The sequence below is a fragment of the uncultured Albimonas sp. genome (assembly GCF_963977235.1).
Taxonomy (GTDB): domain Bacteria; phylum Pseudomonadota; class Alphaproteobacteria; order Rhodobacterales; family Rhodobacteraceae; genus Albimonas.
In genome coordinates this window covers 1-42,366 of the sequence record NZ_CAXBOD010000043.1, presented here as the reverse complement: position 1 = coordinate 42,366, position 42,366 = coordinate 1, and the positions used below count along the sequence as shown (strand labels likewise).

Genomic DNA, 42,366 nt, shown 5'->3' with positions numbered 1-42,366 from the left:
GACCCCCGAAGGGGGCTTGTCCTTGACCCCTGCGGGCGAGTCGCTCAGGCATCAAGCAGCGACGGACGGCTTCGGAGAACAGGCGCGGCCTCTGTTCTTGGGTGAGTCAGGAGCTCCGCCGGAGGCTCCCGCCCCCTGACCTCAGGCGCCCCCTCCCCCCAGGCGCGACGCAGCCAAGCCCGCCCGCAGGGCGCCTGCTTTCCGGCGTCGGTCGCCCTTGACCCAGCCTGTCGCTGCGTTTCTGTGGGCTCCCCGCCCCCAAACCCGGAGCTCTTCCATGTCCCAGACCCCTTCCTTCCGCCTCGACGGCCGCCGCGCCGCCGTGACCGGCGCTGGCCGCGGCCTGGGCCTCGCCATGGCCCGCGCGTTGGCCGAGGCGGGGGCGGAGGTCACGCTCCTCGCGCGCTCGGCCGGGGAGATCGAGACGGCCGCCGAGGCGATCCGCGCCGCCGGCGGCCAGGCGCAGGCCGTGGCGCTCGACGTCACCGACCTTGCCGCGGTTCGGGGTTTCTTCGACGCCCGCCCGGCGTTTCATGCGCTGGTCAACAACGCCGGCTCCGCCCGCCACGGATCGTTCCTCGAGGTGGACGAGGCCGATTTCGACGCCGTCTTCGCGCTCAACGTCCGCGCCGCCTTCTTCACCGCCCAGGCTGCGGCCCGGCGGATGGCGGCCGAAGGGGTGGCCGGCTCGATCGTCAACGTCTCCAGCCAGATGGGTCATGTCGGCGGGCCCGAGCGTTCGGTCTACTGCGCCTCCAAGCACGCGATGGAGGGGTTCACCAAGGCGATGGCGGTGGATTTCGCCGGCAGCGGCCTGCGCGCCAACACGCTGTGCCCGACTTTCGTGGTCACCCCGCTGACCGCGCCCTTCTTCGAGAGCCCGGAGTTCGTCGAGTTCGTCGGCCGTCGCATGCCCATGGGCAAGCCCGCGACGCCGCAGGACGTGGCCGCCGCGGCCGTGTTCCTGTGCTCGGACGGCTCGCGGATGATGACGGGATCCGCGCTGAAGGTGGACGGGGGCTGGACGGCGGGCTGAGCCGCCGCGGCCGCTCGCTCCCCTTGGTCCCGCCCGCCCGCGCGTTCCCGCCGCAGGCGGCGGCGCTTGCCGCACGTGGCGGGGGGACGCAGGGTCGGCGGGGAAACATCGTTCACGCGGGCGAAACGTTCCTGGTCCAGGATCGTCCTCGCCCGCCCCGTCTGACGGAGAGCCCATGCCCGCCGAGGATCCCGCCTTCAGCGCCGCCGAATACGCCCGCCGCATCGCGCTGACCCGGGCGGAGATGCGCCGGCGCGGGCTCGACGCGCTCTATGTCCAGGACCCGTCCAACATGGCCTGGCTGACCGGCTACGACGGCTGGTCCTTCTATGTGCACCAGGGCGTGCTGGTGCAGCACGATTCCGACCCGATCTGGTGGGGCCGGCGCATGGACGCCGAGGGGGCCAAGCGCACCTGCTGGATCGGCGACGACCGGCTCCGCTCCTACAACGACGACTTCGTGCAGGCCATCGACCGCCACCCGATGCAGGACCTCGCGGCGCTGCTGCGCGAGCTGGGGCTGGCGCGCTCCTCTATCGGGGTCGAGCTCGACAACTACTACTACTCTGCCCGCGCCCACCTGACCCTGCTGCACGAACTGCCCGAGGCCGACCTTCACGACGCCACCGCCCTGGTGAACTGGCTGCGCGCGGTGAAGTCGGACGAGGAGCTGATCTTCATGCGCCGCGCCGCCCGCATCTCGGAGGCGATGCAGGACGTGGCGCTCGAGATGATCGAGCCGGGCCTGCCCAAGAACAAGCTCTCGGCCGAGCTCTTCTCGACCGCGATCCGCGGTCTGAAGGACGAGAGCGGCGAGGAGATCTGGGGCGACTACGCGGCCATCGTGCCGATGCTGCCCTCCGGGCCCGACAGCGCAGCCCCGCACCTGACCTGGGACGGGCGGCCGTTCAAGAAGGACGAGCCGACCTTCTTCGAGCTGTCGGGCTGCTACCGCCGCTATCACGCGCCGTTCTGCCGAACGGTCTACCTCGGCACCCCGCCCCAGGAGATGGTCGACGCGGCGAGCGCGGTGGCCGAGGGGATCGAGGCGGGGCTGGACGCGGGGCGCGCCGGCGCGCGGGCCTCGGACCTCGCGCGCGGGCTGTTCTCGGCGCTGCACCGGGCGGGGCTGCACAAGGACGGGCGCTGCGGCTACGCGGTGGGGCTGAGCTATCCGCCCGACTGGGGCGAGCGGACCATCTCCCTGCGCCTGAACGACGACACGCCGCTGGCCCCGGGGATGACCTTCCATTTCATGCCCGCGATCTGGACCGAAAACTGGGGGCTGGAGATCACCGAGACCATCGTGATCACCGACGACGGCCCGGCCGAATGCCTCTGCAATCGGCCCCGGGAGCTGTTCGTAAAGACCTGAGCGCGCCCCCTGCGGGGGCGCGGGGCGGAGAGGAGGCGCCCTGCGGGCGGGCCTGGCCCGGTGCCGGCGGGGGCGCCTGGAGACGCGGAGGCCGCTTCTGAACTCACCAGAGAACAGAGGCCGCGCCTGTTCTCCGGACCCGCCCGTCGCTGAAAGATGCCTGAGCCCCGCCGGGGGCCGGGTCAAGGACAAGCCGCCTGCGGCGGTCGCTGCGCGATCCCTGACCCGGCCCCCGGCGGGGCTCTGATCGGCATCAGCGACGGACGGCTCCGGAGAACAGGCGCTCGGCGCCAGGCTCGGGGCTGGGCGCCGGGGCGCGTGTGGCGGGTGGGGCGCGACGTTCGCGGCAGGGGCGCGCGGGGGGCCTTCCCTTCCCCTCGCGCGAATGCGACGATAATATTGCTGCAAAGCACAAAAGGGGAAGGACGCGCCGTGCGCGCCGAAACCGAGTTCTCGCGCGATCTCTACGCGCCGATCGGCCCCGGAGGGGCCGAGGACGCCGCGCGCTTCGGGCGCAAGGCGGCGACCCTGTCGCGCCTGGCGGGGCTGGGGATGCCGGTCAAGCCCGGCTTCGCCGTGGCCGCGGAGGCGGTCTCGGACCTCGCCGACCGGGGCGCGGCCGCGCTGGGGCCGGGGTTCGAGGCGGCGCTGGCCGATCTCGCGCCGGGCGCGCTGCTGGCGCTGCGCGCCTCGCCCGGCCGCAAGGAGTGGGGCGGGCCCGCGACGCTGCTCAATCTCGGCGCTTCGGTCGAGGGGCTGGAGCCGCGCATCGGCGCCCGCGCCGCCCGCGACGCCACCCGCCGCCTGATCCACGCCTTCGCCGTCCATGTCGGCCATGCCGACCCGGAGGCCTTCGAATACGCCCTCCACGACCTGCTCAAGGCCCATGGCGCGGACAGCGAGCATGACCTCGACGCCGACCAGCTCGACGAATTGATCGAGACCTTCCTCGACCTGCACGAGGAGGAGACCGGCGACCCGTTCCCCGCCTCGCCCGCCGCCCAGCTCGCGGCCGCCATGGGCGCCATGGCGCGGGCCTGGAGCTCGACCTCCGCCCGCCTGCTGCGGGTTTCCCGCGGGGGCCCGGAGCAGGGGGGCCTGGCGCTGATCGTGCAGGAGATGGCGCTGGGCCTGGGCGCGGGGCTGTCGGGCGCCGGGCGGGCCGCCTTCCGCTCCGAGCGATCCGGCGCGCCGGGGCTGGAGGGGCGGATGCTGTTCCAGGCGCAGGGCAACGACGCGCTCGCGGGGCTGCGCACGCCGCGGCTGGTGGGGGCCGCCGAACGCTCGGCCGCCGGCGTCCGCGATCCCGCGCTCGAAGAGGCCGCGCCCGAGATCGCCGACCGTCTCCGCGCGCTGGGCGCCAAGGCCGAGCGCGCCTTCCAGGATGCCATGACGCTGGAGTTCACGCTCGAGGACGGCGCGCTGCACGTGCTGGGCGCAGAGCCCACGCGCCGCACCGCCCGCGCCTCGGTGCGGATCGCGGTCGACCTCGCCAAGACCGGCGCGATCAGCGAGGAGGACGCGGTGCTGCGGGTGGAGCCGCGAACCCTCTCGGAGCTGCTGCACCCGACCATCGACCCGCTGGCCCCGCGGGACCTGCTGGCCCGCGGCCTGCCCGCGAGCCCCGGCGCCGCCTCGGGCCCCATCGTGTTCTCGGCAGAGGCCGCAGACGCCGCCGCGGCGCGGGGCGTTCCCGCGGTGCTGGTGCGGGTCGAGACCTCGCCCGAGGACATCCGCGGCATGCATTCGGCCGCCGCGGTGCTGACCGTGCGCGGGGGCATGACCTCCCACGCCGCGGTGGTGGCCCGCGGCCTGGGGACGCCCTGCGTGGTCGGCGCCTCGGGCCTGCATCTCGACCTCGAGGCGCGGGAGCTGACGGCGCCCGACGGGCGGGTGTTCCGCGAGGGCGACTCGATCACCGTCGACGGCGCCTCGGGCGAGGCGCTGGCCGGCGCCGCGCGCACCGTGCAGCCGGAGTTCTCGGGCGCGCTGGCCGAGCTGATGGGCTGGGCCGACCGCCTGCGCCGGATGCGGGTGCGCGCCAACGCCGACACCGCCCAGGACGCCCGCGTGGCGCTGGGTTTCGCCGCCGACGGCATCGGCCTGTGCCGCACCGAGCACATGTTCTTCGAGAAGGGCCGCATCACCCCGATGCGCCGGATGATCCTCGCCGACCGCGAGGCCGACCGGCGCGACGCGCTCGACGTGCTGCTGCCGATGCAGCGGGCGGACTTCATCGGCCTCTACCGGGTCATGCAGGGGATGCCGGTCACCATCCGCCTGCTCGACCCGCCGCTGCATGAGTTCCTGCCCCATGTCGATGAGGAGATCGACGATCTGGCCGAGCTGACCGGCCTGAGCCTGCGCCAGCTCCGCCGCCGCATCGCCGACATGCAGGAGTTCAACCCGATGCTCGGCAAGCGCGGCTGCCGGCTGGGCATCACCATGCCCGAGATCTACCAGATGCAGGCCCGGGCCATCTTCGAGGCGCTGGCGCAAAGCTGGACCGACGGCCCGCTGGTGCGCCCCGAGATCATGATCCCGCTGGTCTCGGCCCGGCGCGAGGCCAGCCTGATCCGGCGCGACATCGACCAGATCGCGGCCTCGGTGTCCGAGGAGACGGGCAAGGCCTTCTCCTACAAGGTCGGCGTGATGGTCGAGACGCCGCGCGCCGCGCTGCGCGCAGGCGATCTCGCGGGGGACATGGATTTCCTGTCCTTCGGCACCAACGACCTGACCCAGATGACCTACGGGCTCAGCCGCGACGACGCCGGGCGGTTCATGCGCGACTACGTGAACTCGGGCGTGTTCGAGGAGGATCCGTTCCATTCGCTGGACGTCGAGGGGGTGGGCGAGCTGATGATGATCGCCCGCGACCGCGCCCGCCAGACCCGGATCGACATTCCGCTGGGCCTGTGCGGCGAGCACGGCGGCGACCCCGCCTCGATCCGCTTCTGCGAGGCGGCGGGGTTCGACTATGTCTCCTGCTCGCCGTTCCGGGTGCCCATCGCGCGGCTGGCCTGCGCCCAGGCCACCGTGCTGCAACGCCGCCTCCAGGAGGAAGCCGAGGCTTGATTGACGCGTCCCTGACCGACCCCGATGCCGAGGCGCCCGACGGCGCCGACCTGCTGCGCGCGATCCGCGAAGGCGGCAAGCCCGCGCTCGCCCGGGCGCTCGCCCGCATCGAGGCCCGCCCCGAGGCGGTGCAGACGCTGGCCCTGCTCGACGCCGCTCACCAGGATCCGCAGGGCCATGTCGTCGGCCTGACCGGGCCGCCGGGGGTGGGCAAGAGCTCGCTCGCCAACCGGCTGGTCGCGTCGTGGCGGGGCAGGGGGATGACGGTGGGGGTGATTGCGGTCGACCCGTCCTCGCGACGGTCCCGCGGGGCGCTGCTGGGCGACCGCACCCGGATCGCGACCGACCCCGAGGATCGCGGGGTGTTCGTGCGCTCGATGGCCGCGCGCGACCGGCTGGGGGGGCTGGCCGAGCTGACCTATCCCGCGATGACCCTGATGCGCGCCCTCTACGACCGGGTGCTGGTCGAGACGGTGGGCGTGGGCCAGTCCGAGACCGAGATCGCCGACATGGCCGACACGGTCGCGCTGTGCGTGCAGCCGGCCTCGGGCGACAGCCTGCAGTTCATGAAATCGGGCGTGATGGAGGTGCCCCACCTGCTGATCGTCACCAAGGCTGACCTCGGGCTGCCGGCGCGCCGGGCGCTGGCCGACCTGAAAGGCGCGCTCTCGCTCGCGCCCCCGCGGCCCGACGGCTCCGAGCCGCGGGCCATCGCCTGCTCGGCCACCGAGCTCGACGGGGCCGAGGCTGCGGTCGAGGCGCTGGAAACCCGCATCGCCGAGGTGCCCGGAACGGCGCTGAAAGCCCAGCGCGAGCGCAACGCGCGCGCCTGGGCCGAACATGCGCTGCGCGCCCAATGGGGGCGGCGGGGACTGGAGACGGCGGCCCCCGATCTCGAATCAGTCCGATTCGCGAACTTCCCCTTTCAGACGGCGGGCCTGGCGATGGCAAGGCTGGAAAACAGCGTAAATGGGGTCTTGCGTCATTAACTCTTTTATCGCGCGATTTCAGACAATTAGATGATAAGCCCCTGCGGCGCCTGCCTGCGGCGCGGGCATTCCTGCTGGATTCAGGGGCCTCGAACGTGATTACAGGCCTCTCGAGACGAGATCACCACAACGACCGGAGAGGCCCGATGGCGCGCAAGCTTCATCGCTGGACCGCCGGCCGCACGGCGGCCGCGATCCTTCGTCCGCGAGCCCTCCTGGGGCTTGCGATGATAACAGGCGTCGCCCTCACGGGCGCGATCCTGACGACCCAGCAGGCCCGCGCGGATGCGCCCAGCTTCGTCACCGCCGCCCTCGGGGCCGAGCGGGCGGCGCTGGTTGGCGTCATGCAGCGCCGCGGCGCCGTCGACCTCGACGCGGTCGAGGGCCGTGTCATGCCGCGCTCCTCGGGAGCGGGGAGCCTCGCGAATCTGGACCTCGCGGACCGCAACACCATGGCCTCGCTGCAGCGGGGCGAGGACCGCACGACGCTGGGGCTCGCGGGCGTCGCCGCCGGGCAGCAGTCCTGGGAGGCCTTCGACGAGGCCAAGGCCGAGGGCGGGCCCGAGTGGCGCTGCCTGACCGAGGCGCTCTACTTCGAAGCGCGCGGCGAGACGCTCGCCGGGCAGGTGGCCGTGGCGGAGGTGATCCTGAACCGCGTCGACGCGGCGGTGTTCCCCGACACGGTCTGCGGCGTGGTCCGCCAGGGCGCGGCGTCGGGCAAGCTGCACGCCTGCCAGTTCTCCTACAACTGCGACGGCAAGCCCGAGCAGATCAACGAGAAGGCGGCCTTCGCCCAGGTCGGCCGGGTGGCCCGCGTGATGCTCGACGGCTGGGCGCGCACCCTGACCGACGGCGCCACCTACTACCACACCACTGCCGTGCGGCCCCGCTGGGCCCGCAAGTTCCACGAGACGGCCGAGATCGGTCCGCACCTGTTCTATCGGCGCCCCGACACCATCGCCAGCAACTGACCGGCGCCAGAAACCGACCGGCCGGGCGCGCCGCGCCCCATCGCCCGAGGCGCCACGGCGCCCATTTTCTGAACGTTCGATCCTGCGCGCGGCCTGCCATCGGGCCGCGCGTTGTCATTTCGGAACGGTTGCAGGGCGCGATCAACCTTAGGTTGACACCGGGTCACAAAAAAATCATGAACGGATTTGCAGCCCGTTCATGCCTGATCAGGAAGACTCATCGATGGCGCATCTGTTGATCTTCCACGGACGCCTTCACGGATTTGTCGGCCGAATGCTGGACGATCACTTCTTCGCCCCCCGCGTGGCCGAGACGCGCCGGCTGCGGCTCGACGACCCGATGCACGGCGCCCGCTCGCGTTATCCCGACGACATGGAGCCGCTGCCCCCCTCGACCCGTCTGGTCTCGGGGCTGCTGCCCTTCGGCTACCTCGACGGGCTGCATGAGCAGATCATGCATGTGTGCGTGATGACCGACCCCGAAGTCGCCTTCCTGCGGTTTGCGGCCGACCTGCGCGAGATGCCCCCGGCCGCCGTGCTGCGTCTTGCCGGCGCCTCGCGCCAGGCGCTGCCGTTCGAGGATCCCGAAGCGCTGGTGCTTCGATTGCTGGCCGCGCCGGCGATCCGGCGCTCGCGGCTGGGGGGGATGACCCGGCTGTGCGCCGGACTGCCCGCGATCGACGACGGTCGCCAGGACGAGACCCAGCTGCGCGCGGCCGAGGCGAACCTCGGGCGGGTGAACTTCCTGTGCGGGGTCGAGCCGCGGCTGCACAGTTTTCTCGCCTACCTCAGCGAAATCTTCGGCTGGGCGCCCCCGCGCGGCGACCTGCTGGATCTGGTGCCGCGCCCGCTGGTCGCGCCCGAGGCGCTGGGCGCGAGGGCCCGCGCGGCGCTGCGCGAGGCCACCGACGTCGACCGCCGCCTCTATGACCGGCGCATGGACCGCGGCGTCGCCAAGGTCGCCTGATCCCGCGCGCCAGCCGGCGCGAGGCCCGGCTGCGGGCCCGAGCGGCTGTCGCGAGGAACCGGACGGGTCGACCGTTCCCGCCCCCTGGCGCCGCTCGAGCCGGTCCCCTCGGATCCGGCCGCCCCGAGCCAGCCGCCCCGAGCCAGTAGCCGCGAGCCAGTCGCTCAGCGCCAGATTCTCAGAGCCAGTCGCGCAGGATCGGGATCAGGGGGATGTCGGCGGGGGGCATGGGGTAGTCGCGCAGGGTCTCGGGGCGCGCCCAGGTCAGGCGCTGTCCCTCGCGCGATTGCGGCGTTCCCTCCCACTTGCGGCAGATCCACAGCGGCATCAGCAGGTGGAAATCCTCATAGGCGTGCGAGGCGAAGGTCAGCGGCGCGAGGCAGCTTGTCCAGGTGCCGATGCCCAGCTCCTCGTGCAGCTCGCGCACCAGGCAGGCCTCGGGGGTCTCGCCGGGCTCGACCTTGCCGCCGGGGAACTCCCAGAGGCCCGCCATCGACTTGCCCTCGGGCCGCTGGGCCAGCAGCACGCGGCCGTCCCGGTCGACCAGCGCGCAGGCGGCGACCAAGACGATCATCTTCGGCGCGGGGGAGGCGCCCCCGGGCGTGGCCTCGCTCACCCGCTCAGCTCCGGTAGTCGGCGTTGATCGTGATGTAGCCGTGGGTCAGGTCGCAGGTCCAGACGGTGGCCTTGCCCTCGCCGATGCCCAGCTCGCAGGTCAGCGACAGCTCGGCGTTCTTCATGTAGGCGGCGCCGTCGGCCTCGCGGTAGGTGGGCGAGACCCAGCCCCCTTCGGCCACCACGATGTCGCCGAAGCGGATGCCGATGCGGTCGCGGTCGGCGGGCTCGCCCGACTTGCCCACGGCCATCACCACGCGGCCCCAGTTGGGATCCTCGCCGGCGATGGCGGTCTTGACGAGCGGCGAGTTTGCGATCGCCAGCGCCACTTTCTTGGCCGAGCGGTCGGACTTCGCGCCGGTGACGGTGACCGAGACGAACTTGGTCGCCCCCTCCCCGTCGCGCACGATCTGCTGGGCGAGGTCGCGCAGCACCCGCTCGAGCGCCGCGGCGAACTCCGCGGCCCGGGGATCGCGGCGCGAGGCGATGGGCTCCATCGGCGCGCGGCCGGTGGCCGCCACCAGCACCGTGTCGGAGGTCGAGGTGTCGCTGTCCACGGTGACCGCGTTGAAGGTCCGCTCGGTCGCCTCGGAGAGCATCTTCTGGAGCACGTCGCGCTCGATGGCGGCATCGGTGAACACGAAGCCCAGCATGGTCGCCATGTCCGGCGCGATCATCCCCGAGCCCTTGGCGAAGCCCGCGATGGTCACCCGCTGGCCGCCCAGCGGCAGCACCTCGGCCGCGCCCTTGGGGAAGGTGTCGGTGGTCATGATCGCGCGGGCCGCGTCCTCGCCCGCATCCTCGTGGAGGGCGGCGTTCAGCTCCTCGAGCTTGGCGGCGATCTTCTCGTGGGGCAGCGGCTCGCCGATCACGCCGGTCGAGGCCATCCACACGCCCGACTTCGGCGCGCCGGTGGCCTTGGCGACGGCGGCGGCCAGGGCCTCGACGGCCTCGACCCCGTTGCGGCCGGTGAAGGCGTTGGAGTTGCCGGAGTTGACCAGGATCGCCTGAGGCCCCTTCACCGGGGCGGCTTCGCGCAGGGCCTCGCACCACAGCACGGGGGCGGAGCGGGTCGAGGACTTGGTGAACACGCTCGCGACCGCGGCGCCGGGCGCCAGCATCGCCAGCATCACGTCGCGCCGGCCCTTGTAGCGCACGTTGGCCTCGGCGGCGGCGAAGCGCACGCCGGCGACGGGCGGCAGGTCGGGGAAGGCGGCGGGCGCCAGCGGCGAGACCGGCGGCGGGGTCTTTTTGGGCGCGGGAACGGGGGCGGGGGCTGCGGCCTCAGGCGCGGCGGGCTCGCCGGCGGCGGCGGCAGACAGCGTCGCCTCGAGCGCCGCCACCTCGGCCTTGAGCGCCGCCAGACGCTCGAGCGCGCCGGCCAGCGTTCCGGGCGGAGTCGCGGCGGGCGCGGCGGCCTTCGCCTTCTTCGACTTCTTCTTCTTGTCGTCCTTGGCCATGCCAGCGCGTCCCCTGCCTCGTCGACCCGGATCGGCCGCCCGGATCGTTCCGGAGAGCCGCCGTCGTCGCCCCGGCACGGGGCCGCCCGGACATGAAAAGGGCGGCGCCGCGCCGGTGCGGCCCCGCCCTCTTGCCATGTCCTCGCGACGGGGAGAAGCCCGTTCAGGCTTGTCGCCGCGGTCTTTTTCGCGCGCCCCGGAGCCTGCGCGCAAGCGCGCTCCGGGGCGCGTGCGCCGGGTCCCGCGACGGCGGAACCCGGCCGCTTGTCACTCTGCGCCGCGGGTCGGCGAGAGCAGGTCGTCGCGGCGGATCGCCGAGGCGTCGGGCATCGTCTCGGACATCTCGACGTCGGCGCCGGCGCGCAGCGACTCGACCTTCTCGGTGGCCACGGCGCGGGCGGCCTCCTGGGCGAGCTGCTGGCGCATCTCCTCGAAGGTCGGCACGGGGGCCTCGCGCTGGCCGGTGACCAGGATCAGGTGCCAGCCGAACTGGGTCTCGACCGGGCCCACGACCGCGCCTTCCTCGGCGCCGAAGGCGGCCTCGGCGAAGGCGGGGACCATCTGGCCCTCGTCGAACCAGCCCAGATCGCCGCCCCGCTCCTTGGTGCCGTCGGTGCCGTGCTCGCCGGCGAGCTCGGCGAAGTCGGCGCCGCCGTCGAGCTCGGCCTTGATCTCGTCGGCCAGCGCCTTGTCCTCGACCAGGATGTGCGAGGCGCGGATCTCGGGCGTCGGCTCCATCTCGGCGGCCTTCTCCTCATAGAGGGCGCGCAGGGCGTCCTCGGAGGTGGCGTCCGCGACGACCTTGGCCATCTCGGACTCGGCGAGGTAGGACTTGCGGGCGATCTCGGCGTGCAGGGCGGCGATGGGATCCTCGCCGCGGCCGGCCTCCTCGGCCTGCTGGGCGAGCAGCGTCTGCACCACGGCCTGGTCGATCAGCGCCGGCAGCAGCTGCGCGTCGGGGAGCTGCTGGTACTGCTGGGGCAGGGAGGCGCGGGCGATGATCACCTCGGCCAGCGTCACCGGCTTGCCGTTCACCGTCGCCACGACCATGTCGGCGGTCGCCTCGGGAGCGGACTCGGCGGTCTGGCCCCCGGACTGATCCGCGGTCTGGCTCTGCGTCTGGTCCTGGGCGTAGGACGCGACCGGGGCGAGCGCGACGGGGATCAGCGCGGCGGCCGCGACGGCGAAGACCGCGGCGCGGCGCGGGCGGGCGATGAGCATGTAGAACTCCCTTTCGTGGAGACGCCTTGAGAGCAGGCGGGGGCATCGGTTTCGCTGGGGGACCTGTAGCTTTTGCCCCCCCGGTTCAAGGCCGGGGCGGGAAACCGTCGCGGCGCAGAGGGCCGGAGACGGCGCCCCGAAGGGACAGCAACCGGGGTCGAAGGGCCGGGAAAACGGGGGCGCGGGGTCTGGCCGTCTCGTCGCTCTCCCGTCCGGACTGCGAGCCGGGCTTCCGGCCGGCGGGACAGGGGCGCGCGTTGACAGCGCCCCGCCCGCCGCCTAACTGTCCGCTGGGCTCTTCGAGAGCCCTCGCGGCGCGGGTCAGGCCCCGTTTAGCGCGCCCCCGGCGAGCGGGCAACCGGGTCCGGCCGCTTCGGACCTGCGCCCCCCGGCCCTCGGGACCGACGCGCGGAACGGCTCTGCGCGCCTCGATCGTATTTGGATTTCCGCCCGGGCGGCCGCCGACCGCATGGCGCCCGGGGCTGGCGTCGCCTATCTGGGGCGCTCGGAACGGTTTCGGGAAGCGGTGCACCGCGCGCTCCCGGCCGGCAGCTAGGATGAAGGCGAGACATGCTGGGACTGGGCGCCGCCGCCAGGAAGGTCTTCGGGACCGCGAACGACCGACAGGTCAAGGCGTTGATGCGCAAGGTGCGCGCGATCAACGACCTCGAACCCGAGCTTTCCGCCCTCTCCGATGAGGCGCTCCGCGCCAAGACGCAGGAGTTCCGGGACCGTCACGCCAAGGGCGAGACCCTCGACGACCTGCTGCCCGAGGCCTTCGCCGTGGCGCGCGAAGGCGCCAAGCGCGCGCTCGGCATGCGGCCCTTCGACGTGCAGCTGGTGGGCGGCATGGTCCTCCATCAGGGCAAGATCTCGGAGATGAAGACCGGCGAGGGCAAGACGCTGGTCGCGGTCCTGCCCACCTACCTCAACGCCATCGCCGGCAAGGGCGTCCACGTCGTCACCGTGAACGACTACCTCGCCCGCCGCGACGCCGAGTGGATGGGCAAGGTCTACGGCTTCCTCGGCCTGACCACCGGCATCGTGACCCCGGGCGTCGGCGACGCGGACCGCAAAGCCGCCTACGCCTGCGACGTCACCTACTGCACGAACAACGAGCTCGGGTTCGACTACCTGCGCGACAACATGAAGTTCCGGCTCGAGGACATGGTCCAGCGCGGCCACGCCTTCGCCATCGTGGACGAGGTCGACTCGATCCTGATCGACGAGGCGCGCACGCCCCTGATCATCTCGGGCCCCGCCGAGGACAGCTCGGAGACCTACCGCGCCGTCGACGCGATCATCCCCGAGATCCGCGACGAGCATTTCGACATCGACGAGAAGGCCCGCTCGGCCAACTTCACCGACGAGGGCAACGAGTTCATCGAGCAGCGCCTGCAGGCCGCAGGCCTGCTGCCCGAGGGCACCGGACTCTACGATCCCGAGAACGTCTCCTACGTCCACCACGTCAACCAGGCCCTGCGCGCCCACAAGCTGTTCCGCAAGGACACACATTACATCGTGCGCGACGCCAAGGTGGTGATCATCGACGAGTTCACCGGCCGGATGATGGACGGCCGGCGCTTCGGCGACGGCCTCCACCAGGCGCTGGAGGCCAAGGAAGGCGCCCAGATCCAGCCCGAGAACGTGACGCTGGCCTCGATCACCTTCCAGAACCTGTTCCGCCTTTACGGCAAGCTCTCGGGCATGACCGGCACCGCGATGACCGAGGCGGAGGAGTTCGGCTCGATCTACGGGCTCGAGGTGGTCGAGATCCCCACCAACATGCCCATCGCCCGCCAGGACGAGGACGACCAGGTGTTCCGCTCGGGCGACGAGAAGACGCTCGCGCTGATCGAGGCGATCGCCGACGCCAACCGCCGCGGCCAGCCGGCGCTGGTCGGCACCACCTCGATCGAGAAGTCCGAGCAGCTCTCGCACCTGCTGTCCCAGCCGCAGGCGCTGCTCAAGACCGCCGAAGTGCTGCGCAAGTTCGCCGAGCAGACCAAGCCCAAGGAAGAGAAGCGCCGCGCCTATCTCGAGGAGACGGCCGCGCATCTCGAGCAGATGGCCAGGACCGCGAGAGGCATCCCGCACGAGGTCCTCAACGCCCGCCACCATGAGCGCGAGGCCTATATCGTGGCCAAGGGCGGTCTGCCCGGCGCGGTGACCATCGCCACCAACATGGCCGGCCGGGGCACCGACATCCAGCTCGGCGGCAACCTCGAGCTGATGGCGCGCGCGCGCCTGCTGGACGCGGGCGAGGAGGTCACCGACGAGCGCCTCGCCGAGGTGATGGCCGAGATGAAGCCCCAGGCCGAGGCCGACAAGCAGTCCGCGCTCGAGGCCGGGGGCCTGTGGGTGATCGGCACCGAGCGCCACGAGAGCCGGCGCATCGACAACCAGCTCCGCGGCCGCTCGGGGCGCCAGGGCGATCCGGGGCGGTCGTCGTTCTATCTCTCGCTCGACGACGACCTGATGCGCATCTTCGGGTCCGAGCGGATGGACAAGATGCTCAAGACCCTGGGTCTCCAGGAGGGCGAGGCGATCATCCACCCCTGGGTGAACAAGGCCATCGAGAAGGCGCAGGGCAAGGTCGAGGCGCGCAACTTCGACATCCGCAAGAACCTGCTGAAGTTCGACGACGTGATGAACGACCAGCGCAAGGCGATCTTCGCCCAGCGCCGCGAGATCATGGAAACCAGCGACGTGCAGGAGACGGTCCGCGACATGCGCCACGAGCATGTCGACGATCTGGTGTCCGAGCATATCCCCGAGCGGGCGTATGCCGACCAGTGGGACGTCGAGGGGCTGTACGCCAAGCTGCTGCAGGACTTCGGCCGCGAGGTCCCGGTGATCGCCTGGGCCAAGGAAGAGGGCGTCGACGACGAGCAGATCCGCGAGCGTCTGGTGAAGATGGCCGACGAGCAGGTGGCCGAGAAGGCCGCGGCCTTCGGCCCCGACGTGATGCGCCAGATCGAGAAGTCGGTGCTGCTGCAGACCATCGACCACCACTGGCGCGAGCACCTGGTGACGCTGGAGCACCTGCGCTCGGTCATCGGGTTCCGCGGCTACGCGCAGCGCGATCCGCTCAACGAGTACAAGACGGAGGCGTTCGAGCTGTTCCAGTCGCTGCTGGGCCGTCTGCGTCGCGACGTGACCCGTCAGATCGCCTTCGTGCAGGTGATGAGCCAGGACGAGGCCTCCCGCCAGCGCGCGGCCCTGTCGGCGGCCGCCGACCAGCTCGCCGCCGCCGCCCAGCCGCGCCAGCCCGCGCCCGAGCCGGCCCTGGAAGGCGCCGGCGCCCCCGGCGCCGCGCCCGCCCCGGCGCCCGCGCCGACCCAGGCGGCCGAGATCGACCCGGCGAACCCCTCGACCTGGGGGCAGGTCGGCCGCAACGAGCCGTGTCCCTGCGGCTCGGGCCAGCGCTACAAGAACTGCCACGGCAAGATCGGCTGATCGGCGCGCATGCCCCTGACACGGGGGCGCCGCGTCGGCTGTCTCGCCGGTGGCCAGCGACTCGCCCGCGGCGCGCTGCGGGCGTTGTCGCGTCTGGGCGCCGTCTCCCGGGACAGGGTGAGTCAGTCGCGCGCGGCGCGGCCCCCGGGGCCGCGCGGGCAGGGCGCCGGTTGGTCGCGAGCATAGGGGGGCCGGCCGCTGGCGAACGTGCCCGACCGTGTCGGCCCGCGCCCCGCGACCCGGCTCGCCCTCGGCGCCTCGCTTCGCGAGCCTTGGCCCGCGGGGCGGATCGCCCCCCGAAACCGTCGCGTCGCCCCGCCGGAGCGCGGAACGGCCGGGCCGGGACCCGCCCGCAACACATCCCATCGCCGAAACGCGCCGCGGGCCCAACGCTCGCCACAAGGCGCGAGCGTCGCGCGGCGCCTCCGACGCGGGCCGCCGGGCGCGCCCTGTGGGAGAGACGCGGCCCCTCTCGCGGGCAGTCCTGCGTGCGGCCGAGCGGCGCGCGGCGGCCGCGGGGCCGGTCGCGACTTGCGCCGGGAGCCGGCAGGGATCAGGTTGCCTGACGTTTCGATCCGTCCGCATCGCTGGGCGATCTCCCCCCCGCCGGATTCATCCAGCCCATGCGCTTCCCCGCCGCCACCACGCCGCCCCACATCGTCACCCTGATCCTGCTGACCGCGGGAACCACGGTGACGCTGAACATGTTCCTGCCCTCGCTCGCCCATATCGCCGAGCACTTCGGCGTCTCCTACGGCGCCGCGGGCTGGCTGGTCTCGGGCTACCTCGGAGTGACGGCGCTGCTGCAGCTGATCATCGGGCCGCTGTCGGACCGGTTCGGGCGCCGGCCGGTGCTGCTGACCTGCCTGCTGGTGTTCCTCGTGGCCTCGATCGGCTGTTTCACGGCGCAGAGCTTCGAGGCGCTGCTCGCCTTTCGCCTGCTGCAGGGGGCGATGATCGCCGGTTCGGCCCTGTCGCCGGCCATCGTGCGCGACCTGCTGCCGCCGTCGGAGGCCGCCAGCCGGATCGGATACATCGCCACCGCTATGGCCGTGGGGCCGATCCTAGGGCCCTCGGTCGGCGGGCTGCTGGATGCGGGCTTCGGGTGGCGGGCCTCGTTCGGGCTCTACGCCCTGATCGCGGCCGGGCTGATCGCGCTCGTCTGGCGCGACCTCGGCGAGACCAACGCCACGCGCTCGGCAGACTTCGGACGCCAGTTCCGCGAGTATCCCGAGCTCCTCCGATCCCGCCGCTTCTGGGGCTGCGCGCTGTGCATGGCGTTCTCGGTCGGGGGCTTCTTCGCCTTCATCGCCGGCGCGCCGCTGATCGCGCAGGCGGTGCTGGGGATCAGCCCCGCGGCGCTGGGGATCGCGCTGGGCTCGATCACCACGGGCTTTGCGGCGGGGGCGTTCCTGTCGGGGCGCTACGCCGCGCGCGTGGGGCTGACGGGGATGATGATGGCCGGGCGGGTCGCGGCCTGCGCGGGCATCGCGGTGGGGCTGGGGCTGGCGCTCTGGGGACATGTCTCGGTCGTCTCGGTGTTCGGGTCGACGATCTTCCTGGGCTTCGGCAACGGGCTGACCATGCCCTCGGCCAACGCCGGCGCGGTCTCGGTCCGCCCGCGGCTGGCGGGCAGCGCGGCGGGGCTGGCGGGGGCGCTGAACGTGGGCGGCGGCGCGGCGATCACCGCAGGCGTCACCTACGTGATCGCCCGCGAGCCCCGCGCCTCGGTCCTGCTCGGACTGATGCTGGCGCTGGCGCTGGCGGGGCTGGCGGCCGCCTTCTACGTGCGCTGGGTCGACCGGCGGGAGGCCGCGGCCGGCGGCCTCGCGCTCGAGCTCAGACGCCGTCCCGGTTGACGCAGGCGCCCCGCGGCGCGATCCTGCCCGCGGAGGCCCCCATGACCGTCCTGCGCATCGTCCCCAACCTCGCCCATCCCGACCCCGCCGCCTCCCGCGCGTTCTGGCAGGACCTGCTGGGCATGGCCCCGGCGATGGACATGGGCTGGATCGTCACCTGGTCCCCGCCGATGGACCGCCTCGACGAACCCCAACAGCGCCCCCAGGTCTCGGTCATGTCCCAGGGCGGCGAGGGCGCCCCGGTCCCAGACCTCTCGGTCGAGGTCGACGACGTCGACGCGGTCCACGCCCGGGCCCGGTCCATGGGCCTGCCCATCGAGCGCCCCCTGACCGACGAGCCCTGGGGCGTGCGCCGCTTCTTCGTGCGCGAGCCGGGCGGGCGGCTGGTCAACATCCTCTCCCATGCGCAGGACCCGCTCCCGCAGCCGTGAGGCGCGGGCGGGTTGCTATGGTCGCCTGAGCATTGACGTGCGGGTCGCGGCGCGCCCATGCTGGCCGCGGCCAAAAAGGCCCGGACGCCGTTCCCCGCGGCGGACCGTATGACCGGGAGGAAAATCCATGATCGACAGACTGCGCTTCGGCGTATTCCTCGCCCCGTTCCACAAGCCGGGCCTGAACCCCACCCTGGCGCTTCAGAACGACCTCGAGCTGATGGCCTGGCTCGACCGCTGCGGCTATGACGAGGCCTGGATCGGGGAGCATCACTCCGCCGGCTCCGAGATCATCGCCAGCCCCGAGATCTTCATCGCCGCGGCCGCCGAGCGCACCCGGCATATCCGCCTCGGCACCGGCGTCACCTCGCTGAGCTACCACAACCCGCTGTGGGTGGCCGAGCGGATGGTGATGCTCGATCACCTGACCCGCGGACGGATCATGTTCGGCGCGGGCCCCGGCGCACTGCCGACAGACGCGAGGATGATCGGCCTCGATCCCTCGCAGACCCGGGGGCTTCTGGAGGAGTCCCTGGGCGTGATCATGAAGCTGCTCGAGAGCGAGGAGCCGGTCACCTTCAAGAACGACCGCTGGGACCTGCGCGAGGCGCGCCTGCACCTGCGCCCCTACTCCGACTTCGACGTCTGCGCGGCGGCGGTGGCCTCGCCGGCCGGGCCGCGGCTGGCGGGCAAGCACGGAATCGGGCTGCTGTCGATCGGCGCGACCTCTGCGGCTGGCTTCGACGCGCTCGCGCTGCACTGGGACGTGATGGAGGCCGAGGCCGCCCAGCACGGCAAGACGGTCAGCCGCGACAAGTGGCGTCTCGTGGGCCTCGTGCACATCGCCGAGACCGAGGAGCAGGCCAAGAAGGACGTCGCCTACGGGATGGAGCAGTGGTTCCACTACTTCCAGGCGGTCGCGGCCTTCCCGCAGATGGCGGTTCCGGGCGACAACCTCGACGAGATGATCGCCTTCATCAACAAAAGCGGCTTTGGCGCCATCGGCACGCCTGACATGGCCATCGCCCAGATCGACCGGCTGATGAAGCAGTCGAACGGGGGTTTTGGCGCCTACCTGATGCTGGCCCACAACTGGGCCAACCCCGAGGCCACCAGGAACAGCTACGAGCTGATCGCTCGCCACGTGATGCCCCATTTCCAGGGCCATTTCCTGCCCACGATGGACAGCGCCGCCCGGGCCGAGAAGCTGCGCCCCGAGCTTGCCGCCCAGCACGAGCAGGCGGTCGAGGACATGAAGTCCCGCTACGAGGCCGAGGTCGCCGGCCGCGCGAAGAAGCCCGAGGGGGCGGACGCGGGCTGAGGCTCGATCGTCGGGGGGCGCGCAATCGGCGCCCTCCAGCCCGCGCGGGCGCCTGTGCGGCGCTGACGCTGGTCGGCTCCAGCATCGACACGGTCGACACCCTGCTTGAAATCGATCCCGACACAGGCGCCGCCAGCGTGATCGCCGACACGGCCGACAGCCTGAACGGCCTGGCCTTCTCGCCCGACGGTCGGCTCTATGGCACGCAGCTGTCCGCGTCGAACCTGGTTGAGATCGACCTCGACGACGGAAGCTTCGACATCATTCTTGGATTCGACGGGACCGGCCTGGCCTTCGACGCCTCAGGAACGCTCTCGGGGCTTGGCTACGGCGCCGGCGGCGCGCCGCAGAACCTCGTCACCATCGATCTGGTCGCCGCGACGGTCAGCGTCGTGGGATCGACCGGCCGCAATCGTCTGGGGGGCGTCGCCTTCGCGCCGGACGGCGGGCTCTTCGGCGTCGACGTCGTCGCGGCTCGCGGGCGCAGGCGCTGACGCCGAGGGCGCGACCGCTCGCGACCGCTCGCAAAGATCCAGGAGCGGCGGTCGCTTCCGCGGCGCCGGGGGGGCGGTCACGCGGGAGGCGCGGTCCTGAAACGATGTGCGGCGCGTTCGCGGTGGGAATCGGCGACGGCGGTCGCCGCGTTGCGCCGGACGATCCGGCCAGCCGCCGGGGCGGTCGAAGGGCCCCAGCCGGCGGTCGGACGCCGGAGCGAAAACAAAAGGGCCGGTCGCGGGGACCGGCCCTTTTGCGAATCGGAAACGGCGAGGCCGCTTACTGGTTGGCTTCGCGGATCTCGGCGGCCTTGGCCTTGTCGAAGCTGACGCCGTTCTGCTCGAACATCTGGTCCAGTTCGCCCGACAGCGTCATCTCGGTGATGATATCGCAGCCGCCCACGAACTCGCCTTTCACGTAGAGCTGGGGGATCGTGGGCCAGTCGGAGAAATCCTTGATGCCCTGGCGCACGGCGTCGTCGGCGAGCACGTTCACGTCCTTGAAGTCGACGCCCATGAAGTTCAGCACGCCGGCCACGCGCGCGGAGAACCCGCACTGCGGCATCGACTTGGTGCCCTTCATGAACAGGACCACGTCGTTGGCCTTGATGTCGGCCTCGATCGTGGCGAAGGCGGGGTTGGTCGCGGTCTCGGTCATTCGCGTCCTCCTCGGGGGACGGGGCGGGGACTGGCGGTCAGTCCGGCGCCCGGGTGGTCAGCGCGAGGGCGTGCAGCTCGCCCCCCATCCGGCCCTTCAGCGCGGCGTAGACCGCCCGCTGCTGCTGGACCCGGTTCATGCCCTTGAACTCCGGGGCGACGACGGTCGCCGCGTAGTGGTCCCCGTCCCCGGCGAGGTCGTTGATCTCGACGACGGCCTGCGGGAAGGCCTCCTTGATCAGACGCTCGATCTCGCTGGATTCCATGGGCATCGGGGGCTCCGAGTTCGTGGCCGTTCAAAGATGAAATAAAGCCCGCGGCCCCTCCCTGCAAGGGAGCGAGGGGCCGCGGGCGGGCGACGCCGGCCTCAGCCCTCGCCCATCATCCTCGCAAAGCCGCCCTCGTGGGCCTCGCGCAGGGTCGCGAGGGGGGCCGAGGCGCCGCCCAGGATCACCGCGTCGCCCTCCAGCGTGCCCACCTGGCGCGCCGGCACGCCGGCCTTTGCGGCCGCGTCCATGGCGGCCATCGCCGATTTGGCGGGGCAGGCGAGCAGGTAGCGGCCCTGGTCCTCGCCAAAGAACCAGGCGCCGGGCGTCAGACCCTTGGGCGCGCCCGCGACCGTCGCGCCGCAGCCCGAGGCCAGCGCCATCTCGGCCGCCGCGACCGCGAGGCCGCCGTCCGAGAGGTCATGGGCGGCGCTGAGCAGGTCCTGCGCCTTGAGCGCGCGCACCAGCTCGCCCGCCGCCCGCTCGGCGGCGAGGTCGACGGGGGGCGGGGGGCCTTCCTCGCGCCCGTGCAGCTCGTAGAGCCAGGCGGAGCGGTCGAGCCAGCCCGCGGTGTCCCCCAGCAGGATCAGCACGTCGCCGCGCCGGCCCGCCATCCCGATCGCCTGCGACAGGTCCTCCAGCAGGCCCACCGCGGCGATGGTCGGCGTGGGCTGGATGCCCTGGCCGTCGGTCTCGTTGTAGAGGCTGACGTTGCCCGAGACGATCGGCATGTCGAGCGCCAGGCACGCCTCGCCGATGCCCTGGATGCAGCCGACGAACTGGCCCATGATCCGCGGCTTCTCGGGGTTGCCGAAGTTCATGTTGTCGGTGGTCGCGAGCGGCCGCGCGCCGGTGGCGCAGAGGTTGCGGAAACACTCCGCCACCGCCTGGCGGCCGCCCTCGACCGGGTCCGCGAAGCAATAGCGCGGCGTCACGTCCGACGAGAACGCCAGCGCCTTCTTCGTCCCGTGCACCCGCACCACCGCGGCGTCCGATCCGGGGCCGCGCGCGGTGTCGGCGCCCACCGTGTGGTCGTACTGCTCCCACACCCAGGCGCGCGAGCAGAAGTTGGGCCGCCCGATCAGCGCCAGCAGGTCGGCGGCCGGATCCGCGCAGGCGGGCATGTCCGCGACCTTCGGCGAGGGGGGCGTCGGCTCCCACGGGCGGTCGTACTCGGGCGCCGTGCCCGAGAGGGCCGCCAGCGGCAGGTCCGCCTTCACCTCGCCGCCCAGCTTCACCAGGAAGCGGTCCTCGGCGATGGTCTGGCCGACGATGGCGAAATCCAGGTCCCACTTGTCGAAGATGGCGCGGGCCTCGGCCTCCATCTCCGGGTTGAGGACCATCAGCATCCGCTCCTGGCTTTCCGAGAGCATCATCTCGTAGGCCGTCATGTTCGTCTCGCGCTGGGGCACCGCGTCGAGGTCAAGCTCGATCCCCAGGCCGCCCTTGTCGCCCATCTCGACGGCCGAGCAGGTCAGGCCCGCGGCGCCCATGTCCTGAATGGAAATGACCGCGCCCGAGGCCATCAGCTCGAGGCAGGCTTCCAGAAGGCGCTTTTCCGTGAACGGGTCGCCGACCTGCACGGTGGGGCGCTTTTCCTCGGCGCCCTCGCCGAATTCGGCCGAGGCCATGGTGGCGCCGCCCACCCCGTCGCGCCCGGTCTTGGCGCCGAGGTAGACCACCGGCATGCCCACGCCCGAGGCGGCCGAGTAGAAGATCGCGTCGGCCTTCGCGATGCCCGCGGCGAAGGCGTTGACCAGACAGTTGCCGTCATAGCCCGCGTGGAAGCGCACCTCGCCCCCGACGTTGGGCACGCCAAAGCAGTTGCCGTAGGAGCCCACGCCCTCGACCACGCCCGCCACCAGGCGGCGGGTTTTCGGATGCTCCGGGCGCCCGAAGCTGAGCGCGTTCATCGCGGCCATCGGGCGGGCGCCCATGGTGAAGACGTCGCGCAGGATGCCGCCGACCCCGGTCGCGGCCCCCTGGTGGGGCTCGATGTAGGAGGGGTGGTTGTGGCTCTCCATCTTGAAGATCACCGCGTCCCCGTCGCCGATGTCGACGACGCCCGCGTTCTCGCCGGGGCCGCAGATCACCTGCGGACCCTCGGTCGGAAGGGTGCGAAGCCACTTCTTGGAGGACTTGTAGGAACAATGCTCGTTCCACATGGCCGAGAACACGCCCAGCTCGGTCCAGCTCGGCGTTCGGCCGATCAGATCCAGGATCCGCTGGTATTCCTCGGCCGTCAGGCCATGGTCCGCGGCGAGGGCTTGCGTGACGGCGGGTTCTGCGGACATGGTCCCTCCTGAACGAAGGCCGCCTTACCATGACCCCGGGCGTCGGGGCGCCCCGGTGCGGAAAGGCGAAAGGCGCGGGCCTTCTAGCCCGGCGCAGAGGCGAGGAAAAGATCGCATGTCATCCCATGCCCCCGCCGCGGCCCGATCCGCGGGGGACATCTCGCCGCCCCCTCCCGGCGCCTGGCGGGGATATCTCGCCGTGGCCGCGGCCGTGGCGATCTGGGCGAGCTGGATCGTGATCACCCGGGTGCAGGTCGCCTCGATCCCGCCCACAGACGTGGCGCTGCTGCGCTTCGCGGTGCCGGCGATCCTGCTGGCCCCGGTGTGGCTCAAGCGCGGGCTGGTCCCCAAGGGGCAGCCGCTGGGGGCGCTGGCGGTGATGGCGGTGGGCTGGGGCGGACCCTTCGTGATGCTGATCTCCAAGGGGCTCGAGACGGTGCCGGCCTCGCTGTTCGGGCCGATGGTGCCCGCGACCCTGCCGCTGCTGGTGGCGATCTTCGACCGGACCATGAACGGGGTTCGGGTGCGCGGCATGCGCCTTGTGGGCCTGATCCTGATCGCGGCCTCGATCGGGCTGATCGTGGGGCCGGCCTTTGCGCGCGCCGACGCCGGCTTCCTGACGGGCATGCCCTATCTGATCTGCGCGGCCTGCGGGTGGACCGCCTTCACGCTCGCCTACCGCTCGACCACGCTGACCGGGCTCGAGGCGACGGCCTATGTCTCGCTCTACTCGACGCCCCTGCTGATCGTCGTGTCGCTGGTCTGGGGCAGCGCGCTGCCCGAGGCGACGGTGGAAGAGTGGGCGTTCTATCTCGTCTTCCAGGGCGTGCTGGCCGGCGTGATCTCGGTCGCGGCCTTCGGCTATGCGGTGCGGGCGCTGGGAGTGGCGAAGACCTCGGCCTGGACCTCGCTGGTGCCGATGGGGGCGGCCATCGGCGGCTGGGCGCTGCTCGACGAGCATCCGGGCCCGCTGGGCTGGATCGCGGTGTGCGCCGCGTGCCTGGGCGTCGCCGCGGTCAACGGCGCGTTCGAGGCGCTGCGCGCCCGCTTGGCGTGAGGAGGGCGCCGCGTCGATCCGCCCTGGGGCGAGTTGGGCGGTCCCGGAGTGGGCGGCCGGAGACGGCAGCGATGGGACTGCGAGGGGAGGGGGTGTCCGCGGCCCGTAGTGTGGGGAAACGCTTGCGACCGGTGACGATGGCGCGGGGTTCCTTGGGGGGGGTGCTGCGCCGCCGCCGAGGGGGATCCGGCCGCGTTCGGACCGCGGACAAAACACAATATCTGCGCTGATCGCCTCTGACACAAGGGGCCGCGCACGATCGTGAGCGGCGCGGCCCCCCTACTCGCCCCCTTCCGCCGCGGCGTTTTCGGGGGGCATCAGGCGGGTCAGGCCGACCGATCCGGCCTCCGCATCCTGAAAATCCAGAGACATGCGGATTCCGTCGCCACGTCGCCAGAGCTCGGTCAGGTCGTCGTAGAAACGCGACAGCGGATGACCGGATTCTCCGGTGGCGATCACGAAAACCGAGCCGTCGGGGTCGGCGAAGTCCACCGCCATGCGGAAACCGGCGCCGAATCGGCTGACATAGGGCTCTTCGCCCCGCCCGACCGAGGCGGTCCGCATCAGGGTGAAGTCCCCGCCCGAGACCTCGTGGCGCACGTTGACCACCAGGCCCAGCAGGCCGAAGCCGCCCAACACCTCATGGTCCATCCGCGCCTCGTGCGCCTCCCCCCAGCGCCAGCCGCGGGGGTCCGAGCCATAGCGTTCCGACAGCGTGTTCAGGGCGTCGTCGAGCGCCAGCGCCGCGATCTCGGGGCAGGTCTCGACGCGGCTGGTCTTGTCGATGTCGCACCAGATCGCCGCGCCCTCGACGTTGCGGAACACCCGCTCGACGAACTCCGGGAGCGGGCCCTCGACGCGGGCGATCGCGGGGCCCAGCTCGTCCTCGGCCAGGCGCACGGTCAGGCGGCGCATCCACTCCGAGAATATCAGCGGTTCGGGCGCGTGCTCGGACATCTCGCCGTTCCAGTCGCCCAGCATCTCGAGGGCCTGCTGGCGGCGGGCCTCGACGGGGTCCTCGGGGGCGGCCGCGCCGGTCCACCACAGGTCCGAGGCGATCAGCGGCAGCACCGCGCGCGCCATCTCGGAGACCGCGTCGTTCTGCAGGGCCACGGCGCTGTCGAGGCTGTGGAACTCGCGGGCCGCAAGCTGCTTGCGCAGGCGGCGCATCCGGTAGGGGTCGCCCCAGTGGAAACTGAGGTGGCGGGGATACTCGGCCCCGGCGGTGCGGTTGTTGGCGTTGGCGACCGCCCCGCTCTCGGGCCGCATGACGGCGGGCATCTCGTCGTAGGGGACGTAGCCCTGCCAGTCGTTGGCCGCGATCCAGCCCGGGGCGGGCAGGCGGCCCTGGCTGGGGCTCCAGGGGTTGCGCAGGGGGGCGCGGCCGGCGACGAACATGCCCACGTCCTCGCGGTCGGCCACGGTGATGTTGAGCGCCGGGGCGACATGGGGGCGCATCGCCTCGCGCGCCGCGTCGATCGAGCGGGCGCGCATCAGCGCGAAGCCGGCCGAGAAGGTGGTGTCCTCGACCGCGAGCGCGGTCCAGCTCAGCGCGGCCACATGCCCCGCCGGCGTCACGTCGCCCACGCCCATCTGGGCGGGGGGCAGGACCGGGCCGTGGCGGGTCCAGCGCAGCCGCGTCTCGACCCGGCCGCCGTCGGCGAGGCCGATCCACTCCAGCCGCTCGCGGAAGGGCTCCGAGCCGTCGGGGGTCAGGTAGCGGCCCTCGTCGTCGGGATCAAGCTTCTCGATGTAGACGTCGGCATCGTCGACATAGGCCGCGGTCAGACCCCAGGCGAGGTCGGCGTTGCGCCCGATCAGCACCAGCGGCATCCCCGGCACGGTGGCCCCGATCACCCCGCCCGAGGGCAGCTCGAGCCGGGCGAGGTGCCACAGCGAGGGGGCCGAGAACCACAGGTGCGGGTCGTTGGCCAGCACCGGCGCCTCGGCCGCGGTGCGCGAGGGGCCCAGAGCCCAGGCGTTCGAGGCCCCGCCCTCGCCCGGCGGCGACAGCGTCTGGGGACCACGCGGCCCCAGGGGGGCGGGGAAGCGGGCCTCGGGCAGCTGGGCCGCGAAGCTCGCCGCGCCGGGCAGGGGCGCGCCCGCGGCCTGCTTGAGGGGCTCGATCTCGGCCCCCTCGGGATAGTCGGGCAGGATGTCCTTCAGCCGCGCGCCGGGCAGCAGCAGCGACAGGGCCGCGCGGCGCACGTCGACGGCGGCCTGGTCGGTCAGCCGCAGCGCCACCAGCTTGGCGATCGAGAGGCTGTCGGCCGGCGTCCACGGCGCGATGGCCGACGAGAACAGGTAGAACTCAGGCGCCCCGCGCCCCAGCGCCTCCCGCCCCACGGCGCGGATATAGGCGTTCACCCCGTCGGCATAGGCCTCGAGCGCGGCGCGGGCCTCGGGGGTCTGGTGCTCCAGCGCGCGGCGGGCGAGGCCGTAGAGGTCCAGCGCCCGCATCATCGCGTCCACGGGCAGGGTGCGCTCGCCGAACAGCTCCGACAGCCTCCCTTGCGCGGCGCGGCGCGAGGTCTCCATCTGCCAAAGCCGGTCCTGGGCGTGGGCGAAGCCGAGGCCGTAGAAGACGTCGGCCTCGGTCTCTCCGCGGATGTGGGGGACGGCGTGCAGGTCGCGCAGGATGTCGACGCGGGCGTTGAGGCCCGGCGCCTGGAAATCGCGGTCGTAGTCGGGGATCGAGCCCGAAACCAGCACCCAGGCCAGCGCCAGCGCCCCCAGCGCCAGGGCCGCCATGACGCCGAACAGTCGCGAAAGCCATTTGAAGAGCTGGGCCAATCCGCCGTCCTGCGCTGGTGTCAGAGCCGCCGGTCGCAGCCCGCCTCCGCCGGCGCCGGGCGCGGCTGCGGAGGGGCCGATTCCCCGGCGGCTTGACCTGACCATCCCCGGCGGACAGTTTCCAGCCCTCAGGGCGGGCGCCGCTGCGGCGAGGACCCGCGTCGAATTCAGGCACGGAGGGACTCCCATGGCCAAATGCGCGTTCATCGGACTGGGGGTGATGGGCTTCCCCATGGCCGGCCACCTGCAGGCCAAGGGGCATGAGGTGACGGTGTGGAACCGCACCCACGCCAAGGCCGAGAAGTGGGTCGAGACCCACGGCGGCAAGATGGCCGCCAGCCCCGCGGGCGCGGCCGAGGGCGCCGAATTCGTCTTCGCCTGCGTGGGCAACGATGACGACCTGCGCCAGGTGACCACCGGCCCCGGCGGCGCCTTCGAGGGCCTGCACGCGGGCGCGGTCTTTGTCGACAACACCACCGCCTCGGCCGGCGTGGCGCGCGAGCTGCACGCGGCGGCCGCCGAGCATGGCGCCGATTTCATCGACGCCCCCGTCTCCGGCGGACAGGCGGGCGCCGAGAACGGCGTGCTGACGGTGATGTGCGGCGGCGACGAGGCGGCCTACGCCAAGGCCGAGCCGGTGATCGGCTGCTTCGCCCGCTCCTGCCGCCTGCTGGGGCCCTCGGGCGCGGGCCAGCTGACCAAGATGGTCAATCAGATCTGCATCGCGGGCCTGGTGCAGGGGCTGTCCGAGGGGCTGGCCTTCGCGCAGAAGGCCGGGCTCGACGGTGAGGCGGTGGTCGACGTGATCTCCAAGGGCGCGGCGGGCTCGTGGCAGATGGAGAACCGCCACAAGACGATGCTGGCCGACCAGTTCGACTTCGGTTTCGCGGTGGACTGGATGCGCAAGGACCTCGGGATCTGCCTGGACGAGGCGCGCCAGAACGGCGCCTCGCTGCCGGTGGCGGCGCTGGTCGACCAGTTCTACGCCCAGGTCCAGCAGATGGGCGGCGGGCGCTGGGACACCTCCTCCCTGATCAAGCGCCTGGGCTGAGGCCGGAGGCGCCGCGTCGGGCCGCGCGCCGGCGGGTTCTGTCAGGCCGGCGGCGCGCGGCGGGCGGGGCGCCGCGTTGCCCGGGCGCGCGACCCCGACGGCGCGCCGGCGTCTGCCGGGAGGTCGCGTCTCTGGCAGGCGGGGCGCGCGCCGCCCCGACGCGACCGGCCGCGACGCCTATGCGTCGAACCCCGCGCCTCGGGAGCGCGGGGGCGGGCCGAGCCCTGCCAGGGCGCGGGTCCAGCCCCCGCAGCGTTCCGGCCGGCGGCCCTCAGATGCGCGCGTCGATCGCGAGGGGGCGGGCGCCGGGGGAGAGCACGATCTCCTCCTCGCCCATGCTCAGCGTCACCCGTCCCGAGAGATCGAGCCCCCGCAAGCGAAGCGTCGGACCGCCGGCGAGCGCGAGCCGCATCGCGTCCCCGTCCGCCGCGATCTCGACCGCTGCAAGGCCGGCGGCGGGCGGCGCGGCGAAGGCGAAGGCCAGCGACTGGCCGGGCGACACGTCAAACACGTCGTCGCCGAAGTCGGGGCCGATGACCACTGCGGCCACCCGGGCGGCGAGCCTGATCGGACCCGGCGATCGCGAGCCCTGAGCGCCTGCGCGAGGGTCTCCAGCCGCGCTTGCGCCTTCGCGGCCATGGGCGCCGGTCCCGGCGTTCCCGGGTGCGCCGCCGGAAGCGCCGGCGTCGGCGCGCCCGAGTGCGCCCGCGTCGGGGGATGCGCCGGCGGCGGCGGCGCGCGCGCGGGCGCGGGCCAGCCGGTCGCTCCAGGCGCTCGCGCGGATGCCGTCGCCCGCATCGGCTGCGTAGGTCCAGCCCAGCCCGGTCCCCGGAGCGGAGCGCGCCCCCGGTTCGGGCCGCGTTGCGGATGGCGGCTGGGTCCCGCGCTCGCGCAGCGCATCGGCAGGCCTGTGCGACCCGGGCGCAGGAGATCCCGCAGGCGCGCCGCCGTCCGGCAGGTCGGAGATGGCGCGATCGTCGTGGGCGGCCGCGGCGCGAGCCTCGCCGCCTTCGGCCAGCAGGCGCTCCATCCGGGCGCGGGCGCGGGCCAGCAGCGACTCGAGACGGGGCTCGCTCCCGCCCTGCGCCTGGGCGTCGAGCGGACCAGCCGGCGCCCCTTCCGCCCCCGCCGGAACCGGCGCGCGCTCGGCGAGCGCATAGCCTGGGCGGTCGCGCCGCCAGGGGCGGTCGAGCGAAGCGGCGGAGGACAGGGCGCGCATCGGCGACCTCCCGACGAGTGAAGATGACGTAAAGCACTCTGCGCCACGATGGTTTATCAAAGGTTGACGGTGCCGGCCGCGCGGTCACGTCCCTCCCGTGTCGCAATGCGCGCGGCCGAGCGCCCGCCCGAGATCCGCACGCAGACGGCCCGCCCGATCCCGCGACCTGCGTCCCAGGGCGGACAGGGCGCCCCGCCCGCCCTGCGCCGCGGGCCAGCCCGAGGCCACGGGCGCGCCCGTCGACGCGGCGCCCCCGCCGCCGGCGATCCCGCCCGCAAGCCGCAAGCTCCGAGGCCCGCAGGCCCGCAGGCCCTCAGGCCCCGCGTCGCGCCTTGCACGCGCCCGCGCCCTCCCGTATGAGGCGCCCGACCAATCCAGACGTCCCTTCGAGGGGGGTGACCGGCGCCCATGCCCAGGCTCGTGATGAAATTCGGCGGCACCTCCGTCGCCGACCTCGACCGCATCCGCGCGGCCGCGGCCAAGGTGAAACGCGAGGTCGAGGCCGGCTACGAGGTCGCCGTCGTCGTCTCGGCCATGTCCGGCAAGACCAACGAGCTGGTCGGCTGGGTGCGCGAGACCGCCAACCCCCCCGGCTCCAACGGCCCCGGCTTCTACGACGCCCGCGAATACGATGCCGTCGTGGCGAGCGGAGAGCAGGTGACCTCGGGCCTCATGGCGCTGGTCCTGCAGGAGATGGGCGTGCCCGCGCGCTCCTGGCAGGGCTGGCAGGTGCCGCTGCGCACCTCCGGCGCCCACGGGGCGGCGCGGATCGAGGAGATCGACACCACCAGGCTCGACCAGAAGTTCGCCGAGGGGCTGCACGCGGTGATCGCGGGCTTCCAGGGGATCGGGCCGGACGGGCGCATCTCGACGCTCGGGCGGGGCGGCTCGGACACCTCCGCGGTGGCCTTCGCGGCCGCGCTGGGGGCCGAGCGCTGCGACATCTACACCGACGTGGACGGGGTCTACACCACCGACCCCCGCGTCGAGCGCAAGGCGCGCAAGCTCGACCGCATCGCCTACGAGGAGATGCTCGAGCTTGCGAGCCTGGGCGCCAAGGTCCTGCAGACCCGCTCGGTCGAGCTGGCGCTGCGCTACAAGGTCCGCCTGATGGTGCGGTCCAGCTTCAACGACGCCCCCGGCACGCTCGTCTGCGACGAGGAGGAAATCATGGAATCCAGGATCGTCAGCGGCATCGCCTTCTCGCGCGACGAGGCCAAGGTGACGGTGGCCGGCGTCGAGGACCGCCCCGGCGTCGCCGCGGCCATCTTCGGCCCGCTGGCCGAGGCCGGCATCAACGTCGACATGATCGTGCAGAACATTTCGGCCGACGGGCTGACCGACATGACCTGCTCGCTGCCCACCGAGGACATCGCCAAGGCGCGCGCGGCGCTGGAGGCGGCCCAGACCTCGGGCGCGCTGAAGTTCCGCGAGCTGATCGCGGACACCGACGTCTCCAAGGTCTCGGTGGTGGGCATCGGCATGCGCTCCCACGCGGGCGTGGCCAAGAAGATGTTCGAGGCGCTGGCCCGCGAGGGCGTCAACCTCAAGGTCGTGGCCACCTCCGAGATCAAGATCTCGGTTCTGGTCGACCGCAAGTACATGGAGCTGGCCGTGCAGGCGCTCCACGAGGCCTTCGAGCTCGACAAGGACTGAGCCCGCCTCCGGCCGGGACAAGGACTGAGCCCGCCTCCGGCCGGGACAAGGACTGAGCCCGTTTCCGGCCGGGAGGGGCCGGGTGCAGGCGACCGCGAGCCGGCCCCTCCGGACGATGTCGCGTCTCCTCGGCTCGCGAGGGGTCGTGGCCCGGCCGGGCGCCGTGCTAGACAGGGAGGGCCGGGCCGCGCGACGTCGCGCCGCCGGGCGCGCGCGAGGGACGGAACCACGGCCATGAACCAGGCGGGCAGCATCGATACGGGCGGCGGGTCGCGCCTCCTGCTTCGGCGGCTGGCGGGCGTGATGGCCGAGGCCGGCGACGGCCAGCAGCGCCTCGACCATATCGTGACGCTGATCTCGCGCTCGATGAACGCCGAGGTCTGCTCGATCTACCTGCGCCGGGGCGACCGCATGCTGGAGCTCTGCGCGACCGAGGGCCTCAACCCCGCCGCCGTGCACAACGCCCGACTGCGCGTCGGCCAGGGCCTGGTCGGCCAGATCGCGCTGAAGTCCGAGCCGATCAACACCGCCGACGCCCAGAAGACCCGCGGCTTCCAGTATATCCCGGGCACCGACGAGGAGGTGTTCAACGCCTTCCTCGGCGTCCCGATCCAGCGCCTGGGCGAGGTGATGGGCGTGCTCGTGGTGCAGAACCGCGACGCGCGCGACTACTCCGAGGACGACGTTCACGGCCTCGAGGTCGTGGCGATGCTGCTCGCCGAGATGACCGAGCTGGGCGCCTTCCTTGGCGAGGGCGACGCCGAGCTTGCCGGCGCCCATGTTCGCCCGTTCTACGCCCGGGGCCTCTCGGCCCAGGAGGGCGCGGCCGAGGGCGTGGTGCACCTGCACGAGCCGCGCGAGGCGATGGCCAACCCCGTCGCCGAGGACGTCGAGGAAGAGCGTCGCCGCCTGCTCGAGGCCATCGAGTCCCTGCGGGGCGAGGTCGACGGCATGCTCTCGGGCGACCTGCTGGGCGGCACGGGCGAGCATCGCGACGTGCTCGAGGCCTACCGGATGTTCGCCCACGACAAGGGCTGGCTGAAGCGGATGCTGGCCTCGGTGGAGTCGGGCCTCGCCGCCGAGGTGGCGGTCGAGCGCGAGCAGACCGCCGTGCGCGTGCGCCTCTCGCGCATCGCCGATCCTTATCTGCGCGAGCGGGCCCACGACCTCGACGACCTCGGCAACCGCCTGCTGCGCCACCTGCAGGGCGACCGCGGCCCGCGCGTGGTGCCCGAGAACGCGGTGCTGGTCTCGCGCAACATCGGGCCGGGGGAGCTGCTGGACTACGGCGCCCATCTCAAGGGCGTGGTGCTCCAGGAGGGGGCCATCGGCTCGCACGCCGCCATCGTGGCCCGCGCGCTGGCGATCCCGCTGGTGATCCAGGCCGGGCGCATCACGCTCGAGGCGCGCAACGGCGACCGGATCCTGGTCGACGGCGACGTCGGCGCGGTGCACCTGCGCCCCGACGAGACCGTGCTGGGCGCCTTCCGCGAGAAGCTCGACATGCGCGCCCAGGCCGCCGAGGCCTGGCGGGCGCTGCGCGACGAGCCGGCGACGACGCTCGACGGGGTCAACGTGGGCCTGCACATGAACGCGGGCCTGCTGACGGACCTGCCCTCGCTGGAGGGCTCGGGGGCAGAGGGCGTGGGCCTCTATCGCACCGAGCTGCAGTTCCTGATCCGCGCGCGGGTGCCGATGCGCGGCGAGCAGGCCGCGCTCTACGACCGGGTGCTGTCGCATGCGCGCGGCAAGCGGGTCGTGTTCCGCACGCTCGACATCGGGTCGGACAAGGTCCTGCCCTACATGAAGAAGCAGGACGAGCCGAACCCGGCGCTGGGCTGGCGGGCGATCCGGATCTCGCTCGACCGGCCCAATATACTGAAGATGCAGGTGCAGAGCCTGTTGCGCGGCGCGGCCGGGCGGCCGTTTGCGATCATGTTCCCGATGGTCACCCAGGCCACCGAATTCACCCAGGCCCGCGACATGGTCCTCGAGCAGCTCGAGCGGCACATCCGCAACGGCTGGCCCGCGCCCCATCGCCTGGAGATCGGCGCGATGCTGGAGACGCCGAGCCTGGCCTTCGCCCCCGACCGGTTCTTCCGCGAGGCCGATTTCATCTCGATCGGCGGCAACGACCTCAAGCAGTTCTTCTTCGCCGCGGACCGCGAGAACGAGCGGGTGCGCAAGCGCTACGACATGTTCAACGCCTCCTACCTGCGCTTCATCGAGCTGATCGTGCAGCGTTGCGACGGCCACGGCACGCCGCTGAGCTACTGCGGCGAGGACTCGGGCCGCCCGCTTGAGGCGCTGGCGCTCTCGGCGATGGGCCTGCGCACCTTGTCGATGCGCCCGGCCTCGATCGGGCCGGTCAAGCGCCTGCTGCGCTCGGCCGACCTGCGCGAGGCGCGCGGCGTGATCGACGCGGGGATCGCGCGCGGCGACGTGAACCTGCGCGGGGGGCTGGCGGGCTGGGCGCGGGACGCGGGGCTGGGCGAGATGCTCTGAGCGGCGCGCCCCCGGACGGGGGCGCCGCGTCCGGCGTTGCGCCCGTTGCCGGCCGGTCGATCGCGGCGCGGCGCGGGCGGCGTCGCCCGGGGGCGCCGTCTCCCGGGGCGGGGGTCGGGCGGGGACCCGAGCCGCGCCACGGCCTTGCAGGGTCGCGGGCGCCCCTGGCGGCGCCTGGCGCTTTGGCCCGAACGGCGCGTCGGCGCCGCGCTCGAGCGAGCGTCAGGCGGACGGCTTGGAAGGCGCGCCCGGACGGGGACACCGACGGCGCCCTCCCCCTCCGCCCTCGCGGATCGCTCAGCTGTCGGGCACGGGCGGCTCGTCGGTCGCCAGCAGCGCGTCGCGGGAGGCGGAGCGGAATTCCCGCCGGTAGAGGGTCAGGGCCGTGGCGAGGGTCGCCAGCGCCAGCGGGACCGGGCCCAGCAGCCAGGTCAGCAGCGCCAGCGAGAAGTAGGTGGTGCGCATTCCGCGGTTGAAGTTGCGCGCGGCGTTGACGTTGATCGCCGCGGCCTTGCGCGCCAGCGACTGGTTGGCGGCGTCCTCGGCCTCGCGCCCGATGGCGCCCATCAGCACCGCGCAATAGCCGAACAGCCGGTGCGCCCAGACGAACTTCATGAAGGCCGAGACCAGCACCAGCGCCAGCACCAGCAGCTTGGCCTCCCACCCCGCGCGGGTCATCGCGGTGTCCAGGCGCAGGTCGTGGGCGACGGTGGCCAGCCGCTCCGCCTGGCCCAGCAGCGCGACCACGCCGCCGATGGCGATCATGCAGCCCGAGGCGAAGAACGCGCAGCCCGAGCGCAGCGAGTTCAACAGCGAGGCGTCCATGATCCGCGGCTCTCGGCTGAGCATCGCCTGCATCCAGGTCAGCCGGTGCGCGGCCATGATCGTGTGCACCGAGGGCCGCCCCGCCGGCGGGTTCTCGACCAGCCAGGTCATCCCGCCCCAGGCCAGCATGAACAGCGCGAAGGCCGAGAGATCGGCCCATCCGAAGAACCGCGGCAGCAGCTCGTGCGTCGTCTCCATCCAGCCCTCCTCGCGCCCTCGCGCCGCGCGCCGGGCCTGGCGCCCACGATGGCGCCCCCGCGCGCCCATTCCAAGCCGCGCCGCGCGGGATGCGGCGGCCCTCCGCCCCCTGGTCCGATCCGCGGCCGCCGCTCCGCGGACCGCCTGCCGCCGGCGCCGGTCGGCCGGGCGGGCGCGCGGCCTCCCCGACAGAGCTTGTCGCGGGGCGGACCCCCGCGCATCCTTCGCGCGCGCCAGCCAAGGAGCCCGCCATGACCACCGCCCAGGCCCTCGACTTCGCCTCCGTCTTCGTCTTCGGCCTGACCGGGGGGCTGGCGGCGAGCCGGGCGCAGCTCGATCCCGTGGGGTTCCTGTTCCTCGCCGTGCTGACCGCGGTGGGCGGGGGCACCGCGCGCGACGTGATCCTGGACCGACAGCCGGTGTTCTGGGTCGGGGCGCCCGCCTATATCCTCGTGGCGCTCGCCGCGGGGTTGATCTGCTTTGCCTGGGCGCCGCGGCTGGAATCGCGTCGCCGGACGCTCGAGTGGATCGACGCGGTGGCGCTGGCGGCGGCTGTCGGCGCGGGGATCACCGCCGCCCAGTGGGAGGGGGCGGGCCCCACGGTCACCGTGATCATGGGCGTGATGACCGGCTGCCTCGGCGGCATCCTGCGCGACGTGGTCTGCAACGAGCAGCCCATGGTGCTGCGCCGCGGAGAGCTCTACGTCACCGCCGCCGCCGCGGGGGCCGCCGCCGGGGCCGCGGCGCTGGAGCTGGGGGCGGGGACGGCGGCGGCCTCGCTCGTCTGCGGTCTGGTCGCCTTCGGACTGCGGGCCGGCTCCCTGCGTTTCGGCTGGCGGCTGCCCGAGTATCGCAGTCGACCGCCCCGATCCTGAGCGCCGCCCCAGGCCTTTCAGGGACGAGCGCGGGCGAGGTCCCGCACGACGGCCGGCTGGCGTCGCCGCTTCCATCCTGCGGGATCGCGCTCCGATCCCTGCCGCGCGCGGCTTGGCAAACGGCGCGTGCGGCGGCAAGGTCGCCGGGCGGGCGCAGGGTCGGCCGGAAGGCTTCCCGACCGGCGCTCCGCAGGGAGGACCGCCATGCAGATGCCCCAGCCCGACGCCGGGATTCTCGGCCGCCGCAAGGCCATCGTCGCGCGGCTCGCCGCCGCCTTGCCCGCGGACGGGCTGGTCAGCGACCCGCGCGAGCTGCTCGCCTACGACTGCGACGCGCTGACCGTCTATTCCTGCCCGCCGCTGGCCGTGGCCCTGCCGCGCACGACGCAGGAGGTCGCGGCCGTGATGCGCATCTGCCATGACGAGGGCGCGCCGGTGATCCCGCGCGGCTCGGGCACCGGGCTCGCGGGAGGCGCGCTGCCCACGGCGGATGCGGTGGTGCTGGGGGTGGCGCGGCTGAACGCGGTGCTCGAGACCAACTACGCCGACCGCTATGTGCGGGTGCAGAGCGGGCGGACCAACCTTTCGGTCACCGGAGCGGTGGAGGCGGACGGGTTCTTCTATGCGCCCGATCCCTCGAGCCAGCTCGCCTGCGCGATTGCGGGGAACATCGCGATGAACTCCGGCGGGGCGCATTGCCTGAAATACGGGGTGACGACGAACAACCTGCTGGGCGTCACCATGGTGATGGCCGACGGCGAGATCGTCGAGATCGGGAGCGCGGCGATGGACGCCGCCGGCTACGACCTGCTGGGGGTGATCTGCGGCTCGGAGGGGCAACTGGGCGTGGTGACCGAGGCGACCCTGCGCATCCTGCCCAAACCCGAGGGGGCGCGGCCGATCCTGGTGGCCTACGACTCGGCGGTGACGGCGGGGGCGTGCGTCTCGGACATCATCCGCGCGGGCGTGTTGCCGGTGGCGATCGAGTTCATGGACAAGCCGATCATCCACCTGACCGAGAATTTCGTGGGCGCGGGCTATCCGATGGACGCCGAGGCGCTGCTGATCATCGAGGTCGAGGGCAGCCCGGCCGAGATCGACGAGCAGCTGACCCGGATCAAGGCCATCGCGCAGACCCACAACCCCACGACCCTGCGCGAGAGCGCGTCCGAGACCCAGTCGAAGGCGATCTGGGCGGGGCGCAAGGCGGCCTTCGGGGCGACGGGGCAGGTGGCCGACTACCTGTGCATGGACGGGACCATTCCGACCTCGGCCCTGCCCGAGACGCTGGGGCGGATGACCCAGCTTGCGGCCGACTACGGGTTGCGGGTGGCCAATGTCTTCCACGCCGGCGACGGCAACCTGCACCCGCTGATCATGTTCGACGCCAACGACCCCGAGGAGCTGCGCAAGGCCGAGGCGCTGGGCGCCGACATCCTGCGGCTCTGCGTCGAGCAGGGCGGCTGCCTGACCGGCGAGCATGGGGTGGGCGTCGAGAAGCGCGACCTGATGGTGCACCAGTACGACCCCGTGGACCTCGACGCGCAGATGGGGGTGAAGGACGTCTTCGACCCCAGATGGATCCTCAACCCCGCCAAGGTGTTTCCCCTGGCCGCGAGCCACGGCCGCGGCGCATGAGCGACGCGGCCCGCAAAGACCGCCCGCGGCGCATGAGCGACGCGGCCCGGCAAGACCGCCCGCGGCGCATGAGCGACGCGGCGCAGCCCGAAAGCGCGCGGCGCATGTGCGACGCGGCCCGGCGCCACAGCGCCCGGCGCTCGTCCCTCCCCCGTCGCGCGAGCGGCGAGCGGATCGCCCGCGGGACCCGTCTCCCCCTGCAGGCAGGGGGAGCCCCGCGGGCGCGCCGGCGTGCCGCCGGCGGGCGCCCGGGACGGAGGGCGCGCGGATGATCGAACCGGCGAGCGAACTTGAACTGGGGCAGGCCATCGCCGACCTCTCCGCCCCTGTCGAGGTGAGGGGCGGCGGCACCCGCGGCGGGCTGGGACGCCCCGTGCAGGCGGCCGAGACGCTCTCGACCGCCGGTCTGCGCGGCATCTCCCTCTATGAGCCCGGCGCGCTGACGCTGGTGGCCGGCGCCGGCACGCCGCTGAGCGAGATCGAGGCCGCGCTCGCCGCCGAGAACCAGCGCCTGGCCTTCGAGCCGATGGATCATCGCCCGCTGCTGGGCTCGGGCGGCGAGCCGACGATCGGTGGCGTCGCGGCCTGCAACGTTTCGGGGCCCCGCCGGGTGCAGGCGGGGGCCTGCCGGGACGCGATGCTGGGCGTGCGCTTCGTCGACGGGGCGGGGCGAGTGGTGAAGAACGGCGGGCGGGTGATGAAGAACGTCACCGGCTATGACCTGGTGAAGCTGATGGGCGGCTCCTACGGCACGCTGGGCGTGCTGACCGAGCTCGCCTTCAAGGTGCTGCCGATGCCCGAGGCGAGCGCCACGCTGGTGGCGCGCGGGCTCGACGACGCCGCGGCGGTGGCGGCGATGACCGCGGCGTTGGGCTCGCCCTTCGACGTCACCGGGGCGGCGCACCTGCCCGATCCCGGCGACCCCGCCGACGCCCGCACGCTGGTGCGGATCGAGGGGTTCGAGGCCTCGGTCGCCTATCGCGCGGGGCGCCTGCGCGACCTGCTGTCGGCGCAGACGCAGGGCGAGATCGAGGTGTTGTCCGAGGCCGCGGACCTGTGGGCCGAGGTGCGCGACGTGCGCGGGTTCGCCGACCGCCCGGGCGCGGTGTGGCGGATTTCTGTGCGCCCCTCCGACGGTCCGGCGCTGGCCGCGGCGGTCCCGCACCTTGGCGTGCGATACGACTGGGGCGGCGGGCTGGTGTGGCTGCTGACCGAGGAGAGCGACGCCGCCGCGACGACCGTGCGCGCCGAGGCCGCCCGCCTGCGCGGCCACGCAACCCTGGTGCGCGCGCCCGCCGCGCTGCGCGCCTCGGCGGGCGCATTCCAGCCCGAGACCCCCGCGCTCGCCGCGATCTCGGCCGGGTTGCGGGCGAAGTTCGACCCGCGCGGCCTGCTGAACCCCGGAAGGATGAGCGCCTGAGATGCAGACCACCTTCTCCCCCGAGCAGCTTCGCGATCCGCTGACCGCGCGCTCGAACAGGATCCTGCGCAGCTGCGTGCATTGCGGCTTCTGCACGGCGACCTGTCCGACCTACCAGGTGCTGGGCGACGAGCTCGACAGCCCTCGCGGGCGCATCTACCTGATCAAGGAGATGCTCGAGAACGACCGTCCCGCCGACGAGAAGACGGTGCGCCACATCGACCGCTGCCTGAGCTGCCTCGCCTGCATGACGACCTGCCCCTCGGGGGTGAACTACATGCATCTGGTCGACCACGCCCGCGAGCATATCGAGAAGACCTACCGCCGCCCGCTGCCCGACCGCGCCCTGCGCTGGCTGCTGGCGCGCATCCTGCCCTATCCCGGCCGCTTCCGCCTGGCGCTGAGGGGCGCGAAGCTGGCGCGGCCGTTCCGGGGGCTGATGCCCGGGCGCCTGCGGGCGATGGTCGACCTCGCGCCGCCGCGGATCGCGGGGCCCGCGGCGCACGACAAGCCGCAGACGATTCCCGCGCAGGGCGTCCGCACCCGCCGCGTGGCGCTGATGACCGGCTGCGCCCAGAAGGCGCTGGATCCCGAGATCAACGCGGCCACCCTCCGCCTGCTGACCCGTCATGGCTGCGAGGTGGTGATCGCGAAGGGCATGGGCTGCTGCGGCGCCCTGACCCATCACATGGGCAAGGTCGACCTCAGCCACGCCCAGGCCGCGGCCAACGTGCGCGCCTGGAGCGCGGAGCTGGACGGCGAGGGGCTGGACGCCATCGTCATCAACACCTCCGGTTGCGGGACCACGGTGAAGGACTATGGCCACATGTTCGCGGGCGATCCGCTGGAGGCGGAGGCGAAGCGGGTGGCGGGGCTTGCGCGCGACGTCTCGGAGCTGATCGAGGAGATCGGCCTGCGCGAGGCCCACGCCCCGGCGCTGCGGGTCACCTATCACTCCGCCTGCTCGCTGCAGCATGGCCAGCAGGTGAAGGAGGCGCCAAAGGCCCTGCTCAAGGCGGCGGGCTTCGTGGTGAAGGAGCCGCGCGACCCGCACCTGTGCTGCGGCTCGGCAGGGACCTACAACCTGATGCAGCCCGAGATCGCGGGCGAGCTGAAGGCGCGCAAGCTGGCCACGATCGCGCAGACGGGCCCGCAGGTGATCGCGGCGGGCAACATCGGCTGCATGATGCAGCTGGGGCAGGGGGCGGGGGTCCCGGTGGTGCACACCGCCCAGCTTCTCGACTGGGCGACAGGGGGGCCGGTCCCCCAGGCGCTGGCGGCCGCCGGTCTCGACCGGCCAGCCGCCGCCGAGTAGCGACGTCTGCGCTGCGCTCCTGCGCGGCGGCCTTGCGCCTGGGGGGGAGGGGTGGCGTCCTCGGGGGCATCGAGCCCCCTCGGCCGCCCGGGGCCTGGCGGCCCCGGCGCCTGTCTCGACCCGATCGACGGTGATCGAGCTCGGCGAGGCGCGCGGTCTTCGCGCGGTTCACGCGATTGCAACTCCGCCCGGGGCATCCCTGTCGGGAGACCCCGGCGCGCCTGGCTCGGCGCGCGAACCTGACCGCAGGGTGAACGATAGAGGTTGCGCGACTCACCCAAAGTCATTCATGGTGCCTTCATGTATCTTGCGTTTCGCCTCCTGGCCGCGTTCCTGGCCATGGCGCTGCTCGGCGTCCCCTCCGCCTCCGCGGAGGCCCGAGCCCTGTCGAGCGAGGCTCAGCAGCAGCGCCTCGCCGCGATCGGGCGGCTGAACATCGGCGGGCAGGGCCACTGCACCGCCACGCTGATCGCCCCCGATCTCGCCCTCACCGCCGCTCATTGTCTGATCAACCGCCGCACCGGCGTCGCCTGGCGGGCCGAGCGGCTGACCTTCCTGCCCGGCTGGCGCATGGGCGAGGCCGCCGCGGTGCTGCGCGGCCGCTCGGCCGCCCTCGCCGCGGGCTATTTCGACGCGCCGACGCCCTCGCGGGATCTGGCGCTGATCCGGGTGGGCGAGGGGGCGGAAGGGGCGCCCGCTCCGATCCCGGTGGCGAACGCGGTCTCCCCCGGGACGACTGTGTCCGCCTTCTCCTACGGGCGCGACCGGGGCGAAGCCCTGTCGGTCCAGTCGGGCTGCGCGGTGGTTGCGCGGCAGGGTCGCCTGCTGCGGACCACCTGCGACGCGCTCCCGGGCATCTCCGGGGCGCCGCTCATCCGTGAGGGGGTGGACGGGCCCGAGCTCGTAGGCGTCATCGTGGCGGCGCTGGGGGCCGAGCCGCCCGCGCTGCTGGGCCCGGCCCTTGCGGTGGCCCCCCAGGACCTGCTGCCGACGCTGCGCCGGGACCTGGAAGCGGCGGAGGCGGCCCGATGACCCGCCGCCTCCCCGCCCTGCGCGCCGCCCCAAGCCGTCGTCGGGTCCCGGGCGCTTCGGCCGGCCGCGCCGCGCTGGCCGCCGCCCTTGCGCTGATCCCGGCGCTGGCGTCGGCTCAGATCCCGGATCCCTCCACCGCCCCGCGCCGCGCCCTCGCGGCGCATGAGCAGCAGGCCTATCGGGGCGTCGGCCGTCTCGACATGGGCGGGGCCTATTGCACCGCAACTCTGTTCGACGCCTCGCACGCGCTGACCGCCGCCCACTGTCTCTTCGACTCGCAGGGCCGCCCGCGCCCCTCGGCCGAGGTGTGGTTCCGCGCCGGACTACGCGACGGCGGCGAGCAGGCGGTGCGCCAGGTGCGCCGCTATGCCGTGCACCCCAACTACCGCTGGAACGGCCCCTCGGCCGCTTTCGAGGAGATCGCGGCGGACGTGGCGATGGTCGAGCTCGATCAGCCGCTGCTGACCTCCTCCTTCCCCAGCTACGATCCGGGCGACCTGCCTCCGCCCGGCGGCGCGGTCGCGCTCCTGTCCTACGGGGCGGGGCGCGACCGCGTGCTGTCCCTGCAGGAGCCGTGCCGCGTCCGCACCCGCTCGGGCCCCGTCGCGTCGCTGGACTGCGAGGTCGCGCCCGGCTCCTCCGGAAGCCCGGTGCTGGTGCGCGGCGCGGACGGGACGCTGCGCCTGGCGGGCGTGATCTCGGCCCGCGGGCGGCGGCTCAGCTACGCCTCGGCCGCCGCCGACACGCTGCCGCTTCTGCGCTGGGCGATGGACCGCCAGCAGATCCGCCGCGCCGCCGCGCGGCCCGAAACGAGCGACGGCCTCGGGCCGTCGCCGCGCGCCGGTGGCTGGAAGACCAGCCGGCCGCCGCAGGACTGAGCGGGTCCCGGGCGGGAGCCCCGGGGCCGGAACCGGAAGGACACCGAGCCGCGCCGCCGACCGCGGGCGAGTTTGCAAGGAAGGACGCTGCAATGTTTTTGAAGACCCTGGGGAAATACGTCCTGATGCCCGGCGCGGGCGTGGCGATGCTGGCCGGGTTCGGCATGTTCGACCTGGGCAAGGCCCCGGCCGCCTCGACCAGCGGCCAGAACGGCCTGACCAGCATCGAGGACACCGGCGCGGGCATCATGGCCGCGCTCGACGGTCCGCTGGGCGTGGCCAAGCGCATCGCCATGGCCGGCTCCTCGGCGATCGGCATGGACCCCAACCAGCTGCCCGACTTCCTGCGCAACGCTCAGGGCCCGACGCCGACCCACCAGGTTCCCGGCGGCGTCGACCCGGCCGCGATGATGAGCGCGGCGGGCGTCGCCGGCGGCGCCACGGGCGGCTATGCGCCGGCCGGCAACGGCGCCTCGCGTCAGTCCGCCAGCGGCTTCGCCTCGGCCAAGCCCCCCGCGCCGACGCAATAAGCGTCCGCCCGGCGCGCGCCGGGCCCGGCCGAAAGTCGTCTCGACCGTCCACGGGGCGCCTCCGCCAGGAGGCGCCCCGTCTGCGTTCGGCCCGCCTCCGCGGGGCCTCGCGACCTGCGCCGCAGACCCTCTCCCGAGGTCTTGAAACCGGCTTTCGCGCACCCCAGATCCGCATCGTCGGCAGCCGCACCGCGGGGCCGACGCCAGACGCGGGACCCGTCCCTTCGGAGGGTCCTCACCGCCCATATCGCTTTGCTGAGGATATGAACCCCATGCGCAACTTCGACTTCGCCCCCCTCTATCGCTCCACCGTCGGCTTCGACCGGCTCGCCGGCCTGATGGACGCCGCCCTTGCGGGCGAGACGACCCAGCCCGCCTATCCGCCCTACAACATCGAGAAGACGGGCGAGACGACCTACCGGATCACCCTCGCTGTCGCCGGGTTCGCCGAGCAGGACCTGACGATCGAGAGCCGCGACGGCCAGCTCGTCGTTTCGGGCCGCAAGCCCGGCGAGGAGACCGAGCGGACCTTCCTGCACCGCGGCATCGCCGAGCGCGCCTTCGAGCGTCGCTTCCAGCTTGCCGACCACGTGCGCCCGGTCAGCGCCCGCTCCGAGAACGGCCTGCTCCACATCGAGCTGGTCCGCGAGGTGCCCGAGTCCCTGCGTCCGCGCCGCATCGAGATCGCGCGCGGAGAGGGCAAGCCCGCCGAGCTCGAGGCCAAGACCGTCAACTGATCCAGAGCGACCCCCGCCTCCGCCCCCCGCGGCGGAGGCGCGCCCCGACCTCGACGCCCCGCCGGCCCTCCCCCGGCGGGGCGTTTCGCGTCGCCCCTCCCGCGCGCCCCGGCGCCCCGCCCCCCACATCCGCAAAGCGCCTGTTCT

General features: G+C 73.0%; 32 protein-coding genes. 23 read left to right on the top strand and 9 right to left on the bottom strand.

Going from position 1 to position 42,366, the window contains the following annotated elements; genetic code table 11:
- Positions 1–277: 277 nt before the first annotated feature.
- From AAC134_RS17280 to AAC134_RS17255, 6 genes are all read left to right on the top strand, one after another.
- Complete coding sequence (locus AAC134_RS17280; protein WP_339950368.1) at positions 278–1,036, top strand: SDR family oxidoreductase; 759 nt, start codon at positions 278–280, stop codon at positions 1,034–1,036.
- 175 nt (positions 1,037–1,211) lie between these two features.
- On the top strand, positions 1,212–2,411 hold the full coding sequence (locus AAC134_RS17275) for a M24 family metallopeptidase (RefSeq protein WP_339950367.1): 1,200 nt from the start codon (positions 1,212–1,214) through the stop codon (positions 2,409–2,411).
- 432 nt (positions 2,412–2,843) lie between these two features.
- Positions 2,844–5,486, top strand: a complete 2,643-nt coding sequence (ppdK, locus tag AAC134_RS17270; RefSeq protein WP_339950366.1) for a pyruvate, phosphate dikinase — start codon at positions 2,844–2,846, stop codon at positions 5,484–5,486.
- Positions 5,483–6,475 carry a methylmalonyl Co-A mutase-associated GTPase MeaB gene (locus tag AAC134_RS17265; protein WP_339950365.1) on the top strand — a complete coding sequence of 331 codons (993 nt, stop codon included), beginning with the start codon at positions 5,483–5,485 and terminating at the stop codon, positions 6,473–6,475. Before ppdK ends, AAC134_RS17265 begins: the two co-directional genes overlap by 4 nt.
- Positions 6,476–6,621: 146 nt before the next feature.
- Entirely contained in the window at positions 6,622–7,446 is an 825-nt protein-coding gene (locus AAC134_RS17260) for a cell wall hydrolase (RefSeq protein WP_339950364.1), read from the top strand.
- Positions 7,447–7,669: 223 nt separating this feature from the next.
- A complete protein-coding gene (locus AAC134_RS17255; RefSeq protein WP_339950363.1) occupies positions 7,670–8,413 on the top strand; it encodes a hypothetical protein in 744 nt (247 codons plus the stop codon).
- 178 nt (positions 8,414–8,591) lie between these two features.
- Here AAC134_RS17255 and mutT read toward each other — a convergent pair whose 3' ends face one another.
- From mutT to AAC134_RS17240, 3 genes are all read right to left on the bottom strand, one after another.
- Positions 8,592–8,987 carry an 8-oxo-dGTP diphosphatase MutT gene (mutT, locus tag AAC134_RS17250; RefSeq protein WP_339950370.1) on the bottom strand — a complete coding sequence of 132 codons (396 nt, stop codon included), beginning with the start codon at positions 8,985–8,987 and terminating at the stop codon, positions 8,592–8,594.
- 46 nt (positions 8,988–9,033) lie between these two features.
- On the bottom strand, positions 9,034–10,488 hold the full coding sequence (gene argJ / locus AAC134_RS17245; protein ID WP_339950362.1) for a bifunctional glutamate N-acetyltransferase/amino-acid acetyltransferase ArgJ: 1,455 nt from the start codon (positions 10,486–10,488) through the stop codon (positions 9,034–9,036).
- A 267-nt stretch (positions 10,489–10,755) separates the two neighbouring features.
- Positions 10,756–11,709, bottom strand: coding sequence for a peptidylprolyl isomerase (locus tag AAC134_RS17240; RefSeq protein WP_339950361.1), 954 nt, complete (start codon positions 11,707–11,709; stop codon positions 10,756–10,758).
- Positions 11,710–12,279: 570 nt separating this feature from the next.
- Here AAC134_RS17240 and secA point away from each other — a divergent pair.
- From secA to AAC134_RS17215, 5 genes are all read left to right on the top strand, one after another.
- Positions 12,280–15,168 carry a preprotein translocase subunit SecA gene (gene secA / locus AAC134_RS17235; protein ID WP_339950360.1) on the top strand — a complete coding sequence of 963 codons (2,889 nt, stop codon included), beginning with the start codon at positions 12,280–12,282 and terminating at the stop codon, positions 15,166–15,168.
- A 623-nt stretch (positions 15,169–15,791) separates the two neighbouring features.
- The gene (locus AAC134_RS17230) at positions 15,792–17,027 is read left to right on the top strand and encodes a multidrug effflux MFS transporter (RefSeq protein ID WP_339950359.1); all 1,236 of its coding nucleotides are present in this window, start codon (positions 15,792–15,794) and stop codon (positions 17,025–17,027) included.
- Positions 17,028–17,068: 41 nt separating this feature from the next.
- Positions 17,069–17,458 (top strand): VOC family protein, encoded by a 390-nt coding sequence (locus AAC134_RS17225; protein WP_339950358.1) that lies wholly within the window; start codon positions 17,069–17,071, stop codon positions 17,456–17,458.
- 127 nt (positions 17,459–17,585) lie between these two features.
- Positions 17,586–18,779: an LLM class flavin-dependent oxidoreductase gene (locus tag AAC134_RS17220; protein WP_339950357.1), complete on the top strand. Its 1,194-nt coding sequence runs from the start codon at positions 17,586–17,588 to the stop codon at positions 18,777–18,779.
- Between the two features lie 137 nt (positions 18,780–18,916).
- Positions 18,917–19,273 (top strand): hypothetical protein, encoded by a 357-nt coding sequence (locus tag AAC134_RS17215; RefSeq protein WP_339950356.1) that lies wholly within the window; start codon positions 18,917–18,919, stop codon positions 19,271–19,273.
- A 280-nt stretch (positions 19,274–19,553) separates the two neighbouring features.
- Here the strand turns inward: AAC134_RS17215 and grxD are convergent, their stop codons facing one another.
- The 3 genes from grxD to purL all read right to left on the bottom strand — a co-directional run bounded on the left by grxD (position 19,554) and on the right by purL (position 22,490).
- Entirely contained in the window at positions 19,554–19,931 is a 378-nt protein-coding gene (grxD, locus tag AAC134_RS17210; RefSeq protein ID WP_339950355.1) for a Grx4 family monothiol glutaredoxin, read from the bottom strand.
- Positions 19,932–19,968: 37 nt separating this feature from the next.
- Positions 19,969–20,202 (bottom strand): BolA family transcriptional regulator, encoded by a 234-nt coding sequence (locus AAC134_RS17205; RefSeq protein ID WP_339950354.1) that lies wholly within the window; start codon positions 20,200–20,202, stop codon positions 19,969–19,971.
- Between the two features lie 95 nt (positions 20,203–20,297).
- On the bottom strand, positions 20,298–22,490 hold the full coding sequence (purL, locus tag AAC134_RS17200; RefSeq protein ID WP_339950353.1) for a phosphoribosylformylglycinamidine synthase subunit PurL: 2,193 nt from the start codon (positions 22,488–22,490) through the stop codon (positions 20,298–20,300).
- A gap of 115 nt (positions 22,491–22,605) precedes the next feature.
- Between purL and AAC134_RS17195 the strand changes: the two genes are divergently transcribed.
- Positions 22,606–23,547, top strand: coding sequence for a DMT family transporter (locus AAC134_RS17195; RefSeq protein WP_339950352.1), 942 nt, complete (start codon positions 22,606–22,608; stop codon positions 23,545–23,547).
- A 279-nt stretch (positions 23,548–23,826) separates the two neighbouring features.
- Here AAC134_RS17195 and AAC134_RS17190 read toward each other — a convergent pair whose 3' ends face one another.
- A complete protein-coding gene (locus AAC134_RS17190; RefSeq protein ID WP_339950351.1) occupies positions 23,827–26,340 on the bottom strand; it encodes a penicillin acylase family protein in 2,514 nt (837 codons plus the stop codon).
- A 187-nt stretch (positions 26,341–26,527) separates the two neighbouring features.
- Between AAC134_RS17190 and AAC134_RS17185 the strand changes: the two genes are divergently transcribed.
- A complete protein-coding gene (locus AAC134_RS17185) occupies positions 26,528–27,391 on the top strand; it encodes an NAD(P)-dependent oxidoreductase (protein WP_339950350.1) in 864 nt (287 codons plus the stop codon).
- Positions 27,392–27,662: 271 nt separating this feature from the next.
- On the opposite strand, the gene AAC134_RS17180 is transcribed toward AAC134_RS17185, so the two are convergent.
- Positions 27,663–28,610 carry a hypothetical protein gene (locus AAC134_RS17180; RefSeq protein WP_339950349.1) on the bottom strand — a complete coding sequence of 316 codons (948 nt, stop codon included), beginning with the start codon at positions 28,608–28,610 and terminating at the stop codon, positions 27,663–27,665.
- Positions 28,611–29,018: 408 nt separating this feature from the next.
- Between AAC134_RS17180 and AAC134_RS17175 the strand changes: the two genes are divergently transcribed.
- Complete coding sequence (locus AAC134_RS17175; protein WP_339950348.1) at positions 29,019–30,266, top strand: aspartate kinase; 1,248 nt, start codon at positions 29,019–29,021, stop codon at positions 30,264–30,266.
- Positions 30,267–30,500: 234 nt separating this feature from the next.
- Complete coding sequence (gene ptsP / locus AAC134_RS17170; protein ID WP_339950347.1) at positions 30,501–32,771, top strand: phosphoenolpyruvate--protein phosphotransferase; 2,271 nt, start codon at positions 30,501–30,503, stop codon at positions 32,769–32,771.
- Positions 32,772–33,068: 297 nt separating this feature from the next.
- On the opposite strand, the gene AAC134_RS17165 is transcribed toward ptsP, so the two are convergent.
- On the bottom strand, positions 33,069–33,794 hold the full coding sequence (locus AAC134_RS17165) for a DUF599 domain-containing protein (RefSeq protein WP_339950346.1): 726 nt from the start codon (positions 33,792–33,794) through the stop codon (positions 33,069–33,071).
- A gap of 251 nt (positions 33,795–34,045) precedes the next feature.
- On the opposite strand from AAC134_RS17165, the gene AAC134_RS17160 reads away from it, so the two are divergent.
- From AAC134_RS17160 to AAC134_RS17125, 8 genes are all read left to right on the top strand, one after another.
- The gene (locus AAC134_RS17160) at positions 34,046–34,669 is read left to right on the top strand and encodes a trimeric intracellular cation channel family protein (protein ID WP_339950345.1); all 624 of its coding nucleotides are present in this window, start codon (positions 34,046–34,048) and stop codon (positions 34,667–34,669) included.
- A 204-nt stretch (positions 34,670–34,873) separates the two neighbouring features.
- Positions 34,874–36,307 carry an FAD-linked oxidase C-terminal domain-containing protein gene (locus AAC134_RS17155; RefSeq protein ID WP_339950344.1) on the top strand — a complete coding sequence of 478 codons (1,434 nt, stop codon included), beginning with the start codon at positions 34,874–34,876 and terminating at the stop codon, positions 36,305–36,307.
- Positions 36,308–36,578: 271 nt separating this feature from the next.
- Positions 36,579–37,727, top strand: a complete 1,149-nt coding sequence (locus AAC134_RS17150) for an FAD-binding protein (protein ID WP_339950369.1) — start codon at positions 36,579–36,581, stop codon at positions 37,725–37,727.
- Position 37,728: 1 nt separating this feature from the next.
- On the top strand, positions 37,729–39,042 hold the full coding sequence (glcF, locus tag AAC134_RS17145; RefSeq protein ID WP_339950343.1) for a glycolate oxidase subunit GlcF: 1,314 nt from the start codon (positions 37,729–37,731) through the stop codon (positions 39,040–39,042).
- Positions 39,043–39,342: 300 nt separating this feature from the next.
- Positions 39,343–40,074 carry a trypsin-like peptidase domain-containing protein gene (locus tag AAC134_RS17140; protein ID WP_339950342.1) on the top strand — a complete coding sequence of 244 codons (732 nt, stop codon included), beginning with the start codon at positions 39,343–39,345 and terminating at the stop codon, positions 40,072–40,074.
- Positions 40,071–40,952 (top strand): trypsin-like peptidase domain-containing protein, encoded by an 882-nt coding sequence (locus tag AAC134_RS17135; protein WP_339950341.1) that lies wholly within the window; start codon positions 40,071–40,073, stop codon positions 40,950–40,952. The genes AAC134_RS17140 and AAC134_RS17135 overlap by 4 nt, the downstream gene beginning before the upstream one ends.
- 92 nt (positions 40,953–41,044) lie before the next feature.
- The gene (locus tag AAC134_RS17130) at positions 41,045–41,482 is read left to right on the top strand and encodes a hypothetical protein (RefSeq protein ID WP_339950340.1); all 438 of its coding nucleotides are present in this window, start codon (positions 41,045–41,047) and stop codon (positions 41,480–41,482) included.
- A gap of 272 nt (positions 41,483–41,754) precedes the next feature.
- Entirely contained in the window at positions 41,755–42,219 is a 465-nt protein-coding gene (locus AAC134_RS17125; RefSeq protein ID WP_339950339.1) for an Hsp20 family protein, read from the top strand.
- Positions 42,220–42,366 lie beyond the last annotated feature (147 nt).

Coding starts and splice junctions, on each gene's coding strand:
- purL (WP_339950353.1), bottom strand. CDS start 22,490: ATGTCCGCAGAACCCGCCGTCACGCAAGCCCTCGCCGCGGACCATGGC.
- AAC134_RS17140 (WP_339950342.1), top strand. CDS start 39,343: ATGTATCTTGCGTTTCGCCTCCTGGCCGCGTTCCTGGCCATGGCGCTG.
- AAC134_RS17165 (WP_339950346.1), bottom strand. CDS start 33,794: ATGGAGACGACGCACGAGCTGCTGCCGCGGTTCTTCGGATGGGCCGAT.
- AAC134_RS17180 (WP_339950349.1), bottom strand. CDS start 28,610: ATGCGCGCCCTGTCCTCCGCCGCTTCGCTCGACCGCCCCTGGCGGCGC.
- AAC134_RS17280 (WP_339950368.1), top strand. CDS start 278: ATGTCCCAGACCCCTTCCTTCCGCCTCGACGGCCGCCGCGCCGCCGTG.
- AAC134_RS17185 (WP_339950350.1), top strand. CDS start 26,528: ATGGCCAAATGCGCGTTCATCGGACTGGGGGTGATGGGCTTCCCCATG.
- AAC134_RS17230 (WP_339950359.1), top strand. CDS start 15,792: ATGCGCTTCCCCGCCGCCACCACGCCGCCCCACATCGTCACCCTGATC.
- argJ (WP_339950362.1), bottom strand. CDS start 10,488: ATGGCCAAGGACGACAAGAAGAAGAAGTCGAAGAAGGCGAAGGCCGCC.
- AAC134_RS17220 (WP_339950357.1), top strand. CDS start 17,586: ATGATCGACAGACTGCGCTTCGGCGTATTCCTCGCCCCGTTCCACAAG.
- AAC134_RS17160 (WP_339950345.1), top strand. CDS start 34,046: ATGACCACCGCCCAGGCCCTCGACTTCGCCTCCGTCTTCGTCTTCGGC.
- glcF (WP_339950343.1), top strand. CDS start 37,729: ATGCAGACCACCTTCTCCCCCGAGCAGCTTCGCGATCCGCTGACCGCG.
- AAC134_RS17155 (WP_339950344.1), top strand. CDS start 34,874: ATGCAGATGCCCCAGCCCGACGCCGGGATTCTCGGCCGCCGCAAGGCC.
- AAC134_RS17175 (WP_339950348.1), top strand. CDS start 29,019: ATGCCCAGGCTCGTGATGAAATTCGGCGGCACCTCCGTCGCCGACCTC.
- AAC134_RS17260 (WP_339950364.1), top strand. CDS start 6,622: ATGGCGCGCAAGCTTCATCGCTGGACCGCCGGCCGCACGGCGGCCGCG.
- AAC134_RS17255 (WP_339950363.1), top strand. CDS start 7,670: ATGGCGCATCTGTTGATCTTCCACGGACGCCTTCACGGATTTGTCGGC.
- AAC134_RS17275 (WP_339950367.1), top strand. CDS start 1,212: ATGCCCGCCGAGGATCCCGCCTTCAGCGCCGCCGAATACGCCCGCCGC.
- AAC134_RS17125 (WP_339950339.1), top strand. CDS start 41,755: ATGCGCAACTTCGACTTCGCCCCCCTCTATCGCTCCACCGTCGGCTTC.
- AAC134_RS17240 (WP_339950361.1), bottom strand. CDS start 11,709: ATGCTCATCGCCCGCCCGCGCCGCGCCGCGGTCTTCGCCGTCGCGGCC.
- mutT (WP_339950370.1), bottom strand. CDS start 8,987: ATGATCGTCTTGGTCGCCGCCTGCGCGCTGGTCGACCGGGACGGCCGC.
- AAC134_RS17195 (WP_339950352.1), top strand. CDS start 22,606: ATGTCATCCCATGCCCCCGCCGCGGCCCGATCCGCGGGGGACATCTCG.
- AAC134_RS17225 (WP_339950358.1), top strand. CDS start 17,069: ATGACCGTCCTGCGCATCGTCCCCAACCTCGCCCATCCCGACCCCGCC.
- AAC134_RS17135 (WP_339950341.1), top strand. CDS start 40,071: ATGACCCGCCGCCTCCCCGCCCTGCGCGCCGCCCCAAGCCGTCGTCGG.
- ptsP (WP_339950347.1), top strand. CDS start 30,501: ATGAACCAGGCGGGCAGCATCGATACGGGCGGCGGGTCGCGCCTCCTG.
- AAC134_RS17205 (WP_339950354.1), bottom strand. CDS start 20,202: ATGCCCATGGAATCCAGCGAGATCGAGCGTCTGATCAAGGAGGCCTTC.
- grxD (WP_339950355.1), bottom strand. CDS start 19,931: ATGACCGAGACCGCGACCAACCCCGCCTTCGCCACGATCGAGGCCGAC.
- secA (WP_339950360.1), top strand. CDS start 12,280: ATGCTGGGACTGGGCGCCGCCGCCAGGAAGGTCTTCGGGACCGCGAAC.
- AAC134_RS17130 (WP_339950340.1), top strand. CDS start 41,045: ATGTTTTTGAAGACCCTGGGGAAATACGTCCTGATGCCCGGCGCGGGC.